This window comes from Rahnella ecdela (genome assembly GCF_019049625.1).
In the GTDB taxonomy this organism is placed as follows: Bacteria; Pseudomonadota; Gammaproteobacteria; order Enterobacterales; family Enterobacteriaceae; genus Rahnella; species Rahnella ecdela.
Genome location: NZ_JAFMOY010000131.1, coordinates 403,104 through 450,436, shown reverse-complemented (window position 1 = coordinate 450,436; position 47,333 = coordinate 403,104). Strand labels below are relative to the sequence as shown.

57 protein-coding genes (1 of these 57 only partly in view) are annotated in these 47,333 nt (G+C 51.5%); 26 read left to right on the top strand and 31 right to left on the bottom strand.

Annotated elements, in window-relative coordinates:
• On the bottom strand, positions 1-823 hold an 823-nt coding region (locus J1784_RS20755), incomplete at its 3' end, for a chloride channel protein (protein ID WP_217150745.1).
• A 391-nt stretch (positions 824-1,214) separates the two neighbouring features.
• On the opposite strand from J1784_RS20755, the gene J1784_RS20750 reads away from it, so the two are divergent.
• Positions 1,215-1,892, top strand: coding sequence for an autotransporter outer membrane beta-barrel domain-containing protein (locus tag J1784_RS20750; protein WP_217150744.1), 678 nt, complete (start codon positions 1,215-1,217; stop codon positions 1,890-1,892).
• 34 nt (positions 1,893-1,926) lie between these two features.
• Here the strand turns inward: J1784_RS20750 and tcyN are convergent, their stop codons facing one another.
• The 7 genes from tcyN to J1784_RS20715 all read right to left on the bottom strand — a co-directional run bounded on the left by tcyN (position 1,927) and on the right by J1784_RS20715 (position 8,585).
• A complete protein-coding gene (gene tcyN, locus J1784_RS20745) occupies positions 1,927-2,679 on the bottom strand; it encodes an L-cystine ABC transporter ATP-binding protein TcyN (RefSeq protein ID WP_217150743.1) in 753 nt (250 codons plus the stop codon).
• On the bottom strand, positions 2,676-3,344 hold the full coding sequence (gene tcyL / locus J1784_RS20740; protein ID WP_217150742.1) for a cystine ABC transporter permease: 669 nt from the start codon (positions 3,342-3,344) through the stop codon (positions 2,676-2,678). Before tcyL ends, tcyN begins: the two co-directional genes overlap by 4 nt.
• Positions 3,345-3,414: 70 nt before the next feature.
• Complete coding sequence (tcyJ, locus tag J1784_RS20735) at positions 3,415-4,215, bottom strand: cystine ABC transporter substrate-binding protein (RefSeq protein ID WP_217150741.1); 801 nt, start codon at positions 4,213-4,215, stop codon at positions 3,415-3,417.
• Positions 4,216-4,350: 135 nt separating this feature from the next.
• Positions 4,351-5,361, bottom strand: a complete 1,011-nt coding sequence (locus J1784_RS20730) for a D-cysteine desulfhydrase (RefSeq protein ID WP_217150740.1) — start codon at positions 5,359-5,361, stop codon at positions 4,351-4,353.
• Between the two features lie 169 nt (positions 5,362-5,530).
• Positions 5,531-6,037, bottom strand: coding sequence for a flagella biosynthesis regulatory protein FliZ (fliZ, locus tag J1784_RS20725; protein WP_120506725.1), 507 nt, complete (start codon positions 6,035-6,037; stop codon positions 5,531-5,533).
• A gap of 54 nt (positions 6,038-6,091) precedes the next feature.
• Positions 6,092-6,814: an RNA polymerase sigma factor FliA gene (locus J1784_RS20720; RefSeq protein WP_217150739.1), complete on the bottom strand. Its 723-nt coding sequence runs from the start codon at positions 6,812-6,814 to the stop codon at positions 6,092-6,094.
• Positions 6,815-7,121: 307 nt separating this feature from the next.
• Positions 7,122-8,585, bottom strand: coding sequence for a flagellin N-terminal helical domain-containing protein (locus J1784_RS20715; protein ID WP_217150738.1), 1,464 nt, complete (start codon positions 8,583-8,585; stop codon positions 7,122-7,124).
• 253 nt (positions 8,586-8,838) lie between these two features.
• On the opposite strand from J1784_RS20715, the gene fliD reads away from it, so the two are divergent.
• From fliD to J1784_RS20690, 5 genes are all read left to right on the top strand, one after another.
• Positions 8,839-10,269: a flagellar filament capping protein FliD gene (gene fliD / locus J1784_RS20710; RefSeq protein WP_217150737.1), complete on the top strand. Its 1,431-nt coding sequence runs from the start codon at positions 8,839-8,841 to the stop codon at positions 10,267-10,269.
• Between the two features lie 2 nt (positions 10,270-10,271).
• Positions 10,272-10,709, top strand: a complete 438-nt coding sequence (gene fliS / locus J1784_RS20705; RefSeq protein ID WP_159281084.1) for a flagellar export chaperone FliS — start codon at positions 10,272-10,274, stop codon at positions 10,707-10,709.
• Positions 10,684-11,046, top strand: coding sequence for a flagella biosynthesis regulatory protein FliT (gene fliT, locus J1784_RS20700; RefSeq protein ID WP_120131021.1), 363 nt, complete (start codon positions 10,684-10,686; stop codon positions 11,044-11,046). Before fliS ends, fliT begins: the two co-directional genes overlap by 26 nt.
• 228 nt (positions 11,047-11,274) lie before the next feature.
• A complete protein-coding gene (locus tag J1784_RS20695; RefSeq protein ID WP_217150736.1) occupies positions 11,275-12,129 on the top strand; it encodes a helix-turn-helix transcriptional regulator in 855 nt (284 codons plus the stop codon).
• Between the two features lie 119 nt (positions 12,130-12,248).
• Positions 12,249-12,425, top strand: a complete 177-nt coding sequence (locus J1784_RS20690) for a GhoT/OrtT family toxin (protein ID WP_112291764.1) — start codon at positions 12,249-12,251, stop codon at positions 12,423-12,425.
• Positions 12,426-12,529: 104 nt separating this feature from the next.
• Here the strand turns inward: J1784_RS20690 and J1784_RS20685 are convergent, their stop codons facing one another.
• Together J1784_RS20685 and J1784_RS20680 are read right to left on the bottom strand one after the other, a co-directional pair.
• A complete protein-coding gene (locus J1784_RS20685) occupies positions 12,530-12,688 on the bottom strand; it encodes a YqaE/Pmp3 family membrane protein (RefSeq protein ID WP_015690040.1) in 159 nt (52 codons plus the stop codon).
• 71 nt (positions 12,689-12,759) lie between these two features.
• Positions 12,760-13,014, bottom strand: a complete 255-nt coding sequence (locus J1784_RS20680; protein ID WP_217150735.1) for a hypothetical protein — start codon at positions 13,012-13,014, stop codon at positions 12,760-12,762.
• Positions 13,015-13,141: 127 nt separating this feature from the next.
• On the opposite strand from J1784_RS20680, the gene J1784_RS20675 reads away from it, so the two are divergent.
• A complete protein-coding gene (locus tag J1784_RS20675; RefSeq protein ID WP_217150734.1) occupies positions 13,142-13,579 on the top strand; it encodes a DUF4186 domain-containing protein in 438 nt (145 codons plus the stop codon).
• A gap of 239 nt (positions 13,580-13,818) precedes the next feature.
• Positions 13,819-14,094 (top strand): hypothetical protein, encoded by a 276-nt coding sequence (locus J1784_RS20670; RefSeq protein WP_217150733.1) that lies wholly within the window; start codon positions 13,819-13,821, stop codon positions 14,092-14,094.
• A 57-nt stretch (positions 14,095-14,151) separates the two neighbouring features.
• Here J1784_RS20670 and J1784_RS20665 read toward each other — a convergent pair whose 3' ends face one another.
• The gene (locus J1784_RS20665; RefSeq protein ID WP_217150732.1) at positions 14,152-14,421 is read right to left on the bottom strand and encodes a hypothetical protein; all 270 of its coding nucleotides are present in this window, start codon (positions 14,419-14,421) and stop codon (positions 14,152-14,154) included.
• Positions 14,422-14,551: 130 nt separating this feature from the next.
• Between J1784_RS20665 and J1784_RS20660 the strand changes: the two genes are divergently transcribed.
• Positions 14,552-14,752 carry a DUF7736 domain-containing protein gene (locus J1784_RS20660; RefSeq protein ID WP_217150731.1) on the top strand — a complete coding sequence of 67 codons (201 nt, stop codon included), beginning with the start codon at positions 14,552-14,554 and terminating at the stop codon, positions 14,750-14,752.
• 84 nt (positions 14,753-14,836) lie between these two features.
• Here the strand turns inward: J1784_RS20660 and J1784_RS20655 are convergent, their stop codons facing one another.
• Complete coding sequence (locus J1784_RS20655) at positions 14,837-15,010, bottom strand: hypothetical protein (protein WP_162940724.1); 174 nt, start codon at positions 15,008-15,010, stop codon at positions 14,837-14,839.
• Between the two features lie 329 nt (positions 15,011-15,339).
• Between J1784_RS20655 and J1784_RS20650 the strand changes: the two genes are divergently transcribed.
• Entirely contained in the window at positions 15,340-15,804 is a 465-nt protein-coding gene (locus tag J1784_RS20650) for a GNAT family N-acetyltransferase (protein WP_217150730.1), read from the top strand.
• 72 nt (positions 15,805-15,876) lie between these two features.
• Here J1784_RS20650 and J1784_RS20645 read toward each other — a convergent pair whose 3' ends face one another.
• The 3 genes from J1784_RS20645 to fliE all read right to left on the bottom strand — a co-directional run bounded on the left by J1784_RS20645 (position 15,877) and on the right by fliE (position 18,101).
• A complete protein-coding gene (locus J1784_RS20645; RefSeq protein WP_217150729.1) occupies positions 15,877-16,116 on the bottom strand; it encodes a hypothetical protein in 240 nt (79 codons plus the stop codon).
• Between the two features lie 145 nt (positions 16,117-16,261).
• Positions 16,262-17,167, bottom strand: a complete 906-nt coding sequence (locus J1784_RS20640; RefSeq protein ID WP_217150728.1) for a bestrophin family protein — start codon at positions 17,165-17,167, stop codon at positions 16,262-16,264.
• Between the two features lie 619 nt (positions 17,168-17,786).
• Positions 17,787-18,101, bottom strand: coding sequence for a flagellar hook-basal body complex protein FliE (fliE, locus tag J1784_RS20635; protein ID WP_120163032.1), 315 nt, complete (start codon positions 18,099-18,101; stop codon positions 17,787-17,789).
• A gap of 283 nt (positions 18,102-18,384) precedes the next feature.
• On the opposite strand from fliE, the gene fliF reads away from it, so the two are divergent.
• The 13 genes from fliF (at position 18,385) to fliR (ending at position 29,490) form a co-directional block, all read left to right on the top strand.
• Entirely contained in the window at positions 18,385-20,094 is a 1,710-nt protein-coding gene (fliF, locus tag J1784_RS20630; RefSeq protein WP_217150727.1) for a flagellar basal-body MS-ring/collar protein FliF, read from the top strand.
• A complete protein-coding gene (fliG, locus tag J1784_RS20625) occupies positions 20,091-21,083 on the top strand; it encodes a flagellar motor switch protein FliG (RefSeq protein WP_112291784.1) in 993 nt (330 codons plus the stop codon). The genes fliF and fliG overlap by 4 nt, the downstream gene beginning before the upstream one ends.
• 7 nt (positions 21,084-21,090) lie before the next feature.
• On the top strand, positions 21,091-21,846 hold the full coding sequence (gene fliH / locus J1784_RS20620; protein WP_217150770.1) for a flagellar assembly protein FliH: 756 nt from the start codon (positions 21,091-21,093) through the stop codon (positions 21,844-21,846).
• Positions 21,846-23,210 carry a flagellar protein export ATPase FliI gene (gene fliI / locus J1784_RS20615; protein WP_217150726.1) on the top strand — a complete coding sequence of 455 codons (1,365 nt, stop codon included), beginning with the start codon at positions 21,846-21,848 and terminating at the stop codon, positions 23,208-23,210. Before fliH ends, fliI begins: the two co-directional genes overlap by 1 nt.
• A 26-nt stretch (positions 23,211-23,236) precedes the next feature.
• On the top strand, positions 23,237-23,683 hold the full coding sequence (gene fliJ / locus J1784_RS20610) for a flagellar export protein FliJ (protein ID WP_217150725.1): 447 nt from the start codon (positions 23,237-23,239) through the stop codon (positions 23,681-23,683).
• Positions 23,680-25,062 carry a flagellar hook-length control protein FliK gene (locus J1784_RS20605; protein ID WP_217150724.1) on the top strand — a complete coding sequence of 461 codons (1,383 nt, stop codon included), beginning with the start codon at positions 23,680-23,682 and terminating at the stop codon, positions 25,060-25,062. The genes fliJ and J1784_RS20605 overlap by 4 nt, the downstream gene beginning before the upstream one ends.
• A 185-nt stretch (positions 25,063-25,247) precedes the next feature.
• Positions 25,248-25,745 (top strand): flagellar basal body-associated protein FliL, encoded by a 498-nt coding sequence (gene fliL / locus J1784_RS20600; protein ID WP_112291792.1) that lies wholly within the window; start codon positions 25,248-25,250, stop codon positions 25,743-25,745.
• A 7-nt stretch (positions 25,746-25,752) separates the two neighbouring features.
• A complete protein-coding gene (fliM, locus tag J1784_RS20595) occupies positions 25,753-26,769 on the top strand; it encodes a flagellar motor switch protein FliM (RefSeq protein ID WP_217150723.1) in 1,017 nt (338 codons plus the stop codon).
• Positions 26,762-27,178 (top strand): flagellar motor switch protein FliN, encoded by a 417-nt coding sequence (gene fliN / locus J1784_RS20590; RefSeq protein WP_120131003.1) that lies wholly within the window; start codon positions 26,762-26,764, stop codon positions 27,176-27,178. Before fliM ends, fliN begins: the two co-directional genes overlap by 8 nt.
• A complete protein-coding gene (gene fliO / locus J1784_RS20585; protein ID WP_217150722.1) occupies positions 27,178-27,615 on the top strand; it encodes a flagellar biosynthetic protein FliO in 438 nt (145 codons plus the stop codon). The genes fliN and fliO overlap by 1 nt, the downstream gene beginning before the upstream one ends.
• A 23-nt stretch (positions 27,616-27,638) precedes the next feature.
• Positions 27,639-28,376 carry a flagellar type III secretion system pore protein FliP gene (gene fliP, locus J1784_RS20580; protein ID WP_217150769.1) on the top strand — a complete coding sequence of 246 codons (738 nt, stop codon included), beginning with the start codon at positions 27,639-27,641 and terminating at the stop codon, positions 28,374-28,376.
• Between the two features lie 55 nt (positions 28,377-28,431).
• Positions 28,432-28,701 carry a flagellar biosynthesis protein FliQ gene (gene fliQ / locus J1784_RS20575; protein ID WP_104922231.1) on the top strand — a complete coding sequence of 90 codons (270 nt, stop codon included), beginning with the start codon at positions 28,432-28,434 and terminating at the stop codon, positions 28,699-28,701.
• Between the two features lie 3 nt (positions 28,702-28,704).
• Positions 28,705-29,490, top strand: a complete 786-nt coding sequence (fliR, locus tag J1784_RS20570; RefSeq protein WP_217150721.1) for a flagellar biosynthetic protein FliR — start codon at positions 28,705-28,707, stop codon at positions 29,488-29,490.
• 9 nt (positions 29,491-29,499) lie between these two features.
• Here the strand turns inward: fliR and J1784_RS20565 are convergent, their stop codons facing one another.
• The 11 genes from J1784_RS20565 to nfsA all read right to left on the bottom strand — a co-directional run bounded on the left by J1784_RS20565 (position 29,500) and on the right by nfsA (position 40,722).
• Positions 29,500-30,309 carry a histidine phosphatase family protein gene (locus tag J1784_RS20565; protein ID WP_217150720.1) on the bottom strand — a complete coding sequence of 270 codons (810 nt, stop codon included), beginning with the start codon at positions 30,307-30,309 and terminating at the stop codon, positions 29,500-29,502.
• Between the two features lie 24 nt (positions 30,310-30,333).
• Positions 30,334-31,629, bottom strand: a complete 1,296-nt coding sequence (locus J1784_RS20560; RefSeq protein ID WP_217150719.1) for an OprD family outer membrane porin — start codon at positions 31,627-31,629, stop codon at positions 30,334-30,336.
• Positions 31,630-31,943: 314 nt separating this feature from the next.
• Positions 31,944-33,074, bottom strand: a complete 1,131-nt coding sequence (gene rlmC / locus J1784_RS20555; protein ID WP_217150718.1) for a 23S rRNA (uracil(747)-C(5))-methyltransferase RlmC — start codon at positions 33,072-33,074, stop codon at positions 31,944-31,946.
• Positions 33,075-33,157: 83 nt separating this feature from the next.
• Positions 33,158-33,625 carry a YbjO family protein gene (locus tag J1784_RS20550; RefSeq protein WP_238485625.1) on the bottom strand — a complete coding sequence of 156 codons (468 nt, stop codon included), beginning with the start codon at positions 33,623-33,625 and terminating at the stop codon, positions 33,158-33,160.
• Between the two features lie 45 nt (positions 33,626-33,670).
• A complete protein-coding gene (potI, locus tag J1784_RS20545; RefSeq protein WP_217150717.1) occupies positions 33,671-34,516 on the bottom strand; it encodes a putrescine ABC transporter permease PotI in 846 nt (281 codons plus the stop codon).
• The gene (gene potH, locus J1784_RS20540; RefSeq protein ID WP_217150716.1) at positions 34,513-35,466 is read right to left on the bottom strand and encodes a putrescine ABC transporter permease PotH; all 954 of its coding nucleotides are present in this window, start codon (positions 35,464-35,466) and stop codon (positions 34,513-34,515) included. Before potH ends, potI begins: the two co-directional genes overlap by 4 nt.
• 11 nt (positions 35,467-35,477) lie before the next feature.
• Positions 35,478-36,611 (bottom strand): putrescine ABC transporter ATP-binding subunit PotG, encoded by a 1,134-nt coding sequence (gene potG, locus J1784_RS20535; protein WP_120506754.1) that lies wholly within the window; start codon positions 36,609-36,611, stop codon positions 35,478-35,480.
• A 267-nt stretch (positions 36,612-36,878) separates the two neighbouring features.
• Positions 36,879-37,988 carry a spermidine/putrescine ABC transporter substrate-binding protein PotF gene (gene potF / locus J1784_RS20530; RefSeq protein ID WP_112289375.1) on the bottom strand — a complete coding sequence of 370 codons (1,110 nt, stop codon included), beginning with the start codon at positions 37,986-37,988 and terminating at the stop codon, positions 36,879-36,881.
• A 459-nt stretch (positions 37,989-38,447) separates the two neighbouring features.
• The gene (locus J1784_RS20525) at positions 38,448-38,930 is read right to left on the bottom strand and encodes a type III secretion system chaperone family protein (RefSeq protein WP_120506756.1); all 483 of its coding nucleotides are present in this window, start codon (positions 38,928-38,930) and stop codon (positions 38,448-38,450) included.
• A gap of 147 nt (positions 38,931-39,077) precedes the next feature.
• Positions 39,078-39,980 (bottom strand): 30S ribosomal protein S6--L-glutamate ligase, encoded by a 903-nt coding sequence (gene rimK, locus J1784_RS20520; protein ID WP_217150715.1) that lies wholly within the window; start codon positions 39,978-39,980, stop codon positions 39,078-39,080.
• 19 nt (positions 39,981-39,999) lie between these two features.
• Entirely contained in the window at positions 40,000-40,722 is a 723-nt protein-coding gene (gene nfsA, locus J1784_RS20515; RefSeq protein WP_217150714.1) for an oxygen-insensitive NADPH nitroreductase, read from the bottom strand.
• Positions 40,723-41,017: 295 nt separating this feature from the next.
• Between nfsA and J1784_RS20510 the strand changes: the two genes are divergently transcribed.
• Entirely contained in the window at positions 41,018-41,284 is a 267-nt protein-coding gene (locus J1784_RS20510) for a GrxA family glutaredoxin (RefSeq protein ID WP_120130989.1), read from the top strand.
• A gap of 39 nt (positions 41,285-41,323) precedes the next feature.
• Here the strand turns inward: J1784_RS20510 and ybjM are convergent, their stop codons facing one another.
• On the bottom strand, positions 41,324-41,710 hold the full coding sequence (gene ybjM, locus J1784_RS20505) for an inner membrane protein YbjM (protein ID WP_217150713.1): 387 nt from the start codon (positions 41,708-41,710) through the stop codon (positions 41,324-41,326).
• Between the two features lie 322 nt (positions 41,711-42,032).
• Here ybjM and J1784_RS20500 point away from each other — a divergent pair, with 322 nt between their 5' ends.
• Complete coding sequence (locus J1784_RS20500; protein WP_217150712.1) at positions 42,033-43,715, top strand: aspartate:alanine antiporter; 1,683 nt, start codon at positions 42,033-42,035, stop codon at positions 43,713-43,715.
• Between the two features lie 217 nt (positions 43,716-43,932).
• On the opposite strand, the gene J1784_RS20495 is transcribed toward J1784_RS20500, so the two are convergent.
• The 4 genes from J1784_RS20495 to J1784_RS20480 all read right to left on the bottom strand — a co-directional run bounded on the left by J1784_RS20495 (position 43,933) and on the right by J1784_RS20480 (position 46,821).
• On the bottom strand, positions 43,933-44,298 hold the full coding sequence (locus J1784_RS20495) for a bleomycin resistance protein (RefSeq protein WP_217150711.1): 366 nt from the start codon (positions 44,296-44,298) through the stop codon (positions 43,933-43,935).
• A gap of 162 nt (positions 44,299-44,460) precedes the next feature.
• A complete protein-coding gene (ompC, locus tag J1784_RS20490) occupies positions 44,461-45,570 on the bottom strand; it encodes a porin OmpC (protein ID WP_217150767.1) in 1,110 nt (369 codons plus the stop codon).
• A 449-nt stretch (positions 45,571-46,019) separates the two neighbouring features.
• Positions 46,020-46,307, bottom strand: a complete 288-nt coding sequence (locus J1784_RS20485) for a hypothetical protein (protein ID WP_217150710.1) — start codon at positions 46,305-46,307, stop codon at positions 46,020-46,022.
• Positions 46,300-46,821 (bottom strand): GNAT family N-acetyltransferase, encoded by a 522-nt coding sequence (locus tag J1784_RS20480; protein WP_217150709.1) that lies wholly within the window; start codon positions 46,819-46,821, stop codon positions 46,300-46,302. Before J1784_RS20480 ends, J1784_RS20485 begins: the two co-directional genes overlap by 8 nt.
• Before the next feature lie 87 nt (positions 46,822-46,908).
• Between J1784_RS20480 and J1784_RS20475 the strand changes: the two genes are divergently transcribed.
• A protein-coding gene (locus tag J1784_RS20475) for a class I SAM-dependent methyltransferase (protein WP_217150708.1) crosses the window boundary here: on the top strand, positions 46,909-47,333 show its 5' portion. Its footprint extends 310 nt past the window's final position; only the first 425 of its 735 coding nucleotides appear in the window; the start codon lies at positions 46,909-46,911; the stop codon falls past the right edge of the window.

Sequence of the window (47,333 nt, the reverse complement as noted above, 5' to 3'; positions counted from 1 at the left end):
GCCCCAGACGCAGCGCCGGATGTGTAATCGGAGTCATCCAGTGACGGACTTTATCAATAGATGAGAGGAATAACGGCCCGAGCACACCTGTCGCGACGCCGATAATCAGCACGGTGAAAATCGCGCCGAGCGACGGACTAAAGGACACTGAGGAATAAAGATACAGCGGCGCGTAGTCGGTCAGTGAACGCACGGTGAGCACCGCAACCGATGCGGAGATAAACAGCGGGATCAGCCGCTGAACGGCGGTCACACCAAACGCGATTTCCGCCACAAACAGCGCCCCGGCAAACGGCGCGTGATAGACCGCTGCCAGTCCGCCCGCCGCAGCCATCGCGATAATATCCGACTGATGGACGCCTTTAAAACGCGAAAACCGCCCCAGCAGACTGCCGCTCAGCGCAGAAAGCTGCACCATCGCGCCTTCCCGTCCGATTGAACCACCGCTGGCAATACTAGCCAGCGACGACAATCCGCGCAGCACGGTGCTGACCACCGGAATGCCCGGTAACCGCTGATCGATAACATCCAGATAATCCGGCATCTTTCCGTGTTTGTTTTCGTAACGCAGCGCCAGGATCAGGATGAAACCTGCAATCACGCCACCGGCGGTGGTGATAAGCGGCCAGATGAGTTTCGGGTATTCGTTGAACGCTTTGGTGATGTCGCTGCCGTCGGTAAACATCAGGCCGTTGACGCCGGAAATTGCCCCGCGAAAAGCAATCGTCACCAGCGCGGCGACAATCCCGGCGGGAATGGCAATCAGCAGGTTAATCAGATCACTCTTTTGCAGGGATTCAGGATTAAGGGCTTTCAGCGTCATAAGATCTCATCATGGGAACAAGGGGCGCGGGTAAGAGTATCAATTTACAACAAAACTGTGAAAGTGTCGGTAATCCGTGACGATTACCTGAAGAGGCCTGAACAAAAGGATCCCCGTCAGTGACATTTATTACTGGCGGCATATTTTATATTTGTCAGCGTAATCTACATTTATTGTATGTATTCCGTTAAAAGAAGAGCGCACCATGCGCCAGAAAGAAATTTGCGGGTCCAGTGGTTTGCTTCTTTGTCTGGCGTGTTTTTCTGCGCACTCGCAAACACCCATTCCCTCTGCCTCGCAAACGAATGTTATACAAACACTGACTCCTGCTGAGCCTGCCTTTCTATTGCCCGCAAAAAAAACAATCTCTGCCACGTCAGGTGGCACAGAGTTGCTTTCCGCTCAGTTTGCTACAGACGATATTTTGGGTATCGGCGTCATGGCCAGCGACAGTAAGTCCCACAGCAATGGCGTTTACGCCACCTGGTATCAGAATGCCAAAACGCAAAATGGCGTATACGCCGACAGCTGGCTGCAATACAGCGGGATGAACGCCAGTGTCGAAGGCGACCCGCGGGCAACTGAAAATAATGAGATCCGTGGTTTCAGCGGGTCACTGGAATCGGGTTACCGTCAGCCGGTCTGGCACGGCGAAAACGGCGATGTATTTGTCACGCCGCAGGCTCAGCTTGTCTGGTACGGGCTGAAGGCGGACGATCATACCGACAGCAACGGCATGCGCATGAGTTCCGGCAGTGATAGTAATCTTCTCAGCCGTCTGGGGGTAAAAGTCTCGCGGGATGGCGTCGCCAGTGACGATCGCGCCAGCGGAAAGTTATTCACCACCTACGTCGAGGCCAGCTGGCTGTATAACACAGATCCTGCCAGCATCAGTTTTGAGAATGAAAAAGTCAAAGAAGCCGGCACCACGAATATGGGGGAAGTGAAACTGGGTATGGAAGGTAAGCTGAATTCAAATCTGAACGTATGGACTAATGTCGGGCAGCAGATTGGCGGCGAAGGATACAGCGATTTATCGGCGCTGTTTGGGGTGAATTACACTTTCTGATTACCCCTCCTCTTCGCCGAGGAGGGGGCTCAATTTAGTGCGCTAAAAACTTCTCGAGGAACTGTTTTGTGCGGGCATGTTGCGGATTCGAGAACAGCTCTTTCGCTGGCCCCTGCTCTACGATCCGTCCCTGATCCATAAAGATCGCCCTGTCCGCCACATCGCGCGCGAAGCTCATTTCATGGGTCACAATCACCATCGTGCGGTGCTCGAGCGCCAGTGCGCGGATGGTGTTCAGCACTTCGCCGACCAGCTCAGGATCCAGCGCCGAAGTCGGTTCATCGAACAAAATCACTTCCGGATTCATCGCCAGTGCGCGGGCGATAGCCACACGCTGCTGCTGACCACCGGAAAGACGTCGTGGATAGGCATTTTCTTTGCCGTTTAATCCGACCTTTTCCAGTAACTTGCGCGCGTTAGCGATGGCCTTTTCTTTCGGCTCGCCCTTCACAATCACCGGCCCTTCAATAATGTTTTCCAGCACCGAACGATGCGGGAACAGGTTGAAGTTCTGGAAGACAAAACCGACCTGTTTGCGCAGTTCACGCACTTTATCTTTTTGTTTGCTGATGGGCTTACTGGCATCAATTTCGATATTACCGACCTTGATGGTGCCGCCGTCCGGTTCTTCCAGAAGATTAATACTGCGCAGCAACGTGGTTTTACCGGAGCCGCTTGGCCCGATAATCGCCACCACTTCACCGGCATTCACCTGTAAATCGATACCGTGTAACACCGTCTGTTTGTTGAACTTTTTAGTCAGTTGCTTTACGTCGATAGTACTCATGAAGGCTCCTGATCCTGACGGTTAACGCGGTCTTCCAGGCGGTTTTGCAGGAAGGATAAAACGGTCGCCAGCACCCAGTAGATAACGGATGCGGCCAGATACATGGTGAACACTTCCAGCGTGCGCGAGGTGACCAGCTGCGCCTGACGGAACAGTTCCGGCACCTGAATGGTGGCGGCCAGCGAGGTGTCTTTCACCAGACCGATAAAGCTGTTGCCGAGTGGCGGAAGTGCCGTGCGCGCGGCCTGCGGTAAAATCACGCGGCGCAGCGTCTGCCACGGGTTCATCCCAATACTTGCCGCCGCTTCCCACTGCCCTTTTTCAATGGACGAAATCGCCGCACGCAGGGTTTCAGAGGTATAAGCCGCGGTGTTTAATGACAGGCCAATCATCGCCGCCGGAATAGGATCCAGCTCGATGCCAAATTGTGGCAGGCCGTAATAAATCATGAACAGCTGAGCAATCAGCGGCGTACCACGGAAAACTGACACGTAGAATCGTGATATCCATGACAGCGGCCAGATATGCGAAAGGCGCATCAGCGCCAGTATGAAGCCCAGGATTAACCCGAAGACCATTCCGCCCAGACTGAGCTGAAGGGTAAACAGGGTACCTTTCAATAAAAATGGTGCTGAATCCAGCACCAGTTGAATACTTTCTTGCATCCGGTAAGAACCTTATGGATCAGTTCGTAATGAGCCGGAGCGCCAGTCTGACGCTCCGGTTTTACGGGTATTATTTTGTGACGTCAGCACCAAACCACTTTTCAGAGATTTTTGCTAATGAGCCATCTTTCTGCATTTCAGCAATCGCTTTGTTGATTGCCGCCAGCAGTTCCGGGTTGTCCTTACGGATTGCTACGCCGGATTCCAGACGGGAGAACGGTGCACCCGCAACGGCTAAGGTATCACCGGTTTTCTTCACCAGATCCAGTGCCGCCAGACGGTCAACCAGAATGGCGTTGATACGGCCTACGCGCAGATCCTGGTATTTAGTCGGGTCATCATCATAAGTACGGACATCAACGCCCTGCACGTTTGCACGCAGCCATTGCTCGTAGTTACTGCCCAGACCCACGCCGACTTTTTTGCCTTTCAGATCTTCAGGCTTGGTGATGCTGCCTTCCTGACCTTTTTTAGTCAGCGCCTGAATACCGGACACGGTATATGGCGTAGAGAAATCGTATTTCTTCTCGCGCTCAGGGGAAATGGTCACCTGGTTGATCACCACGTCAATACGCTTGGATTCCAGCGAAGCCAGCATACCGTCCCATTTGGTCGGTTGCAGTTTCGCTTTCACGCCCATGTGCTGTGCCAGCGCATCAGCGAATTCCACTTCAAAGCCGGTCAGTTTACCGTCTTCGCCCTGGAAACTGAACGGAGGATAAGTGCCTTCAAGACCGACGATCAAAGTGCCGCGATCTTTAACTTTCTTCAGTAAACCTTCATCCGCAAAGCTGTTGCTGATAAGCCCGGTGGATAATGTCACGGCCACTGCCCCGAGGACTAAACGACGACGTAACGCTGAAAAAACCATATTCACCTCAATTATTGTTCATTATAAAAAGTTATATGCCTTACTGATTTGCGCACAGTAGCACCGGCGGCATCAGTTATCAGGAATATAATTCTATAATCTTAGCTCAAAAAAGCATAAGCGTATTTTAGGCGACTAAACCTGCGGATGATACGCAAACAGTGCCGGCGCGCCGCCGGTGTGAATGAACAGGATAGGGCCTTCATCCGGGAACAAACCACGTTCAATGCCGTCAAGCAATCCGGCCATCGCCTTACCGGTATATACCGGATCCAGCAGCATGGCTTCCTGCTCTGCCAGCAATTTCACTGCCGCCATTCCGGCTTCGTTAGGCTCACCGTAGCGCGGGCCAAAATAGCTGTCCCACAAAATAACGGGCGGCGCTTTCTCATCAAACTGAAGCTCAGTTGCCACTTCACGGGCAATGGCTTCCACTTTCGGACGTTGATCCTGCGCACTTCGTGACACTGTCACACCAATTAACTGCGTGTCCGGCATCAGATGATGCAAGGCCACCGCCAGCCCGGCGTGCGTGCCGGCGCTGCCGGAAGCGACCACCATCGCGCTGAAATCAACAAAATTCGCCGAAGACTGTTCGGCGATTTCCAGCGCGCATTGTACATAACCCAGTGCGCCCAGCGCGTTCGAGCCGCCGACCGGTACAACATACGGACGGAAACCCTGCGCTTCCAGACGTTCTACCTGTTCTGCCAGCTGCGCCATCGGGTCATGCAGCGCGTCGCACATCACCACTTCCACATTAAATAAGTCGAGCAGCAGGCGGTTACCGTTGGTCAGATAATTGGCTTCGGTGGTGCCGATGGGGTTTTCCAGCAACGCCACGCATTTCAGTCCCAGCTTGGCGGCAACGGCCGCCGTCTGACGCACATGGTTAGACTGAATAGCACCCGCTGTCACCAGCGTATCCGCACCTTCTGCCAGCGCGGCGGCCACCAGATATTCCAGCTTACGCAGCTTGTTGCCGCCCAGCGCCAGCGGCGTGATGTCGTCGCGCTTGATATAGATGTCGCGTCCGGTGAATTCCGAGAGACGATGAAGTTTCTCCAGCGGCGTCGGGCTGCCTAAGAGTTCGAGACGATCAAAGGCTTCCAGCCGGGTTTTAAGCAATGAAATTTTAGCAGGCACAATGTTCCCCTGACGCACAGACGTGTCGCCGTGCGAAGTCGTTATAGTCGAAGTTGGGTAGAATCTGGAGAATGGTAATAATGTCAGTATATGAAGGATTTATACTTTGCGCTGACGGGGATGCAAGACAAAAAAACAGGCCCCCGCAGGAGCCTGTTTGTGTGTAGCATTATGCTGATTTCTGCCAGGCCAGATACTGGTCGTATTTGCGAAGGGCAATACGGTAGTTGTCATGGCCTGCCACCGGTAAATCACTGATGATCCGCTGGTGGATGCTGTCCCCGGAAACTTTATCCAAAGGATAGTTATTGGCAGAGAGGATTTCATCCAGACGGCGGAGGCGGACAACGTACTCGCGCACCGTGCTGTGATTCATCTCAGTCTGTTCAAACAGATATTGCTTAAACGCCATAATGTCGAAATAAGACGAATGGCTGTTACAGCTTATCTCACTGCAAAAACGACACAGTGCGGTCAGTTCCTGCGACAGGTTGTGCCACACGTCATCATCAATAGGCTGATCCATCTTGGCGATGGCCTCTTTATTGATAATTTGCCCGCGAAACACCAGAGCCATCCTGTCGAGTTCTTTTGCGCACTGTGAGCAGTGAGTCTGACTGTGTTTAAAATCTTTAAGATAACGGCTTAAAGGCCTTGTTTTGATTCCCGCTGGCATAAATTTATTCCTGATAAGGGATATAAAATGTATAACCGGCCAGGAAAAAGCGGATCAGTGGTCGTTTGCCAGACGTGTGCGCAAGCGCTTAATCGCCTGACTGTGGAGCTGGCTTACCCGGGATTCCCCGACATCCAGCACCGCCCCGATCTCTTTTAAATTCAACTCTTCCTGGTAGTAAAGCGTAAGTACCATCTTTTCCCGTTCTGGTAACGCATCGATAGCTTCCATCACCCGGTGGCGCAAATTGCCCTCCAAAAGATGATGTAACGGGTTGGCCTCTTCGTGCCCTTCCATCAATGCCTCGGCAGTATCGCCGTGCTCTTCACGCCATTCGTCATAAGAAAACAACTGGCTGCTGTTCGTATCCATTAATATCTGCCGGTATTCCTCAATAGGAATATCCAGCACCTGCGCCACCTCTCCTTCACTCGGTGGTCGCCCTAATTTTTGTTCTGCGCTATGCATCGCATGGGACACTTCGCGCGCGTTACGTCTGACGCTGCGCGGTACCCAGTCGCGGCTGCGCAACTCATCAAGCATCGCACCGCGGATACGCTGGACGGCATAAGTGGTAAACGCCGTTCCCTGCATCGCATCAAAACGCTCAACCGCATTTAACAGGCCGATCCCTCCCGCTTGCAGTAGATCATCAAGCTCTACGCTGGCGGGAAGCCGCACCTGCAAACGCAGGGCTTCATGGCGCACGAGCGGAACATAGCGCTGCCACAAAGAATTTTTGTCTATCACGCCGTCGGCGGTATACAGATCGCTCACTGTCGTAACCTGGCAAATTGAGGGTCAGTATCATTGTGCCAGTGCTAATCGCTGTTCAATCGGCTGAATAAGGCCTTAAAAGCGCGGTTATTTTGATTATGTCTCGCTCATTCTGTTTCTGACCGGCGGAAAACGATGCGTAAACCATTGTATAAAAATCAAACACAACATAAAGATTATCCTAAATTATACCAGCGAATGGTTTTCATTTAACCCGGAGAATCGTAAATTTTGGTTAAAAAAAACCCCGCCGGAGCGGGGTTTAAGCTGTTTATGACCGAACTGCGTAATTTGTCTGCAAAGACAATTATTGCAGCAGGGACAGTACAGACTGAGGAACCTGGTTAGCTTTAGCCAGTACTGAGTTACCAGCCTGCTGCAGGATCTGTGCTTTAGACATTGCTGAAACTTCTGTCGCGTAGTCAGCATCCTGAATACGGCTCTGTGCAGAAGACAGGTTAGTGGTGGTGTTGCTCAGGTTAGTGATGGCAGAATCGAAACGGTTCTGAATCGCACCCAGTGAAGAACGGAAGTCATCAACCTGGCCGATTGCAGCATCAATAGCAGCCAGCGGATCAGTTGTAGAGGTTTTGATTGAAGACAGAGTATCTGTTTTCAGGTCAGCGCCATTCAGATCGCTTGCCAGGTAAGTCTTAGCATTCTCACCTGTACCAACAGTAACCACTTTGCTCAGGCCATCAGTACCGCCCAGAAGAACATTTGCAGTCTTGCTAGTAGTACCATCAGCATCAGTGTAAGTCGCAGTATCAACGGTCACTTTGCCATTGGTAACAGTCGCTGAATACAGCTTGTTATCAGTGCCTTTTACAGCGTAAGCAGTATCACCAGATGCGTTGGTAACCTGATACAGTTTAGCACCAGAAATTGCGGTAACAGATGCATCAGTCATGTCGATAGCTTTGTTAACAGTGCTAGTAGTCTGTGCAACATCATCTGTTTTAACTGAAGTCTGGTCAGCAACCTGTGTACCCAGTGTTACTGCACCTGAAGTGTTATCAATACTTACTGAGTAGTACCCATCTTTAGCTGTATCGGTTGCGCCAGTAACTTTAGCGAAATAGCTACCGTCGGTACTTTTAACAATAGTTGCAGCGGCAGCGGCAGGTGTAGTATCTAACGCTTTAACAGCCGTATCGAATGCAGTTTTATCTGCAGCAACACCGTTCAGGGTAACGGTTGTAGGCACGGTAGTGAGTGCCTTACCAGTAGAAACGTTAGCCGTTTGCACGTTCAGACCGTTCAGACCCAGAGTGGTGGAGTCGATTTTCTGCAGGTCGATGTCGATGGTTTCGCCGTCGTTTGCGCCAACCTGGATAGACATGGTCTGATTTGAAGCCAGTACTTTCACACCGTTGAACTGAGTCTGACCAGAAACACGGTCGATTTCGTCCAGACGGGAAGTGATTTCGTCCTGGATTGATGACAGGTCGGAATCGGAGTTGGTGCCGTTAGCAGCCTGAACAGACAGCTCACGGATACGTTGTAAGTTGTTGTTGATTTCGCTCAGTGAACCTTCTGTGGTCTGCGCAACGGAGATACCGTCGTTGGCGTTACGTGAAGCCTGAGTCAGACCGTTGATGTTAGAAGTGAAACGGTTGGCAATCGCCTGACCAGCAGCGTCATCTTTTGCGCTGTTGATACGCAGACCGGAGGACAGACGCTCGATAGCGGTGCTCAGTGCGGACTGGGATTTGTTCATGTTGTTCTGAGTCATCAGAGACAGCGTGTTGGTATTGATAACTTGAGCCATGAGTGTATTCCTTCAAATCTGGTTAAGGGTTCGGGCTTATTGCCCACGGCGTTCATCACCGTCCAAACTTGTATCGGCGCTTCACCCGCAACCTTTAGAATTATTTCTCAAAAAATCCTGATTTCTTACTTTGAGAATTACCCTTCCTTATACCGCCTATTCACGCCATTACTTTTTGTTGCATTCCATTAAACTTTTTCTCCGTCGTGCCGATAGGGCTTAAAGACTCTTATACAAACCGTAAAGGATACATATGGCCACTATATCTTCATTAGGTATCGGCTCAGGGCTGGACCTGACGACTTTGCTTGATAATCTGACCACTGCAGAGAAAGCACGTCTGACGCCAATCAGCACCGCTCAAAGCAGTTACAGCGCCAAACTGACTGCCTATGGAACCTTACAAAGTTCTTTACAGTCTTTCGCGGATGCGACTTCAGCATTGAACAGCGCGTCTGTCTATCAGGCAACGACAGCCACCTCAAACAATACTTCTGCTTTTACAGCAACCACAGCAGCGGGTGTTGCCGCAGGTAAATATGCGATTAACGTTACTCAGCTGGCGCAAGCGCAGGTGCTGGTCTCTGGTACGGCGAAAGATACGAGTACAGCTTTAGGCGGAACGACTTCTACCGGTACCCGCAGTCTTACCATTACTAAAGGTGATGGAACACCAGTATCCATCTCACTGACTGATGACCAGACGTCATTAGCCGGTATGCGTGATGCGATTAACGGCGCCGATGCCGGTGTAACGGCCAGCGTGTTGAAAGTTTCCGATGGCAGTTATCAGCTGATTGTTTCCTCAGATGATACCGGTACTGACTCGCAGATGACGCTGAGCGTGACAGGTGATGACACGCTGAATTCATTCATTGGTTATGACTCATCGACCAATACCGGTGGCATGACGCAAAACGTTGAAGCGAAGAATGCGCAGCTTAGCGTCAACGGCATCGCCATTGAGCGTCAAAGCAACGAAGTCACTGATGCCCCGGAAGGCATTACGTTGAATCTGCTGGCGACCACTGACAGCGCAGCAACGCTGACTGTGAAAAAAGACACCAGCGATGCCAGCACGAAAATCCAGGCATTTGTCACTGCGTATAATGCCCTGCAATCAACATTTACCAGTCTGACGAAATTTACCGCTGTCGATAATAATGCGGATACTCAGGACACCAGCAATGGCGCCCTGCTGGGTGACAGCGCGCTGCGCACCATCCAGACACAACTGAAATCAGCTATTTCTTCAGCATTCAATTCCAATGGTATCAGCTCACTTTCCAGCCTCGGTATCACGACCGATCCGAGTACTGGCAATCTGAAAGTCGACACCACCAAACTTGATGATGTGCTGTCAAACAGCACCAGCGATGTCAAAACCATGCTGCTTGGTGACGGCTCTACGACCGGTGTCATCACTAAACTGAACAACCTGAACGTGTCATTCCTTGATACCGACAGCGGTACGATTGCCAATGCAAAAACAGCGGTTAACACCACGCTGAAAAGCCTGACCACTCAGTACAACGCAGTCAATGACAGCATTACAGCCACGATTGCGCGTTATAAAACTCAGTTTACTGCACTCGATGTGACGATGGCTTCGCTGAACAGCACCAGTACGTATCTGACTCAGCAGTTCGCAACCACCAGCACGTCAAGTTCGTTAGGACAATAATTATGTATAACGCTAAAGGAACGCAGGCCTACGCACAGGTAGGCCTTGAAAGTGGCGTCATGAGCGCCACGCCATACCAGCTGGTCACGATGTTATTTGACGGGGCGCGCAGCGCCCTGATCCGCGCACGCATCTTTATTCAGCAGGGCAGCATTGCCGAAAAAGGCAAATCGCTGTCTATGGCTATCAATATTATCGACAGCGGATTAAAAGCCGGATTAAGTCGTGAGAAAGGCGATCCTGAATTAGTGGATAACCTGGAAGCGCTTTATTCCTATATGGTCCGTCGTTTATTACATGCCAATTTACACAACGATCAAGAGGCCATCACGGAAGTGTTGGCCTTGCTTGAAAACATCGCCGATGCCTGGCGGCAAATCGGCCCAAACTATCACCCGTCGCAGGACCAATATAATGGATCAACATCAGTATCTGGTTAATGAATATCAACTGATCCTGTCTTTAAGCGAGCAGATGTTGCGGCTGGCGAATGAAGAGAAGTGGGATGAGCTGGTCGAGCTCGAAGTCGGTTATGTTAAAGCAGTAGAAGCAACGACGAAGTTACCGATGTCAGAACAGACGTCGATCATGGTTCAGAATGATATTCGCCGTTATTTGCGTATCATTCTGGATAATGAAAATACTCTTAAAATGTTATTACAGGCACGGATGAATAAACTCACCGAGCTGATTGGACAGTCAACACGACAACAACAAGTGAATACGACTTACGGAAAAATCGATCTCCGTTCGATTGCTTTTGGCGGTCGCCAATAATTATTAATACTAAAAAATGTGAAGTTAAGTTCGTTTTATTTTTTTCAATATTTCTTGTGCGAAAAGTTTTCAGAGGCAGAGAGCGCCTGGCTGCCAGGGCTGGCACTCTCTGGTCTTCTCTTGTGACACACGAACCATCCGGCAGCCTGTTTGTATCAGCATAAGCGGGACATTTTTATCAGGCAGCAAGCATTACATTGCGGTCGTCTTTTTTCGGGCATCATCAACATGGTTCGTAAAATAAAAGTGACACCAGGGATAGGAACTATTTCACTGCTTATTCAGCACAGTGAACTTTTTATTCATGATGTTTATATTAATAAGCCACAGTTGATCCTTGTTCAGAATGGCAGTCTTTCAATAGACTATTTACAACAACAGGTTACGCTCCAGTCCGGCGAAATGCTGGTGCTTAATAGCGGACAAACCCTGAGTCTGACACACCATCTTTCCGATAACGGCCCGTTCAGCTGCGCCATTATGGCGTGGGATCATCAGCTACTGACCGATGCGGGACTGCATGCCACCGGCTTCAGTCCCCCGCTTATCACGGTCGAAAACTTGCAGGTTATTCCGCATATCCCCGGTGCCTTTAAACAAAGCTTTACCGATACACATAGCGCCATTCTCTGGCACCACGGCCTGCCTGCAGCGATTACCCGCCACCGCATGATCGAACAATTATTATGGTTATCGCAGCTCGGCGTGCGCTATTCCCTGCGACACCCTGAAACCATCACAGAACAGGTGCGCGAACTGCTAATCAATAATCTGCATAAATCATTTACGGCGGCAGAAGTGGCCGAAAATCTGATGATGAACGAGGTGATGTTGCGAAGGCGTCTGGCGGCGGAAAATTGTGTCCTGAGAAATCTGATGATCGACGTGCGCATGACCCACGCGTTACGGCTCTTGCAGTGTACCGATCTGGCGATTTCACACATTGCCCATCAGGTCGGCTATGAAAGCGGCTCTCGTTTTGCAGAACGTTTTCGCAAACGTTTTGGCTTCGCCCCTACCGCCATTCGCGGGCATTTGCGGCCTCTTTCGGCGCAGACGCCAGGCACAGTGGAAGAGTTATAACAATTCGCACTAAAGCGCCACACAACAAAACTTTGAGTAACATCACACAATAATTGATTACCAGATGTTAACGGAATATCATACCCGCCGTTATTTTTAATCATTTTCAGGGGTTGGTTGTGCACGTTTGGTGGGAAGTTATTAAAACGATTTACTGGGGTGGACTGGGCATTGCGGTGTTGTTTACCCTTCTGGTGAGCCGCGACACGATTAAAATAAGATTGTTAACCTCCGGCATTATCGGTTTCACCTGGCCCATGAGCCTGCCCGTGGTGATGTTGTTCTCTCTGTTCTGATCCCTCTGCGACTGCTCAATACTCAGGCAAAAGAAAACCCGGCCTGACCTGAAAGGGTCAAAACCGGGTTCTGATTAAAGTGCTTTTTATTCAGGGGCTGACGTTTATTTGCGCGTCTGAACCCAGAAGCCGTGGATCAAGCCCGGCAGATAACCACACAGTGTCAGAATAATGTTCAGCAGAAACGCACCGCCGAAACCATTACCGATCAGCACGCCCAACGGCGGCACCAGAATGGTAATTAACACTCTCCAAAATCCCATACTTATCTCCCTTTGGTTATCATTGACTTAATGATAGACCATCACCTTGCCAGCCGGACATCAGATGAAACCTAATTGATCAGCTCGAGCATGATTTCCACGTCACGACGGGCCTTTTCCAGCAAATGAACATCCCCGTCACGGTACTCAGCGTCTGTGACCTGATGGATCTGACGCATCTGCCATCTCACCTGACTTTTTTGATCTTCAGTCATACTGCGGCACATCACGATGATAAAATTTCGCAGCATCATCTGTTGCATGGCAGTTTCTTCAGCGTGTTTGTTGACCGTCATGACCAAATCTATAACATGTTTTTCTGCCATCGCAGGATCCTGCCGGGGTAAGTGAATCATTCAGGCCAGACTAGCATGGGGACATTCTCGCTAAAGGCTGAGCTGATAAGGTTTAACCCGCTATTTCTGCGTATAGATTTTGAACGGACAAATGACGATGTTTTCCATTGATCACGTTTTTCAGCGCCTGTCGGCCTCCCCTTTCCGTCAGCGCTTCCATCTTAGCTCTAAAGAATATTTGTATTGCCAGGATAAAGCGCCAGAAGATGTCAGCCGACATGCTGCTGATTTCGTCGCCAGCCGGCTTGCGCCTGCCGAACCGCAAAATGATGGAAAACAGACACCTATGCGTGGCCATCCGATCTTTATCGCGCAACACGCGACCGCCACCTGCTGCCGGGGATGTCTGGAAAAGTGGCATAACATCCCCGCGCATACCGAAATGTCAAAAAACCAGCAAGATTATACGGTTACGATAATCATGTACTGGCTGAATATCGAAATGCAGCGTCCGGCACCGGCCGCTAAGCCGCGAAAACCAAAGCAAAAAAAGCGCGCAAGCGGCGATGAATCACAACAACTTAATTTGTTGTAAGAGGAATGTCACACTCACAGAAAAATAAAAAGTGACTTTTATCACAAATTTTTAGCTTTTACGCGCCAGTACCCCGTTCTGCTCTATAATTTTAAGGAATTTAAAAAAGTGTCACGGGTAGCCTTAAGCGCACCCATTAGCAGTGCTTCTTATGCGGTCTTTGAGATGGTCTTTTCCAGGTGAAACGAGTTTGTAACTTGTTGTCAGGATAATTGCCCACATTGGGAAAAGGAGCATGCATGTCTGAATATCATTACTTGTTAGTTGGAGGAAGTCGCAACGGACAACGGCATATCGATAAATGCCATCAGTTTTCGTTGTGCTTCTGGGAAGATGCATCAAAGCACGCAGAGCGCGAATTTTACGGTAAACAAAATGAGCGCTACAAAGTGAATCCGGAAAAAGGGGCAGACGGGAACTGGTATCTCGTTGGCTATTGCGGAAATTGTTCGAAAATCAAGGCTGATGAACTCAGTACCCAGGCGCTGACCAAGCACGTTAAGCCCCTGATGTAACAAGTAACACATTATGATGAAGTCATTAAACCCCGCCTGTTCGCGGGGTTTTTGCTTTTACGCCGCCATCCCCTGAATATTTCTGGCAAAGAAGGCGACGTGACCACCGAGGGTAAAGTGCGCCTCATGATGCCCCAGTCTGCCCAATGGCGCGATACGCAGGATTTCGCCTTCAAACTCGCCGTCCTGAATACTGGTGATCATCACGTCAAGCTGATAACTGGCCGGATGAACGCCCACCGGAAACGTGAGCAATTTCACGTGGTCACCTACCTGAAACCGGGTAAGTAACGGCAGCGGCGCCTGTTCAAACAGATCCTGATCCATATGTGACTCCTTGTTTTCCAGTGAGATTAATTAAAGGATAGAATATGTCACCGCGTCCTGCCGGATACCGGCGTGAAGCACTTCTCTCTTTCAGCATTTATCGTGCTCAAAAACATCATAAGGATTGGCCGTGAAAAAATTAACGCCACAGCAATGCATCATACTGACCGGTTTTACCGGCATTCTGCATGGCGAATTTGAGTGGTTTCACGAGGATTTAGAAAGGCGTCTGGGCCGCGAAGTTCAGACCTCTGAACTGGGATTCCCGGATTTTATGCAGGAGTGCCGCGGGCTCTATGAAGAAGATTTTAACAACCTGATGCCTGATTAATGGATTATCTGCCAGCAGATACAAAGAAAGGCGGGACAGTTTTGCCTGCCCGGTCTTCGACCTTTTAGCGTAATACTTTGAAGTCTAGGGTTTTATAATTCCGCGAATGAAGTTTTCATTCACCCGAATAACGTTCCCCGTTTCCACATTAATGACCTGATATTGCACCGGCGTAACCTCATCCAGCACAGCGATAACTTCAAACAAACCTGGTGTAAAAGTAAGCGTGACAAAAACGCCAACAGGATAGACAGCCATAATTTTATCCTTACTATCAATTTCTTATATTTTACTTCTTCGCACCCTGAGTGATCATGCGCCTTCTATTAATCACACAGAGTTATTTCATTGTATACATTAATTACGTCGGAGAAATGTTACTGAAATGAATTAGGTATAACGTATAAAAACAACATACCGGTTGAAAATCAGACAACTCTGACAGACGTTTCAGAAACATCACTAAAACTTACAATCTTCCGGAGTTTCTAAGGCTTTCAGGCAACAGTTCACTTCTTTACTCCCTTGTTTTTGGAGTAATTTCGGTTAAGAATACTTGTCCATTTTGTTGCAATGAGAGCCACGCTGTGAGTGCCCAGATTTTCGAAACCGATGCCACCCACCCGCATTTGACCCGGCTTATTGCAGAGCTGGATGCGTATCAGTATCCGCTTTATCCGCCGGAATCCTTTCAGGGGATTAACATTACTGAGCTCGATGAAGGTGAAATTACCTGCTTCATGGCGAGAGTGGACGACGACTGGGCCGGTTGCGCCTGTCTGTACATTACCCGACAGGGTCTGGCAGAGATGAAACGGGTTTACGTGAACCCTTTGTTTCGCGGGCAAGGTATCGCATCACTGCTGATCGCCGCAATGGAAAAGAAACTGAAAGCGCTGGGACATCGGGAACTGTTTCTGGAAACCGGAGTGTTTCAGGAAAAGGCTATCACCCTGTATGAGAAACTTGGGTATTCGCGCACTCAGGCGTTTGGGGATTATCAGCAGGCGCCGGACCCACTCAGTGTTTACATGATGAAAGCGGTGGCATAACGCGTCACAGGCGGGAAACAAATATCTCCATAACGCTGCCTTCTGACAGTGTTATGGAGACGCGAAAAGCCATTACATCAGTACGTTGTTTTTCGTAGCAGTGAGATCATTGGAAGGAATAACCCACTTTTTGAAGGTGATAACAAAGTGTTCTTTGCCCTTGGTGATTTTCGCACCCCGGTCACCACATTCCAGCGCAAGTTTAAAAAACTCATCACTGTTTATATTAAAAGCCAGTTCGACTTTTTTCACTATACCGGAATTAAGCAGGTCTTCGGCTTCGTGCAATGATTTGGCCTGAATGACTGACATAAATACCTCGTGAGAACGGATTGGAGTTGTGTTTGCCCCAACAGGTTATTTCACTTTTGTTTCGCAATTATGACAGTCTGGTGAATCTTCAGAATTTCGCACATTCCTTGCACGAAAAATGTTCAATCCGTGCAATGAATCACATCTAGCTGAGACGGAAATGTTTATCCGGCATTGGCGTATCAGGCAGCTGCGTCTGGTTGTTCATCTCACGCAAGTTAATCTCAATATTAGTACACATCGCATCCATCGGCAGGTGGTTATTGGCATAACCAAAGGGCATCTCCAGCTCTTCTGCCAGCGTGTCCAGCGACAGGAACGTGTAAGAGATAAATCCCGACACCAACAACGTCATATAATGCAGATCCACCACCAGTGCGAACGGCAACAGGCTGCAGAACAGATAGACCGTGCGGTGCAGCAGCAGGCCGTATGCAAACGGGATTGGCATACTGACGATCCGCTCGCACCCGCCGACCACCTGAGATAGCTGTAACAGCGTGGTGTCCATGTGCGCATACACCACGTCTGAAAGTTCTCCGGTGCGGCGGCGCTCAGCCAGCCATTGCGACAGACGCAGCTGCACCATGTTGGTTTGCGCGCGACGCGACAGAATGTCTTCCGCATCATCGCCCAGCAAACGCTCGAGATCCGGGCGCGGATCGCTGTGACGCAGCTGATGTTTTAAGCTGTAACAAAATGCCAGCAAAAGTGCCGTCACACGCTGCGCTTCGCCCGGACAAACCGCCATCACCTGGCTTTGCAGCGTACGGCAGGCAATCAGCAGCCCGCCCCACAGCTGACGGGCTTCAATATAGCGTGAATAGGCCACACTGTTTCGAAAGCCCAGGAAGATAGCGATGGACACCCCGAGCAGGCTGAATGGCGCCAGCGTGAGCTTAACGCCCAGTGTTTCGTACCAGGGCAGGCTGAGGATAGCAGCCAATGACATCAGCAGATTGAGACTCAGACGGAACAAAATACTGGGCAGGACCGAGCCATGCCAGGCGAACAAACGCAGGAACCAGTGACGGGGAGGACGGATTATCATTTTGTGCAGGTGCTTTATGCAGGTGATGCGATTTTTTTTGCGATTCTTGCAAATAAACCTGCACATGCAAAGGACAATTTTGTGACATCGGTAACATTTTTTCTTGGAATGGCTAACAACCCATTACATTGTAATAATAACGTAACTAAACAATTTGCAACAATTCTACCCTTCCCCTCACGTTGTGGTTACTTCGTGCCGATAATAGTATTGAACCGCAATAATTGTACTCATCTGAAAGATGTTGATTTTCCGCTGTAGTTTTTATCTACCGCTATAGTTTGATCATCATTTCAGTAAATGGCGACAGTCCACTGCAACCTTCCCAATAGAATGAAGGATTAGGGCTTTGACAATTTTACTTATTACTCTGGTTATCTTTATTCTGCTGGCAGCGCTGGTGGCATGGAGAGTAATGAAATCAGCGGCGAAAGACGCTGAGGATGACTATTAATCGTTTTTGAGATGTGTTTTTTTGAAAAAAGTTTTTCAAAATTTTAAACCACCACAATAAGTGGCCATAAATTAATTTCATCCTCAAACACAAATAAACTGCTCCCCGCTAACCCCTTCGGATTACAGGTAACAATTTTATTTATTTCTTTGAAAGCCCGCTGACCTAAACAGACATATTCATCACGTCCTGATACGCCGCCACCAGTTTGTTTCTCACCTGAACACCCAGTTGCAGTGAAATCGACGATTTTTGCAGATCGACCATCACATCGTTCAGGCTGACGCCGGGAACGCCCATCTCCAGCTTTTCAGACTCCAGTTTCGCGTTGTTTTGCGTCTCGCTGATCTTGCCTAATGCCGCTTTTAATTCGCTGGCGAAACCGGCTTCTGAAGCGGTATCGGTCTGCGGTGCAGCACCTGCCTGAATGGCAGTGGCCTGCATCTGCTGTAAAACGCTCTCAATGCCTTGAATTGACATGTTTTCTCCGTCTGTCGGGGTGTCACGGTACAAATGGCCTATTTCATGGAATCACACCCTATCACATCAGTTTTTTCCTAAACGCGGTAATTGAACCTAAAAACCACGGCTTATCGGGCCATTAACTTTGCCTTGAGGGGCAAATAATGGCTCACCTAGAAAATAGGCCTGCCTTTATGGAGGACTGAAAAATGTCACGCTTCAACGATTGCGCCACCTGGGAGTCTGTTTTGTTAAGAGACAACATGAACACCACCATCCAACAGCTAAATAGGGATCTTGTATGAGTTCCGCAATAGCCGGCGCAGAAACCCCTCGAAGCGGTTTTACTGCGTTGCTTAATCGCCTGCGCGCCAACCCAAAAATTCCTATCGCCATCGCTGCTGCGGCCGCCGTGGCTATTGTTGTTGTCATGATGCTGTGGGCCAAGCAGCCTACATATAAGGTGTTGTTTAGCAACCTCGGTGACCAGGATGGCGGTGCCATCGTCACTCAGCTGACTCAAATGAATATCCCTTATCAGTTTTCTGATAATGGCGGTGCCCTGCTTATTCCTGCCGATAAAGTGTATGAAACGCGCCTGAAACTGGCCGCCGCCGGTTTACCGAAAGGCGGCGCTGTCGGTTTCGAACTGATGGATCAGGAAAAGTTTGGTATCAGCCAGTTCAGCGAACAGATCAACTATCAGCGCGCGCTGGAAGGTGAACTCTCCCGCACCATCGAAACTCTCGGTCCGGTGTCCAGTGCCCGCGTGCATTTAGCCATTCCCAAGCCTTCCCTGTTTGTCCGCGAACAAAAAAATCCTTCCGCTTCCGTGACCCTGAACCTGCAACCGGGTCGTGCGCTGGATGACGGCCAGATCAACGCCATCGTTTATATGGTGTCGAGCAGCGTTTCAGGATTACCGCCGGCAAACGTCACCGTGGTTGACCAGAGCGGTCATCTGCTGACGCAGTCCGATAATAATGGACGCGACCTTAATGCTTCCCAGCTGAAATACGCCAATGAAGTCGAAGGTCGTCTGCAGCGACGCATCGAATCCATCCTGCAACCGGTGGTCGGTAACGGCAACGTTCACGCGCAAATCACCGCGCAGATTGATTACGCCAGCCGCGAACAGACCGATGAGAACTACCAGCCAAACGGTTCGCCGGATAAAGCCGCGGTGCGTTCACGTCAGTTAAGCACCAGCGATCAGATTGGCGCTTCTGCCGTCGGTGGCGTGCCGGGTGCGCTGAGCAACCAGCCAGCACCGGCTGCAACCGCCGCAGTGACTAATCCGCCAGCGGCAAACAACGCCAACGGCGCACAGAATCAGGCCGGTAACAACGCGCAGAACACCGCCAGCAATACCAGTTCTTCCGGGCCGTCTAACCGTCGTCGCGATGAAACCACTAACTATGAAGTGGATCGTACCATTACCCACACCCAGCACAGCGCCGGTGCCGTTCAGCGCCTGTCTGCGGCGGTGGTTGTTAACTATCAGGTCGGCACGGACGGTAAAGCTAAACCGCTGACTGACGACCAGCTGAAGAAAATTGATGACTTGGTGCGTGAAGCAATGGGCTTCTCGCAGGAACGCGGCGATACGCTGAACGTGGTGAATACACCGTTCAATGAAGCGGCGGACGACACCGGCGAATTGCCATTCTGGAAACAACAGTCGTTCTTCGATCAGATGCTCAATGCCGGTCGCTGGTTACTGGTGCTGATTGTAGCCTGGCTGCTGTGGCGCAAGATGGTTCGTCCGATGCTGCGCAAACAGCAGGCCGAGAAAGATGCAGCAGCTGCCGCGGTGCTGGCAGCGTCTATGCCGCAGCCTGAGGGCAGCAAACCGGTCAAACTCAGCAACGACGAGCTGGAGAAACGTAAACGTTCACAGCAACGCGTCAGCGTCGAAGTGCAGACTCAACGTGTTCAGGAGCTGGCCGATAAGGATCCTCGTATCGTCGCCCTGGTTATCCGCCAATGGATGAGTACCGAACAACCATGACTATGACCGGAACCGAAAAAAGCGCCATTTTGATGATAACGCTGGGCGAAGACCGCGCGGTGGAGGTGTTCAAACACCTCTCCCCTCGCGAAGTCCAGCAAATCAGTGGCGCGATGGCCAACATCCATCAGATATCTAACAAGCAACTTGCGGAAGTTCTTAACGAGTTTGAAGACGAATCCGAGCAGTACGCGGCGCTGAGTGTGAACACCAGCGAATACCTGCGTGCCGTTCTGACCAAAGCGCTCGGCGAAGAACGCGCGTCGAGCCTGCTGGAAGACATTCTGGAATCTCGCGAAACCACCAGCGGCATGGAGACACTGAACTTCATGGAACCTCTGATGGCAGCCGATCTTATCCGCGACGAGCATCCGCAGATTATCGCCACCATCCTTGTCCACCTCAAACGGGGTCAGGCGGCGGATATTCTGGCGCTGTTCGACGAGCGTCTGCGCAACGACGTCATGCTGCGTATCGCCACTTTCGGCGGTGTCCAGCCAGCGGCACTAGCGGAACTGACCGAAGTGCTGAACAACCTGCTCGACGGCCAGAACCTCAAACGTTCGAAGATGGGGGGTATTCGTACTGCGGCAGAAATCATCAACCTGATGAAAACGCAGCAGGAAGAAGCGGTTATCGAAGCGGTTCGTGGTTACGACGGCGAACTGGCACAGAAAATTATCGACGAGATGTTCCTGTTCGAAAACCTGGTGGACGTGGACGACCGCAGTATCCAGCGCCTGTTGCAGGAAGTCGAAGGCGAATCGTTACTGGTTGCACTGAAAGGGGCGGAACAGCCGCTGCGCGACAAGTTCCTGCGCAACATGTCCCAGCGTGCTGCCGATATCCTGCGCGACGACCTGGCGAACCGCGGGCCGATGCGTATGTCTCTGGTCGAGAACGAACAGAAAGCCATTCTGCAGACGGTTCGCCGCCTGGCAGAGTCCGGCGAAATGATGGTTGGCGGCGGCGAGGATTCCTATGTCTGATAACCCGATGTCCGACAAACCTGCGCCGGAAAAGAAAACCGCTGAAGAGCGCAATGCCGAGCGTATTAATGCATTGCCGTGGCAGCCGTGGCGACCGGGTGACCTCGCCGTACCGGTTTTCAGCAAACCCGACGAACCTTTGCTGGCTGACAGCAAAGAAGAGTCGGATGACGGACAACCCAAACTTCAGGTTGATCAGAACGAGTTGCTGAATCTGCAACGTCGCGCCGAACAACAGGGTTTCCAGCAGGGTCTGGAAGCCGGGCAGAAACAGGGCTACGCCGCCGGTTTCCAGCAGGGTCAGGAAGCCGGACAGCTGCAGGGTTTACAGGAAGGCCAGCAACAGCAGGCCGTGCTGACCGAGCACTGGCAGCACATGGTGTCGGATTTCCAGCAAACGCTGGATGCACTGGACAGCGTGATCGCCTCGCGTCTGATGCAGATGGCGCTGACTGCCGCGAAACAAATCATCGGTCAGGCACCCATTTGCGACGGTTCTGCCCTGCTTAATCAGATTCAGCAGCTGATCCAGCAGGAGCCGATGTTTAAGGGCAAACCGCAACTGCGCGTCAATCCTGTCGATTTCGAACGCGTCGAACAACAGCTTGGTGCGAGCCTGAGCATGAACGGCTGGCGTTTGCTGGCCGACAGCCAGATCCACAGCGGTGGCTGTAAAGTCAGCGCGGAAGATGGCGACATGGATGCCTCACTGGCGACCCGCTGGCATGAACTCTGCCGCCTCGCGGCACCGGGAGATCTCTGATGACCGCCCGCCTGAGCCGTCTGCTGAAAACGCTGGATGACGCGGAAAAACGCATGGCCCGTACGCCGTCAGTTCGCCGTTATGGCCGTTTGACGCGGGCAACCGGTCTGGTGCTGGAAGCCACAGGTTTGCAGTTACCACTTGGCGCGACCTGCCTGATTGAGCGCCACGACGGGCCAACGGTGCAGGAAGTCGAAAGTGAAGTGGTCGGTTTTAACGGTCAAAGCCTGTTCCTTATGCCACTGGAAGAAGTGGAAGGTATTTTGCCGGGTGCGCGGGTTTATGCCCGCATCGCTGCGGATGGTCAGAGCGCTGGAAAACAACTGCCGCTGGGCACGCAACTGCTGGGTCGTGTGCTGGACGGCAGCGCCAAACCGCTCGATGGTTTACCGCCGCCAGACACCGGTTATCGCGCCGCGCTGATTACGCCACCGTTTAACCCGCTGCAACGTACGCCGATCACCGATGTGCTGGATGTCGGCGTTCGCGCCATTAACGCCCTGCTCACCGTCGGTCGCGGCCAGCGTATGGGCCTGTTCGCCGGTTCGGGTGTGGGTAAATCCGTCCTGCTCGGCATGATGGCGCGTTACACCAAAGCCGATGTGATCGTGGTCGGGCTGATTGGTGAACGTGGCCGTGAAGTAAAAGATTTTATTGAGAACATTTTAGGTGACGAAGGTCGCGCCCGTTCGGTCGTTATTGCCGCTCCGGCTGACGTTTCGCCACTGCTGCGTATGCAGGGCGCGGCGTATGCCACGCGAATCGCCGAAGATTTCCGTGACCGTGGTCAGCATGTGTTGCTAATCATGGATTCCCTGACCCGTTACGCGATGGCGCAACGTGAAATCGCGCTGGCCATCGGCGAGCCTCCGGCTACCAAAGGCTATCCGCCTTCCGTGTTTGCCAAATTGCCCGCGCTGGTTGAACGCGCCGGCAACGGCATCAGCGGCGGTGGTTCGATCACTGCGTTTTATACCGTGCTCACCGAAGGCGATGACCAGCAGGATCCGATTGCCGACTCCGCCCGCGCCATCCTTGACGGTCACATCGTGTTATCACGTCGTCTGGCGGAGTCCGGCCATTATCCGGCCATAGATATCGAAGCTTCTATCAGCCGTGCCATGACATCGCTGATTGATGACGCACAGTACGGACGCGTGCGGAATTTCAAACAGCTGTTGTCAAGCTACCAGCGCAACCGTGATTTGGTCAGCGTCGGCGCTTACGCCGCAGGGAGCGATCCGATGCTCGATCGCGCCATCAAGCTGTATCCGCAAATGGAGAACTTCCTCCAGCAGGACATCATGGAACGCAGTACCTACGAAGACGCCTGCCTGGAACTGAATATGCTGTTCCCGGGCTAACTTTTTAACCGATAAAGGTAAATCAGATGGAAAACGCATCACCATTGATCACCCTTTGTTCTCTGGCGCAAAAAGCGCTGGATCAGGCCACCAGTCATCTGGGCCAAATCAGACAGTCGCATCATCAGGCTGAAGAACAGCTCACCATGCTGCTCAATTATCAGCGTGAGTACCGCGAAAAGCTTAACACCACCATGAGCGGCGGGATTGCGGCAAATACCTGGCAAAACTACCAGCAGTTTATCGGCACGCTGGAAGTGGCGATTGACCAGCACCGCAAACAATTACAGCAGTGGGATCAGCGGCTTAACGCCGCCGTAAACCAGTGGCAGGACAAGCAGCAACGGCTCAATGCCTACCAGACGTTGCAATCACGCGCCAGTGAGCAGCAACGCTCTCTGGAAAATAAGCTCGATCAGAAGCAGAACGATGAGTTCGCCCAGCGCAGCGCACACAGGAAGAAACAATCATGAATCTGAATATTTTGCCTGCTGCCGTGACCACGGCAAAGACCACCGCGAGCGCGGCGTCGGGCAGTGCCTCATCGGCAACCGCTTCCGGTGCTGACACTTCAGTCATCAGCGATACGGCAGCGACGTCTCCGGTCGATTTCGCCAGCCAGCTGGAAGCCCAGCTCGGCTCAAAACTCGATCCGAAACTGACCAGCACGTTAGCCAAACTCGGCCAGCAGATTACAGCTAAAGGCGAAACTGTCGATAAAGCCACTCTGACTCAGGCGGTGACCACCGGCGAAAACGACGGCAGCCTGATGCTTGATGAAAGCGATTTGAGCAAAATGATCGCTGCGATTCAGGTATTGCCGAGCGGCAGCCTGAAAGGCACCGATGCGTCGGCAATTAAAAACGCCGGGCTGAGCGATAAAGATAAAGACAGCCAGAAAGACGATGCCAACACATTGCCATTGCAGGCGCTTTTCGCACAGCTAGCGGCGCAGCAGCAACCGGCACAACAGGTGCAAACCGCCAGCGCTGTGGCAACGCAAACCAACAGCGATGACGCCACCAGTGCAGACAAGAAAAGCCCGCTGCTTGCCGGCCTGACCGTTTCTTCTTTACTGTCCAGTGACGGCAAAACTGCCGTGACAGATACGGATCCGAAAGCCGCCACTGCCGCAAACACAACTGCCGCGTCATCACAACATGCCGCCAGCAAAGCAGCGACAGCCAGTACGCCTGATTTCAGCAGTGCGCTGGCTTCGATGAGCGCCGCGACTGGCAGTGCAGCCGCTTTACAGCAGAACGACAACAACGCGCTGGATAACAGCACGCAGTCACTGAATCAGCTGAACACTGCGGCGGTTGCCGTTTCGTCTGCGCCGGTTTCCACCACACCAACGATCACCTCCGCAGTTACCGCGCCGTCTACCCCGCTGCTGAACGCGCAGCTCGGCACGCCGGAATGGCAGCAGCAGCTCGGCCAGCAGGTGATGATGTTTAACCGTCAGGGGCAACAAACCGCTGAACTTCGTCTGCATCCTGAAGATTTAGGTTCAATCCAGATCAGCATGAAGATTGAGAACAATCAGGCGCAGCTGCACTTTGTCTCCGGCCACAGCGGCGTGCGTTCTGCCATTGAAGCTGCATTGCCTGATCTGAAAACCGCGCTGGCGGACAACGGCATCAGCCTGGGTCAGAGCAGCGTCGGCAGCGACAGTTCGCAGTGGCAACAGGCGCAGCAGCAAAGTGCGCAGTCCGGTTCACAACAAGGCAATGCAGCCAGCTGGGCGGCATTTAATGGCGGCGGCTCGACATCTGCCAGCGACGCACTGCCGGTTCCCGCCTCTCTCGCACAGCGGATCGGCGGCAACAATAGCGTTGATATCTTCGCATAATCGTTACCTGATGTTTCAGCCCTGCCTGCGTGCGCTTAATTCAAACGGCAGAGCTGACCTTATTTTTCCCGCCTATTCTGACTATTGAACAACAGGATAAGCGGGATAATCATTGTCAGAATTGACTCAGCAGCTTCGCGGTTCCTTCGCAACTCTGCTCATACTTACAGGAAATCGCCTCATCCATGTCTGACTCTGCTCTCTCGGCGTCGCGTAAGAAAAAGCGCCCGTTAATGATGATTCTGCTGTTACTGATTGCCATCGGAGCTTGTGGTGCAGCCGGTTACGCCTGGTGGATGTTGCATAAACAGCCCGTAACTGCAGCTCAGGCTGCACAAGCGAAGAAGAATGAACCGCCTGCGGCCCCTATTTTCCTGGCGCTCGACACCTTCACCGTTAACCTGCAAACGCCGGATAACGACCCGGATCGCGTGCTGTATATCGGCCTGACCTTGCGTCTGCCGGATGAAAAGAACCGCGCTACGCTTAACGAATATCTGCCTGAAGTCCGCAGCCGTTTGCTGTTGCTCCTGTCCCGTCAGAAAACCTCTGATCTGGTCAGTGAAGCCGGTAAACAACAGCTGGTTCAGGACATCAAACAGGTTCTGGATGCGCCACTGGTCAAAGGTCAGCCACCACAGGTGATCAACGACGTGCTTTTCACTGCTTTCATACTGCGATAAAAAAATTATGGGCGACAGCATTCTTTCACAGGCCGAGATCGACGCGCTGCTCAATGGTGACAGTGACAGCGCACCCGACGATTCGGCAACCGCAAAGGCCACCGCGGCTGATGACGGTGTAAAACCTTTTGACCCCACGACACAACGCCGCGTTGTTCGTGAGCGGTTGCAGGCACTGGAAATCATTAACGAGCGTTTTGCCCGTCATTTCCGTATGGGGCTGTTTAACCTGTTGCGCCGCAGCCCGGACATCACCGTAGGGCCAATCAAGATCCAGCCTTACCACGAATTTGCCCGCAACCTGCCGGTCCCGACCAACCTCAACCTGATTCACCTGAAGCCATTGCGCGGCACCGCTCTGTTTGTGTTTGCGCCAAGTCTGGTGTTTATCGCGGTGGATAACCTGTTCGGCGGCGATGGTCGTTTTCCGACTAAAGTCGAAGGACGCGAGTTCACCCATACCGAACAGCGCGTAATCAAACGTATGCTCACGCTGGCACTGGATGCTTACGAAGATGCCTGGAGCGGCGTTTACAAGCTGAGCGTGGAATATGTCCGTGCGGAATTGCAGATCAAATTCACTAACATCACCTCTTCGCCGAACGACATCGTGGTCACCACGCCGTTCCACGTGGAAATCGGTGCGCTGAGCGGTGATTTCAACATCTGTATTCCGTTCAGCATGATCGAACCTTTGCGTGAGTTGCTGACCAATCCGCCGGTTGAAAACTCGCGTAATGAAGAAAGTCAGTGGCGTGAAAACCTGGTCAGTCAGGTTCAGCAGTCCGAGCTGGAACTGGTGGCGAATTTCGTCGAAATTCCGCTGCGCCTATCGCAGATTCTCAAACTTCAGCCGGGCGATGTTTTGCCGATTGAAAAGCCGGATCGCCTGATTGCCCACGTTGATGGTGTGCCCGTACTGACCAGCCAATATGGCACCATAAACGAACAATACGCCCTGCGCGTTGAACATTTGATCAACCCAATTTTAAATTCTCTAGATGAGGAACAGCCCCATGAGTGACACCAATAAACCGTCTGACGCCGGATCGGATAACGTTGACGATTTATGGGCTGATGCGTTTAACGAACAACAGTCTGCGGGCGGCGCGAAAGCGTCAACTGACGGTGTTTTCGCCGCGCTGGGTGCCCAGGACGGTTCGGGAAGCTTGCAGGATATCGACATGATCCTCGATATTCCGGTGAAACTGACCGTCGAATTAGGCCGTACCAAAATGACCATCAAAGAACTGCTGCGCCTTTCTCAGGGTTCAGTGGTGGCGCTCGATGGTCTGGCCGGTGAGCCGCTGGATATCCTGATCAACGGCTATCTGATTGCGCAGGGTGAAGTGGTTGTCGTCGCCGATAAGTACGGCGTGCGCATTACCGACATCATTACGCCTTCCGAACGTATGCGTCGTCTGAGCCGCTGATGAGCCAGAATGCCGCGACGGATTCACCGTACATTTCCGGTCCGGTAAACCATACCACCACGCAGGCGACGCCTCAGGCTTTGCCTGCCAGTTCGGTGCTGACGCAGGTCAGTTCCGTGCTTGGCGGCATATTGTTGCTGATCCTGTTTATCGGCTGGGTGGTTAAGCGCGCCGGTTTTGCGCCACAGTCTAAAAATAACAAGCTGCTTAAAGTGACTGCCAGCGTGCAAGTAGGACGCAGTGAAAAAGTGGTGATTGTTGAAGTCGATAATACCTGGCTGGTGCTGGGTGTGACCGCGCAAAACATCACCCCGCTGCATACCCTGAGCTCGCCGCCGGTCGAACAAACACCGGAGTCTGGCAATCCGAATAATACGCCCGCTGATTTCCGTCAGCTTATGCAGAAAATGTTGAAACGTCCGGGAAAGCAGGCATGACTCAGTCCGTCGTGAAAAAAGTAATGAAATCCCCCCTTACCCTTTGCCTGCCGCTGCTGCTGTTAATCAGCCCGACGGCGTTTGCGCAACTGCCGGGGATTATCAGCCAGCAGATGTCCAACGGCGCGCAAAACTGGTCACTGCCGATCCAGACGCTGGTGTTTATCACCACGCTGACGCTGTTACCGGCGATGCTGCTGATGTGTACCAGTTTCACCCGAATCATTATCGTGCTCGGCCTGCTGCGAAATGCGCTGGGTACGCCGTCCGCGCCGCCAAACCAGGTATTGCTGGGACTGGGGCTGTTTCTGACCTTCTTCGTGATGGCACCGGTATTCGATAAAATTTACAGCGATGCCTATCAGCCGTTTACGGAAAACAAAATCACCATGCAGGAAGCGATGGACAAAGGTGCGCAGCCGCTGCGCCAGTTCATGTTGCGCCAGACACGCGAAAGCGATCTCGCGCTGTACGCCCGGCTGGCAAATATTCCGCCACTGGCAGGCCCGGAAGCCGTGCCAATGCGCATTCTGTTACCGGCATACGTGACCAGCGAACTGAAAACCGCGTTCCAGATTGGCTTCACGGTGTTCATTCCGTTCATGATTATCGACCTGGTGGTCGCCAGCGTACTGATGGCGCTGGGGATGATGATGGTGCCACCCGCGACCATCTCACTGCCCTTCAAACTGATGCTGTTCGTACTGGTTGATGGCTGGCAACTGCTGCTCGGTTCACTGGCGCAGAGTTTTTATAGTTAATCCGCTCCTCCCCTGCGAAGGGGGGAAGTTGGCCGTCTTCTTTTGTGAGAATCTAATGACTCCTGAATCGGTAATGGCATTGGGTAATGAGGCGATGAAGGTTGCGCTGGCCGTTGCTGCGCCTTTGTTGCTGGCCGCGCTGGTCACCGGGCTTATCGTCAGCCTGTTGCAGGCGGCGACGCAGATCAACGAACAAACGCTGTCTTTCATCCCTAAAATTCTGGCCGTGGTGGCGACTATCGTTATCGCCGGTCCGTGGATGCTGAATCTGCTGCTCGATTACATGCGCACGTTGTTTTCCAACCTGCCGTACATCATCGGTTAATCTATGGTTTCCTTCGACAGCACCCAGCTCGCCGGATGGCTGAGCATGTATTTCTGGCCTCTGCTGCGAATTCTGGCGCTGATCAGCACCGCGCCGATCACCAGTGAAAAGTCAGTCCCTAACCGGGTGAAACTCGGTCTGGGTATGATGATTACTTTCCTGATTGCCCCTTCACTGCCGCCTGTGGACACGCCGATTTTCTCCACGCCCGCACTGTGGCTGGCGATGCAGCAAATCATGATCGGTACGGCATTAGGCATCACCATGCAGCTGGCCTTTGCCGCTATCCGTATGGCGGGTGAAATTATGGGTTTGCAGATGGGGATATCTTTTGCCACGTTTTATGATCCGAGCAACCGCCTGAACACCCCGCTGCTGGCACAGTTTTTAAATCTGCTGGCGGTGCTTTTATTCCTGACGTTTAACGCGCATCTGTGGCTGATTTCACTGCTGGCCGACAGTTTTCATACCCTGCCCATCAGCCCGAACCCGGTCAATGCCGAAGGTTTCATGGCCGTCGCCAAAGCAGGCAGTATCGTGTTCAGCGGCGGTATGATGCTGGCATTGCCGATTGTGACGTTGCTGCTGACGCTGAACATGGCACTCGGCCTGTTAAACCGCGTCACGCCTCAGCTTTCCGTTTTCGTTATCGGTTTCCCTCTGACGCTCAGCATCGGTATTCTGGCTATCGGACTGATGATGCCGATGCTCGCCCCGTTCAGCGAGCATCTTTTCAGTGAAATCCTCGATAAGATTGTGCTTATCGTGAATCAGATGGCGATGGAGTAACGCCTGCGTTTAAGGATTTTTACCCTTTTCAACAAACTGCATATCGCCGACTTCCCCGATGCTAAATTTCCCGTTTTTGTAGGTAATTACCGTGACGCTCGCATTCTGTAATGGCGCGCGTAAATTTGCCTCCGGCGTCATCCCTTCCAGCATGGCCATAATCGCCATGCCGTGAGAGACTATCAGCACGTTGCCACCGCCATCGGCGCTGACTTTCTCTGCGATATCATGCAGCGCGGCCTGCATCCGCTCATGCACCTGTGCGGCATTTTCCGTGGTATGCGCCGGATCCAACTCTGCCAGCGTGTTCATCATTTGCTTCATGGTGATCTGACCTTTTGACAACGCCTGCGTCAGGGCATGTAAATCAGAGAATCCGAGCTTTTTCGCCACCGGTTGCCACATCACATCGTCCAGTTCACCCTCATAACTGCCAAAGAACGTTTCACGCAGACGTTTGTCTTCCGTCACCGGCAAAGTCTGTCCGGCGGCAGTCAGGGCTAATTTTGCTGTTTCACGTGCGCGACCGGAATCGCTGGAATAGGCCGCAGCGAAAGGTACAGTTTTCAGGCCACGCCCCAGTTGTTCCGCTGCTTCTACACCCGCCGCCGTCAGTGGCGTATCAGACCAGCCCTGGGTGCGATGTGCGGCGTTGAATAGCGTTTTGCCATGGCGCGTGACGTAAATCGTGACCTCGCCTTTGTCACTGACCGTTTGTGCCGACGGTGCGGTGGAAGGCGCGGCCTGCACGCCCAGTGATAACAACGGCAGCGTCAATGCCAGGAATACCAGTAAGGTTTTTTGCAGCGTATTTTTCATAGCAATGTCCTCTTATAATGAATATCAGAATATTTTGAAGGTGTAATTCAGTCGAAATTCCGCAGCAAAACTGTCTGCGTGTTTAATATTTCCATGCTGATCGACAATCGGCGCGGTGCCTTTATGTTCATAAGTTCTTCCGGGGCCGATCATGGCGAATATCGATAAGTCTTTGAGTTTTTCAGAAGCCGGTTTCCAGAGGGTATAGACGTTGAGCTCCCCTTCTTTTACTGCCTGCCCCTGATAATCAAAGAATCCATAGTGAGTATTGATGCCTAATACAATCTCAGGTGTTATCTGATAACCGACATCCAGTGATAATGCTTTTTCCTCATCCCGCATATAATCCAACCCGGCGGTGGTCATTGAATTAAATGTACCGCGCGAGTTCTTGCTCATATGTCGCGGATACATGCCGATCCCGCCTTCTTTATTGGCATCGGTATACGCCAGACCACCTTTGGTTATCCATCGGTTATATTTCCAGGTCACGTCGGTAGCGTAATGATTGGCGCGGTTATCAAAATCTTTTTTACTGTTAGCCATGCTATCCCATTTATCCAGTGCTTCGGTGAGATAAATCTGCACGCCGTAGGAAATAGCCTTACTTTGTTTGATATTCAGCTCAAGCCCGTTTCTGCGCAGATAATCTTCGCTTTCGCCGTAGAAATATAACGCGGTCAGATAATCGTTTTTAAACTGGACGTCGCCGGTATAAATTGAATCAATGGATTTGGAGTCGCTGGTCATAAAATCGACTTTATCCGGCGAATCACGGTTCAGTGATTTGGTCACATACGCCAGACGTAAACGGTAGTCATCGTAGGACAGATCACCGCTCCAGCCGTTATAAGTATTAGGCGCGGCGCGCATGGATGTGGTCAGCACGCCGAGTTTGATGAGTTTCCAGCCGCCATAAAGATTACCGCTGACGCCCGACTCTGAGAATTTCATTTTGCCGAAAAGCTGACCGACTTTATTAAACCCTTTGGATTTCCCCCCGTCGTTATACAATATCCCTCTCGACGAGAAATTCTCCGCGGCTGCCAGTTTGATAACGCCATAATAAGAAGAATCCACGCCGATAAAATCGTTGAAATAGCCTGATTTATAATCCAGCGCCAGTCCTTGCCCCCAGGCAGAGTGAGCGGTGCGGTCATCCGTTTCGCCTTCGTCGAGATATTTCCAGATATTATGCGTACCGAATTCTAATGAGCTGTCTTTAATAAAATTACTCTCCGTCAGAGAGTCTATTCCGGCTAATGCCATTACCGGTGTTCCCAAAAGTGCGGCGGTCAGTGCCAGTGTGTGCTTTTCCATAGCCTGTCATCTCAAAATCATAACCTGAAGTCATGAGAAGTTTCATCGCGCATTTCTTACAGGCAAAAAAAAACCTGAACAGAAATTCCACGAGGCGCGGGAAATCTCTGTTCAGGTTTTGCCTGCGAATGCAGTAACAATCCGATGGCGAAGATAGCGGATTTGGAAAAGTAAAAACAAGAGGCCGGTATCACTTTTCACACTAAAATAACGTTTTGTGAAGTCAGTCACCCCTGCTTAAATATATTTAAATTTCTCTTATCTGAGAATATTACCCGTTACTGTGAATCGTTCTGCTGATAAGAAACGGATTATTACCGGTGTCTTAATAACGCCATCACTTCATAATGCGCGGTGTGCGGAAACATATCAAAAAGCTGCACGCGCTCAATCTGATATTCCGTCAGCAATGTCAGATCTTTCGCCATCGTCTGCGCGTTGCAGCTGGAATAAAGGATCGTGGAGGGTGCCATGCGGCCAAGATATTCGCACAAAGTTTTACCGATACCACGGCGTGGGGGATTCACCAGTACCAGATCAGGCACCTCGCCTTTTCCGGTCGCGAAACCGGTGGAATCCAGCGCCTGAAACTCGACATTTTGCAGTCCGAGACGGGCTGCTGATTCTTTCGCACAGTCAATGGCTTCTGCGCTGATTTCAATTCCGGTCAGTTTCATTGCGGGCGTGGCGCAGTGCAGGCCAAAACCGCCCACGCCGCAGAATAAATCCCACATGCTGGTGATATCACCGCTCGCCCTCACCCAGTCACGCGCGGTGGCGTAAAGCTTTTCAGCCACCACCGGGTTGGTCTGGAAAAAGCTCTGCGGACGGATAAACAGCGGCACATGGTTAAAGTCTTCTTCCAGACGCTGTACGTCCGTCAGAGGAATTTCGGTGTCGCCTTCGAGGATCGCCATGTGTACTGGCTGAATATTGACAGAAATCACCTTCAGCTGCGGCAACTGCTGTTGCAGCCACGGCAGTGCAGCGCGCAGTTGCGCCAGTTTGGCGTCCGAGCGCAAAACGAAGCGCAGCATCATACCGCCGTCTTTCTGACTTTCGGTCAGTAACAGGAATTTCAGTTCGCCGCGTTTACGCGCCACGTTGTAAGGCGTAAGTCCGGCACGGGCTATAAAGGTTTTGAGGACTGAAAATACAGCTGGGAAGCTGGCCGGATACAGCGGGCACTCGCATAAATCGACCGGCGTACCTTCGCGGTGCAACATCCCCAGCAACGGGCGCTCCACGCTGCCGCTGACCACCATTTTGGCTTTATTGCGAAAGGCACTTTCCGAGCCGGTGACCGGTTCACACCATTCACCCACCGGCAATTCTGACAGCAAATCAGTGAGATCCTGCTGCTTATCGGCTAACTGTTGTGAATAAGGTTTGTCGAGCCACTGGCAGGAACGGCAGGTTCCTGCGGTATAAAGTGCGCAATGCATGAAAAAGTCCGGTCAGTGAGTGCGGTAAAAAACTGCCGCGCAGTTTACCACTGCGCGGCGGGAAAGGCTCTTATACACGCGGGCTATTTGTTGCGGGAGAAGTATCTGCGGCTGCTGGCAGGCAAATACAATAATAACAGCACCACGATATCGGGAATTTTTTGCATCAGCAGCGCGTACAGGAATTCGCTCTGAGTTTCGACGTTGAAGCGAAAGATGCGCGGCCCGAACCAGTCGAATGACGCCAGCAGCATGTATCCGACCACGATCACCTGACAACCGATAAATGCCCGACGCCCCCAGCGGCGGCCGCGCATCATGGCATATGCGGCGCGACATTCCACCAGAATAATCAGCAGACTGGCCAGCATGATGAAACAGTTCAGCCAGGATTGTGCACTGACTTCGATAAAACTTATCAGCCCTGAAAATCCCATGGCATCGAACAATAAAACGAATTCGAGTAAACGCGTCGCGACAATCGCCGACGCACCGATCATGACAGGAACAGGGATAAAGGCCAGTTTCATAAATCCTTTTGGGCTCTCCATTTACATTCAGGGCGGAAATATCCGCCCTGAAAACTCTCTGAATATTCACGCTTGTTGGGCGCGCTGTATTTCTTTTCGTCTCTGTTTCTCGGCTCTGGCCATAAACCACCAGGCAATCATGCCAATGATACCGACCACCAGCAAGATGAGCGTCGCCAGCGCGTTGATTTCCGGATTAACTCCCATACGCACGCTGGCAAACACCAGCATCGGTAAAGTAGTCGAGCCCGGTCCGGCGACGAAACTGGCAATCACCAGATCGTCGAGCGACAGCGTAAACGCCAGCAGCCAGCCTGAAATCAGCGCTGGTAAAATCATCGGCAGCGTGATGATAAAGAACACTTTCAGCGGCGCTGCACCTAAATCCATTGCCGCTTCTTCAATCGACCGGTCCAGTTCACGTAATCGCGCAGAGACAACCACAGCCACATAAGCGCTACAAAACGTCACGTGTGCCAGCCAGATGGTGAACATGCCGCGTTCCGCTGGCCAGCCAAAGGCGTGCCCCATCGCCACAAACAGCAACAACAGCGCCAGACCGGTGATGACATCGGGCATCACCAGCGGCGCGGTCAGCATAAAGGCAAAACCGGTTGAACCCCGGAAACGCTGAAAACGTACCATCACGACTGCCGCCAGTGTGCCGACAATCACCGCCATCGTGGCGGCGGCAGTGGCAATGGTCAGACTGGTACCCACCGCGCTTATCATCGCGGAATCGTGAAAAAGCTGAGTATACCAGCGGGTAGACCACCCAGCCCAGACAGTTACGAGCTTCGAGCTGTTAAACGAGTAAATAACCAGCATCAGCATCGGGGCGTACAGAAACGTAAAGCCGAGCACCAGAATAAGAATTCGCCACGGCGAACGGACAACCGGTAACTGATTCATTCTTTGTCTCCCAGCTCTTTGTTTTGGTATTTCTGGAACCACAGGATGGGCATGATCAGCAGTATCAACATGACCACTGCCACCGCTGAAGCCACCGGCCAGTCGCGGTTATTGAAGAATTCCTGCCACAGAACACGACCAATCATATTGCTGTCCGGCCCGCCGAGCAGTTCCGGAATGACGTATTCCCCCACCGCCGGAATAAACACCAGCATCGAACCGGCAATAATCCCGCCTTTGGTCAGCGGCATAATCACTTTGAAGAAGGTTTTCATCGGACGCGCCCCCAGATCCTGCGCCGCTTCCACCAGCGAGTAATCCATTCGGGTCAGCGCGGTATAAATCGGCAGAATCATAAACGGCAGATACGAATACACAATCCCGATATAGACCGCCAGATTGGTGTGTAAAATCACCAGAGGCTGATCGATAACATGCAACCAGAGCAGTACGTTATTGAGTACGCCGTTATCTTTGAGGATGCCAATCCAGGCATAAACGCGGATCAGGAATGACGTCCAGGAAGGTAAAATCACCAGCAGCAAAAGGATATTGCGCGTCGAGGTCCGGCTGTGCGCCACCGCCCACGCCAGCGGATAACCAATCAGCAGGCACAGCACGGTAGAAATTGCCGCCACTTCCAGCGATTGCAGATACGCATCGATATACAGCGGATCCTGCGTCAGGCCGATGTAGTTAGCGATGTTCAGCGCAATGTCCAACATGCCGTCTGACCAGGTGACCAGATCAGTATATGGCGGAATAGCGCGCGCCATTTCGGCAAAACTGATTTTGAATACAATCAGAAATGGCAGTAAAAACAGCAGCAGGAACCACACCAGCGGCAGCAGGATAACCAGTTTGCGGCCATGACGTTGTTGCAAACGACCGGTGAACGCTTTGAAACCGCCCGGAGGTTTACTGGCCGGAACTTCGGAGATTACAGACATTTTCATCCCCCTTAAACAGTCAGCACGACGCAGCTGTCGGCTTCCCAGCACAGGCGCACTTCGTCGCCCCAGGTCGGCATTCCTTTACGAAAACGGTGGCCGTTTTGGAGTTGCGCGGTAATCATCTGACCGCTGTGCAGCCGGACGTGATAAATCGACAGGTCGCCGAGATAAGCGATGTTCACCACTTCACCGACGGCAAAGTTGCAGCCGTCTTCCGGCACCTGCTCGCAGAGCATGATTTTTTCCGGGCGCAGCGCGACAAACACCGGCACGCCGTCGACCACCGAGACATCCGGATCCACTTTCAGCGGATGAACCAGACCCGGCGAGGTCAGCACCAGCGCATCATCCAGACGCTCTTTCAGCACACCTTCGAAGACATTCACTGAGCCGATAAATTCGGCGCTGAAACGGCTGGTCGGATGCTCGTAGATTTCTTCCGGCTCGCCGATTTGCACGAATTTGCCACGATTCATGATGGCGATACGCCCGGCCATCGTCATCGCTTCTTCCTGATCGTGTGTGACCATGACGCAGGTCGCGCCAACGCGCTCAAGAATGTCCACGACTTCCAGCTGCATACGGTCACGCAGCTTTTTATCCAGCGCACCCATGGGTTCATCGAGCAGCAATAATTTTGGTCGTTTCGCCAGACTGCGCGCTAACGCCACTCGCTGACGCTGACCGCCGGAAAGCTGATGCGGCTTACGCTTGGCGAATTCCTGCATGTGAACCAGCGTCAGCATTTCCGCCACGCGGCTTTTGATTTCCGCCGACGGCAGTTTGTCCTGCTTAAGGCCGAAGGCGATATTTTGCTCGACCGTCATGTGCGGGAATAAGGCGTACGATTGGAACATCATATTGATCGGGCGCTGATACGGCGGCACTTGCGAAAGATCGACACCATCGAGCACGATCTGGCCCTGCGTTGGCTGCTCGAAACCGGCCAGCATGCGCAACAGGGTCGATTTCCCACAGCCGGACGCGCCGAGTAGTGCGAAAATCTCGCCTTTATAAATAGTCAGGCTCACGTCATCAACGGCGGCCTGACCATCAAAAGATTTGGTCAGATTGCGGATTTCCAGCAAAGGCGTGAAACCCTTCTGGGACTTAGGCTGCGGGCGGGGGATAGCGTCGTTCACTCAGAGAAATCTCCGGTATCAGAATAAAGCGGTTCAAATAAGCATAACAGTCAGGGGGAAAAGTGCCTGATCTGTATGCCCAAAATACGGCCGGAAGTAAAACGTCAGCGGCCCCGCCAGGATTCTGCGGAGCCGCTTACGATTGAACCCTAAATAATTCGAGTTACAGGAAGGCGGCAAGTGAGCGAATCCCGATGGGCTTACACAAGTAAGTGATTCGGGGGAACGAACGCAGCCAACGCATCTGTAGCTTGAAGTATGACGGGTTTATTTACCGGTTTTAACCTTGGTCCACGAACGTGTGATCACGCGGTCGATTTTCGGATCCTGAACTTTCAGGGTGAAAAGTTTTGCCTGAACGTCTGCCGGTGGATAAATGCCAGGGTTGTTACGCACATCTTCGTTGACCAGTGGCGTCGCGGCTTTGTTGCCGCTGGCGTAGTAAACGGTGTTACTGATTTGCGCGATAACTTTCGGTTCCATCAGGTAGTTCAGGAACTGATAAGCCTCATCGAGGTTTTTGGCATCCGCTGGAATAGCAAACACGTCGAAGAAGGCCAGAGCCCCTTCTTTGGGAATGCTGTACGCCACGTTCACGCCATTCTTCGCTTCTTTCGCGCGGTTAGACGCCTGCATCACATCCCCTGCCCAGCCAATCGCCACACAGATATCACCATTCGCAAGATCGTTGATGTACTGGGAAGAGTGGAAGTAACGGATGTTCGGACGCAGTTTCAGCAGCAGATCGTTGGCCGCACCGGTGTAATCGGACGCTTTAGTACTGTTCGGATCCAGATGCAGATAATTGAGCACGGTGGCGTAAATTTCTGCCGGGGCATCAAGGAAGGAAACGCCGCAGCTTTTCAGTTTCTCTAAGTTTTCAGGCTTGAGAACTAAATCCCAGCTGTCGACTGGCGCATCTTTACCCAGAACCGCTTTCACTTTATCGACGTTATAGCCAATACCGGTGGTCGCCCACAGATAAGGGATGGCGTATTTGTTACCCGGATCGTGCTGTGCGACCATCTTCAGCAGATCAGGATCCATATTTTTGTAGTTAGGCAGTTTGCTCTTGTCCAGAGGCTGGAAAACGCCCGCCGCCAGCTGACGCTCAAGGAAACTGGCCGATGGCACCACCAGATCGAAACCGGTGCTGCCCGCCATCAGTTTGCCTTCCAGCACTTCGTTGGAGTCAAACACGTCGTAAACTACTTTAATGCCGGTTTCCTTCTGGAAATCAGGCACGGTGTTTGGTGCGATATAATCAGACCAGTTATAGATGTGCAGCGTTTTTTCTTCCGCAGACGCTGTGACGGACGCAGCCATAACCAGGCCGGCGACAACACCCGATAACCACTTTTTACGCAGGGTGAACATCCGTTACTACCTCCAAGACAGGGGAATATAAAATTGAATTTGTATCACGGGAATGGATACAAAACCTTTCACACTAAGGCCAACTGTCGTCCACGAATGTGCATAGGCATTCAACGTTGACGCATACGCTGCCTGCGAATTAACCGTTTGGTTTTACGACGTAATCACGCTTGATGCAGAGTCAGAAGCATAGCGCCTGCAACCCTCGTGTACCAGCCTCCTGAAGCAAAACCGGCGTTTATCGATTAATTATGCAGATTTAGTCTATACCGTCTGGCATTTTGCCTTTTAACAAAGTGAAATATCCGGCAACAATGGCACAATACCAGCATAACTTATGGCGAAAGCGAATAAAGGCAGCGGAGCCGCAATAAACACGGCTCGCAGAAAAGGATCTTCAAAGGGGAAAATGTCTTTACAGAAATAACCGCCATCAGGGAAATGGCAGATGACGCAAAATCAATGCAGCAAAGGTAAATTCACGGAAGTGACCGGCGCACCTTCTTCTTCATCACCCAGGAACAGCAGGTCATTGGCGTGCGCTTCGAGAATAATCATCGACATCTGCTCTTCTGCCTGTTGCAGGAAGAAAGCAAATTGCTCTTCAGTCACGCCCACCGCAATCGTCAGCGACTGGCAAACAATCAGTTTCGGCAGATTATCGTCCTGAATATCAACAAACGCTTTAATAGTCAGTGAGCTGGCATTGATCGAGCTCAGGTCAGCGACCAGCGGGATCAGCGCCGTCGGTTTTACTTCAGCCAGCGCAGAGAACAAAATCACGTTGTCTACGATATCGAGTTTGGCATCAAAAATGCCATCAAAATTCTGCATATGCGGCAAATGGAGAGCCTGACAGGAATCACACTCGAAAAAAGAGATGCCCAGCTGATCCAGCCAGCGCCGCAGCAGCGCTAAATCAGGGACGATGAGCGAATCCATAGAATGCCTCACAAGTTCAACACAACGAAAAAAACTAGCCCTTCGTAACGCGAACGGCATTACGAAGGGGTCATAGCTTACGGAATATTGCCGGTCAGCGCTATGATCAATACCGGATTGATGGACATTAGCGCGGCGAAATAAGAATTAGCCGCCGGATTTAAGACGAAATCCCGGTCGCGCCCTTTGCTCAATGTAGTCAATCATCATGCCAGCGATATCCAGCCCGGTGGTCGTTTCGATCCCTTCGAGTCCCGGCGACGCATTAACTTCCATCACCAGCGGGCCGCGGTTTGCCCGCAAAATATCCACACCGGCAACGTCCAGCCCGAGCGTCAGCGCGGCTTTCACTGCAATGTCTTTCTCTTGTGGCGTGATTTTGACCTTCGTCGCCGTGCCGCCGCGATGGAGATTGGAGCGAAAATCGCCCGGTTTGGCCTGACGCTCAATCGCCGCCACCACTTTCTTGCCCACGACCAGACAACGAATATCGCGCCCCTGCGCTTCACGAATATATTCCTGCACCAGAATATGCGCGTTCAGGCCCCGAAACGCGTCGATCACGCTTTCCGCTGCCTGACGGGTTTCCGCCAGCACCACACCGATGCCTTGTGTGCCCTCTACCAGTTTAACCACCAGCGGCGCGCCACCGACCAGCGCAATCAAATCCGACGTATCATCCGGCGCATTGGCAAAACCAGTGATCGGCAAATCAATGCATTCGCGGGCCAGTATCTGCATAGAACGCAATTTGTCCCGCGCACGGGTGATAGCGACCGATTCATTGAGCGGAAAACTGCCCAGCATTTCAAACTGGCGCAACACCGCGGTGCCGTAAAAAGTGATCGCAGAGCCGATACGAGGAATAACCGCCTGATAAATATCAAGCTGACGACCGCGATAATGCACACTTGGCGCGGCAGGATTGATATTCATGTAGCAGGAAAGCGGGTCGATAATGTCTATCTCATGCCCGCGGGACTCTGCTGCTTCCTTCAGGCGTTTACACGAATACAAAGACCCGTCACGGGAAAGAATTGCAATTTTCATCCGACACTCCGTCGCCGTTTTAGCGTGTTGCCCAACCTTGCTTGTGCAGTGCGTCCAGCATGAACGGACGCTGTTCCTTTTTCAGTGTGCGCATAATCAGGTCGCTCCAGGTATCACGACGCGCATTGCTGTCCCGCTGTAAGTAATATTCACTCAACGCTTCGTCATATTCTGCCAGCACCGCTTTATCCACTGGCTGATAGCTGTTTTCGTGAACCAGCATGGACTGCGGCATACGTGGTTTCACCTGGTGGTCCTGCGCCGGAGTACCGATGCAAAAACCAAACAATGGCATGACGAATTTTGGCAATTTCAGCAGCGTCACAACATCTTCCACCTGATTACGGATCCCGCCGATAAATACACCGCCCAGACCAAGCGATTCTGCCGCGATCATCGCATTTTGCGCCATAAGCGCAGTATCCACGCAGCCCAGCAGCAACTGCTCGGCAAGACCAAGTTCCGCTTCGGGATTGATCTGCAAGTTACGGTTGAAATCGGCGCAGAAGACCCAAAATTCAGCCGCACTGGCGACATATTTTTGGCCGCCGGTGTACTGCACCAGCGTTTCGCGCAGTGCAGGATCGGTGACACGAATAATAGAAGAGCATTGCAGGAAACTGGAAGTCGATGCGGATTGCGCAGCGCCAATAATGGCTTCGCGTTGTTCTTCGGTAACCGGCTGGTCGGTAAATGCACGAATTGAACGGTGAGAGCGCAAAAGGTCGATAGTCGGCGTCATTGAATATTCCTGAATGATGTAAGTAACGATGTACGTAAAGAGAAAACTGTCTCAATCATTCATGCTGTGAGCACCGTTTGCAAGGTTTGCGGCATCAATTGGTGCAACAATGTGTGGCAGCCAAAAACAGCTGCAGGTTCATTTGGATAGGTCAAAGGTATCGGACTGACAGGTAATTCCTGCTTTTGTTTATGGTTTGCAACAGGCATAGTAGCGACATCAAAAAGGTGATGTGGATAACAAAAATAGTCACTCCCCTTTCATTTATCTTGCTGGTATTAACAAAGGAGTCTCCATGTTTGCAGTAATTTTCGGGCGTCCTGGCTGTCCTTATTGCGTGCGCGCTAAAGAGTTGGCTGAAAAACTGACTGAAGAACGTGATGATTTCAACTTCCGTTACATTGATATCCACGCGGAAGGCATCACTAAAGCCGACCTGGAAAAAACCGTGGGCAAACCTGTTGAAACGGTTCCACAGATTTTCCTGGATCAGAAACACATCGGCGGTTGCACTGATTTTGAAGCGTATGCCAAAGAGAATCTGGCACTGTTCAGCAACTGATCCGCAAAGAATAAAGACATACACACAGCAAAAAGGCGCTCAATGAGCGCCTTTTTTATTGGTCAGATAGTGCCGGTAAGCGGTTGTGGCGAGCACCACAAACATGGCACCCAGCACGCACCAGAAAATCGCACTGGCGGCATAGGCCACTTCCTGGACAGGAGGTCTTACGCGAACGTAGTAAATCCAGCGCAGGGTGAAGCAAAAAGGCACTGCCGCAAAAGCTCCGAGCAAAGTCGAAAATATCGCCGTATCGCGAAATAATAAGGCAGTCATTACACCAGGAAAAAGAAATAATAACAGCCCGTATTCAGGCCCCGGAAATTGATCGCTAACAATTATCCAACCATTTTTTAAAAAAATAAAAGCAATTACAAATAATATGCAACATGTAGCGGGTGCTTTTATCTTTCGCCAAATTGCCATTTTACTTCCTCCTTAAAGCTGGCGAGTTTTCACAGGTTCTCTGCACAAAATGCGTTCTTTATTACCTGTCAGAGCCTTCTGGCTCATTTCCCTGAGGTGTCACGCACTCCCGCGAAACACAAAAAAAGCTTTCAGAATATTTATACGGCCTTTTCTCTGGCTGAACGGTCTTTCTATGACTAAAATGACGCCCGAAAGCCGCCTTGCCCTGACACCGGCCTTAATCAGGCGATGGCAGCGTGAGTAGGAATTTTCTGTTTCTGAATTTATCCTTTACATTCTCCTATATCAAGAATTTGTTGGTAAACAATAAGTTATCCTTGTGAATATAAACGTCGCTAGTTTGTTAAACGGGAATTACATCCTGTTATTATTTGTGGTTCTGGCACTCGGTTTGTGCCTGGGGAAAATTCGTCTGGGCTCTGTCCAGCTCGGAAATTCTATTGGCGTATTAGTGGTTTCGCTTCTTTTAGGTCAGCAGCATTTCAGCATTAATACCGAAGCACTGAACCTTGGCTTTATGCTGTTTATTTTCTGTGTCGGTGTTGAAGCCGGACCGAACTTTTTTTCAATATTCTTCCGCGATGGCAAAAATTATTTCATGCTGGCGCTGGTGATGGTCGGCAGCGCCATGTTACTCGCCCTCGGACTCGGACGTTTCTTCGGCTGGGACATCGGCCTTACCGCCGGTATGCTCGCCGGTTCCATGACGTCGACTCCGGTACTGGTCGGTGCGGGGGATACGCTGCGCAATACCATGGGCGGCAATAATCTTCTCGGTTCTGAGCTGGATAATCTGAGTCTCGGCTACGCCCTGACCTATCTTATCGGGCTGGTCAGCCTGATTTTCGGCGCGCGTTATCTGCCAAAACTACAACATCAGGATTTACCGACCAGCGCCCAGCAAATTGCACGCGAACGCGGTCTGGATACCGACAGCAAACGAAAAGTCTATCTTCCGGTGATCCGCGCCTACCGTGTCGGACAGGAGCTGGTAGCTTGGGCGGACGGCAAAAATCTGCGCGAACTGGGGATTTACCGCCAGACCGGATGCTATATCGAACGCATCCGTCGCAATGGCATTCTGGCGACGCCGGACGGTGACGCTGTATTACAAGTCGGCGACGAAATCTCGCTGGTGGGTTATCCGGATGCGCATTCGCGTCTTGATCCGAGTTTTAGAAACGGAAAGGAAGTGTTCGACCGCGACCTGCTCGACATGCGCATCGTGACCGAAGAAGTGGTGGTCAAAAATAATCACGCCGTCGGCAAACGTCTGAGCCAGCTGAATCTGACCGATCAGGGTTGCTTCCTGAACCGCGTGATACGCAGCCAGATTGAAATGCCGATCGACGACAGTATCGTGCTCAATAAAGGCGATGTGTTGCAGGTCAGCGGCGATGCAAAGCGCGTGAAAAGCGTGGCGGAACGTATCGGGTTTATCTCCGTACACAGCCAGCTCACCGATTTGCTGGCCTTCTGCGCCTTCTTTATCGTCGGGCTGATGATTGGTCTTATCACTTTCCAGTTTAAAAACTTCAGTTTTGGTATCGGGAACGCGGCTGGCTTGCTGTTCGCCGGGATCATGCTGGGCTTCCTGCGGGCCAACCACCCTACTTTCGGCTATATCCCGCAGGGTGCGCTGAACATGGTGAAAGAGTTTGGTCTGATGGTGTTTATGGCGGGTGTCGGGCTGAGTGCCGGTGCAGGCATCAATAACGGCCTCGGTGCGGTTGGCGGCCAGATGTTGGTTTCCGGCCTGATTGTCAGTCTGGTACCGGTGGTGATCTGCTTTATCTTCGGGGCATATGTTCTGCGTATGAACCGCGCGTTGCTTTTCGGCGCCATCATGGGCGCACGAACTTGTGCCCCGGCAATGGAAATCATCAGTGATACTGCACGCAGCAACATTCCGGCACTCGGTTATGCAGGAACCTACGCGATTGCTAACGTATTACTGACACTTGCCGGTACGTTGATCGTCATCATCTGGCCAGGGGCATGACGTAACTCATTGAACTGTAATGTGGCAAAAAAAAATCAATAATTTTTTTAAAATTTTGCCACATAGAACGAACTTTTAAAGTCTGCCGCAGTCTTAATTAATGCCACTGCTTTTCTTTGAAGTCCCCAAATTTGGAGAGCCCAGCAATCCCGCCTCGTTAGGTTCAAGATTGTTGGGTTTTTTCTTTTCTGGCTGTAGAACAATCGCTTATCCCTCGTTACTCCCTGTCATTCTCAATCACCCGCACCAGTGTCCCATCAATATCAATCATGACACCCATTTTCATCCCTGACTGGGTTTGGGGCAGATGAACGCACGGTCGTGAATGAGGGTCCTCGCCGATACCTGCGGCTTTAAAGTGAGCAAACATGGCATCGGCGTCATCGACGCGTAGACAGCAACTGAACCAGCTGGTCTGTGGATCAAGTTCGGTGTGCAGGAAAAATTCTAACGTAATTTCTCCACGGACCATGATCAGCCAGCCATCATCGACATATGTCGTATGGAAGCCAAAACTGGCATAGAAATCTTGTGTCGCGCTGAAGTTTCGGGAAGGGAGATTAGGTGTGGCGAAATCGGTCATAGCGGCTCTCTTATCTCTGAGGGTGTCGTTGAACGTTCACGCCATCATGCCTGAGCCATCAAAGTGAAGAAAGGAAGAAGTTAAACGAAAATCCCCCACCTTTCGGCAGGGGATTCAGACACATGAGACGCAGGCGCCTTCAGTAAGGGCAGCGTCGGTTTATCAGAACTGATAAACCAGACCCACAGCAAAAACGTCATCGGTATTGATGCCGGCATCGCGGGTCAGACGGGTGTCGTCCATCAGGTTGATTTTGTAATCAACGTAAGTCAGCATATTTTTGTTGAAGAAGTAAGACGCACCAACATCAACATATTTAGTCAGGTTCTGATTGCTGTAACCAGGGATATCACGTGCGTGGGAATGAACATACGCGATAGACGGACGCAGACCGAAGTCGAACTGGTATTGCGCTACCGCTTCAAAGTTCTGTGCTTTATCTGCGTAACCGTAAGCGGTGCTGCCTGCTTTACCGAAGCGGTTTGCGTTGTAGCTCTGGGTGTACATCGCGGCCAGATAGATGTTGTTGGCATCGTATTTCAGGCCACCGCTGTAAGCAGTCGCTTTATCGCCGTTACCGATGATTGCCGGATTATTGCGACCATTTTGCTCATTGGTGCGGTCAGAAGCCATCATAGCTGCTGCGGCGCTGAAGCCTTCGCCCAAGTCATAAGACAGGGACATGCCGTAGCCGTCACCGTTTTGAGCCAGAACGTCACGGCCATTGTTAGATTCGGTCGCGCTGCCGTTTTTGCCCTGATACTGAACAGCAACGTCCAGGCCATCAACAACACCGAAGAAATCTTTGTTACGGTAGGTCAGCACGCCGTTGGCACGCTGGAACATGAAGTTATCTGCACCGTAGGTGTCGCCGCCGAACTCCGGCAATACGTCAGTCCATGCAGCGACGTCGTACATCACGCCATAGTTACGGCCGTAATCCAGTGAACCCCACTGGCCGAATTTCAGACCAGCAAAGCCGACACGGGTGAAATTGTTATTATCAGCGCTTTCAGCGGAATTCAGGGCTGCCTGATATTCCCACTCACCGTAACCGGTCAGTTCGCTATTAATTTGAGTTTCACCGCGAAAGCCAAAACGCATATATGACTGGTCGCCATCCGTGCTGTCATCATTGGAGAAATAATGCAGACCGTCGACTTTACCGAACAGATCAAGTTTGTTGCCGTCTTTATTATAGATTTCGGCAGCGCCAGCAGTGCCGGCCATCATCAGAGCAGGAATTACCAGAGAAAGCGCGCGTAATTTCATCATCAATATCCTTGATTATTTGGAAGCTATCTAAATTGCCGTCCGGCAAGTTTATTACCAGTCCACCGTGAAGTTATATTTTCTTCTTAAGGCCTGGAACTGATGGGCGTCAAAATAATCCATGATAAGTTCCGTTGCAACTGGAAAAAATTTGAAATAGTTTTCGTTTGGTATTTGTTTAAGTTTAAAAAAACATCAACTTCTAATAATAAAGTGCGTTAAAACAAAAGATTAGATAACCAACATCAAGTCTGAGATTAGTATTATATTTACAGTATCTCATGTGCATAATAATAATTTCGGTGCGGGACTATGGCATGAAAACATAATCTCAGGCGTCGAAAATTCTTATTGTAATGTTTTGTATACCTGCCAAAACAGGGTTGCAATTTCGCTCATAAAAAAGCCTCCAAATTGGAGGCTGAGGAATTTATTTGTACAAATATTTATTACATAATCCGTTCGAGATGCTGATCTTTACCGCCTAAACGCCCGTCGGTCTGATTCCATTCCCTTTCGTACGCCTGGTAAGCAAATACAAATGCCTGATGGCCGTCTTCAAATAACTGGTCCGGGCGTTTATGCCAGCCGGAATATGCGTCGTAACGCAAGATTTCATAGCCGCCTTCCACCGGATGGAAAAGATAAGTGTAATGTTCACAATATTCCGGCGCGTAGGGAATATCTTCTCCCGCTTCCAGTGTAATAAACAGGCCGCCCAGGCGTATTTTAATCATTGATATCCTTTTTCATAATCCATAATTTTGTCGTCTGCGTGGCTGTGACATAGGCAGTTTCAGCCAGCTGATGCATGCCCTGTCGCTGATAAAATCCGATAGCGGGCAGATTGCTCTGCAATACATCCAGCCAGAGAACGGGTTGCTGGTGGTCGCGCGCCACGCGTTCCGCTGCTGCGAAAAGTTTCGCCCCCATCCCACGCGCGCGGCTTTCCGGCAGAAAGTACAGTTTGCATAGTTTAGCGCCAGATGCTGTCGTCACACCGGTGTCTGGCTGCACATTAAAATCGAGCCGCGCAAATCCAACTGCTCCGCCGTTTTCCTCGACCACCAGCCAGCGGCTTTCCGGGCTGTTCAGGCTGAGACGCATCGCCTCATCACCAAAATCATCGGCCAGAAAAGCATCCAGCTCATCAATATTTTGCCACAAGCTACCAAAATAATGGCGATAGGTCTCGCAACCGAGACGCTGCAATACGCTTAAATCGGCATAAACGGCCTCACGAATCTCCATTTCATTGCTCTCTCATAAAATGATTCACTACACTGTGCAGGCCAAAATGAATTGGCAATTAAGAGTATTTTTATAGGAGTCATTCTCATGACGCAAAATATTTACGATGATCAGGCCTTCTTTGATGGCTATGCCCGGCTCGTACGTTCGCAGTTCGGCCTCGACGGCGCACCGGAATGGCCATCGCTGAAGGCCATGCTGCCGGATATGAACGGCGCGCGGGTGGCCGATCTCGGTTGTGGCTACGGCTGGTTCTGCCGCGCTGCCCGTGAAATGGGCGCGGGTGACGTTCTCGGGCTGGATGTTTCGGATAAAATGCTGGAAAAGGCCGGTGCCATGACTACGGATATGGCAATCCGTTATGAAAAACGTGACCTGGAAACGCTGACTTTACCCGATGCGTCGTTCAGCCTTATCTACAGTTCACTGACTTTGCATTACATCGATGCCCTGCCCGCATTGTTCCGCACCATTTTTCAGGCGCTGGAAGCCGGTGGGCATTTTGTCTTTTC

Coding starts and splice junctions, on each gene's coding strand:
- tcyN (WP_217150743.1), bottom strand. CDS start 2,679: ATGAGTACTATCGACGTAAAGCAACTGACTAAAAAGTTCAACAAACAG.
- tcyL (WP_217150742.1), bottom strand. CDS start 3,344: ATGCAAGAAAGTATTCAACTGGTGCTGGATTCAGCACCATTTTTATTG.
- tcyJ (WP_217150741.1), bottom strand. CDS start 4,215: ATGGTTTTTTCAGCGTTACGTCGTCGTTTAGTCCTCGGGGCAGTGGCC.
- fliZ (WP_120506725.1), bottom strand. CDS start 6,037: ATGCCAGCGGGAATCAAAACAAGGCCTTTAAGCCGTTATCTTAAAGAT.
- J1784_RS20715 (WP_217150738.1), bottom strand. CDS start 8,585: ATGGCTCAAGTTATCAATACCAACACGCTGTCTCTGATGACTCAGAAC.
- fliD (WP_217150737.1), top strand. CDS start 8,839: ATGGCCACTATATCTTCATTAGGTATCGGCTCAGGGCTGGACCTGACG.
- fliS (WP_159281084.1), top strand. CDS start 10,272: ATGTATAACGCTAAAGGAACGCAGGCCTACGCACAGGTAGGCCTTGAA.
- fliT (WP_120131021.1), top strand. CDS start 10,684: ATGGATCAACATCAGTATCTGGTTAATGAATATCAACTGATCCTGTCT.
- J1784_RS20695 (WP_217150736.1), top strand. CDS start 11,275: ATGGTTCGTAAAATAAAAGTGACACCAGGGATAGGAACTATTTCACTG.
- J1784_RS20685 (WP_015690040.1), bottom strand. CDS start 12,688: ATGGGATTTTGGAGAGTGTTAATTACCATTCTGGTGCCGCCGTTGGGC.
- J1784_RS20680 (WP_217150735.1), bottom strand. CDS start 13,014: ATGGCAGAAAAACATGTTATAGATTTGGTCATGACGGTCAACAAACAC.
- J1784_RS20675 (WP_217150734.1), top strand. CDS start 13,142: ATGTTTTCCATTGATCACGTTTTTCAGCGCCTGTCGGCCTCCCCTTTC.
- J1784_RS20670 (WP_217150733.1), top strand. CDS start 13,819: ATGTCTGAATATCATTACTTGTTAGTTGGAGGAAGTCGCAACGGACAA.
- J1784_RS20665 (WP_217150732.1), bottom strand. CDS start 14,421: ATGGATCAGGATCTGTTTGAACAGGCGCCGCTGCCGTTACTTACCCGG.
- J1784_RS20655 (WP_162940724.1), bottom strand. CDS start 15,010: ATGGCTGTCTATCCTGTTGGCGTTTTTGTCACGCTTACTTTTACACCA.
- J1784_RS20645 (WP_217150729.1), bottom strand. CDS start 16,116: ATGTCAGTCATTCAGGCCAAATCATTGCACGAAGCCGAAGACCTGCTT.
- J1784_RS20640 (WP_217150728.1), bottom strand. CDS start 17,167: ATGATAATCCGTCCTCCCCGTCACTGGTTCCTGCGTTTGTTCGCCTGG.
- fliE (WP_120163032.1), bottom strand. CDS start 18,101: ATGTCAATTCAAGGCATTGAGAGCGTTTTACAGCAGATGCAGGCCACT.
- fliF (WP_217150727.1), top strand. CDS start 18,385: ATGAGTTCCGCAATAGCCGGCGCAGAAACCCCTCGAAGCGGTTTTACT.
- fliG (WP_112291784.1), top strand. CDS start 20,091: ATGACTATGACCGGAACCGAAAAAAGCGCCATTTTGATGATAACGCTG.
- fliH (WP_217150770.1), top strand. CDS start 21,091: ATGTCCGACAAACCTGCGCCGGAAAAGAAAACCGCTGAAGAGCGCAAT.
- fliI (WP_217150726.1), top strand. CDS start 21,846: ATGACCGCCCGCCTGAGCCGTCTGCTGAAAACGCTGGATGACGCGGAA.
- fliJ (WP_217150725.1), top strand. CDS start 23,237: ATGGAAAACGCATCACCATTGATCACCCTTTGTTCTCTGGCGCAAAAA.
- J1784_RS20605 (WP_217150724.1), top strand. CDS start 23,680: ATGAATCTGAATATTTTGCCTGCTGCCGTGACCACGGCAAAGACCACC.
- fliL (WP_112291792.1), top strand. CDS start 25,248: ATGTCTGACTCTGCTCTCTCGGCGTCGCGTAAGAAAAAGCGCCCGTTA.
- fliM (WP_217150723.1), top strand. CDS start 25,753: ATGGGCGACAGCATTCTTTCACAGGCCGAGATCGACGCGCTGCTCAAT.
- fliN (WP_120131003.1), top strand. CDS start 26,762: ATGAGTGACACCAATAAACCGTCTGACGCCGGATCGGATAACGTTGAC.
- fliO (WP_217150722.1), top strand. CDS start 27,178: ATGAGCCAGAATGCCGCGACGGATTCACCGTACATTTCCGGTCCGGTA.
- fliP (WP_217150769.1), top strand. CDS start 27,639: ATGAAATCCCCCCTTACCCTTTGCCTGCCGCTGCTGCTGTTAATCAGC.
- fliQ (WP_104922231.1), top strand. CDS start 28,432: ATGACTCCTGAATCGGTAATGGCATTGGGTAATGAGGCGATGAAGGTT.
- fliR (WP_217150721.1), top strand. CDS start 28,705: ATGGTTTCCTTCGACAGCACCCAGCTCGCCGGATGGCTGAGCATGTAT.
- J1784_RS20565 (WP_217150720.1), bottom strand. CDS start 30,309: ATGAAAAATACGCTGCAAAAAACCTTACTGGTATTCCTGGCATTGACG.
- J1784_RS20560 (WP_217150719.1), bottom strand. CDS start 31,629: ATGGAAAAGCACACACTGGCACTGACCGCCGCACTTTTGGGAACACCG.
- rlmC (WP_217150718.1), bottom strand. CDS start 33,074: ATGCATTGCGCACTTTATACCGCAGGAACCTGCCGTTCCTGCCAGTGG.
- J1784_RS20550 (WP_238485625.1), bottom strand. CDS start 33,625: ATGGAGAGCCCAAAAGGATTTATGAAACTGGCCTTTATCCCTGTTCCT.
- potI (WP_217150717.1), bottom strand. CDS start 34,516: ATGAATCAGTTACCGGTTGTCCGTTCGCCGTGGCGAATTCTTATTCTG.
- potH (WP_217150716.1), bottom strand. CDS start 35,466: ATGTCTGTAATCTCCGAAGTTCCGGCCAGTAAACCTCCGGGCGGTTTC.
- potF (WP_112289375.1), bottom strand. CDS start 37,988: ATGTTCACCCTGCGTAAAAAGTGGTTATCGGGTGTTGTCGCCGGCCTG.
- J1784_RS20525 (WP_120506756.1), bottom strand. CDS start 38,930: ATGGATTCGCTCATCGTCCCTGATTTAGCGCTGCTGCGGCGCTGGCTG.
- rimK (WP_217150715.1), bottom strand. CDS start 39,980: ATGAAAATTGCAATTCTTTCCCGTGACGGGTCTTTGTATTCGTGTAAA.
- nfsA (WP_217150714.1), bottom strand. CDS start 40,722: ATGACGCCGACTATCGACCTTTTGCGCTCTCACCGTTCAATTCGTGCA.
- J1784_RS20510 (WP_120130989.1), top strand. CDS start 41,018: ATGTTTGCAGTAATTTTCGGGCGTCCTGGCTGTCCTTATTGCGTGCGC.
- ybjM (WP_217150713.1), bottom strand. CDS start 41,710: ATGGCAATTTGGCGAAAGATAAAAGCACCCGCTACATGTTGCATATTA.
- J1784_RS20495 (WP_217150711.1), bottom strand. CDS start 44,298: ATGACCGATTTCGCCACACCTAATCTCCCTTCCCGAAACTTCAGCGCG.
- ompC (WP_217150767.1), bottom strand. CDS start 45,570: ATGAAATTACGCGCGCTTTCTCTGGTAATTCCTGCTCTGATGATGGCC.
- J1784_RS20485 (WP_217150710.1), bottom strand. CDS start 46,307: ATGATTAAAATACGCCTGGGCGGCCTGTTTATTACACTGGAAGCGGGA.
- J1784_RS20480 (WP_217150709.1), bottom strand. CDS start 46,821: ATGGAGATTCGTGAGGCCGTTTATGCCGATTTAAGCGTATTGCAGCGT.